Consider the following 57,671-nt stretch of genomic DNA (forward strand, 5'->3'; position numbering starts at 1 on the left):
TATAGAACGAAAACGCGCCGACATGAATGTTGACGATGGTCTGTTATGGTTTTGCGACAATTGTAACCACAAATTATATGAAGCTTATTTTACCCTTCATGACATTGAAAAAGATTTCTTATCTCATTTTAAACATTTTTACAGTTCAAAAGAATTAAGAACTTGCGAGAATTGTGGTACTGTTATGCCAGTTGACGAACGTTTTATAGCCAAAGAATCATGATTATTATAGCACAAATTATTACAGCCTTGGTAGCACTCATCCATATATACATTCTTTGGTTTGAAATGTTTGCCTGGACAACGGCAGGAAGAAAAGTATTTAAAAACTTTCCTAAAGATTTATTTGAACCCACCAAATCTATGGCGGCAAACCAAGGTCTATATAATGGCTTTTTGGCCGCCGGCTTGATATGGTCTTTTTTTATAAGCGATATAACATGGTCTGCTAATATTGCCTTATTCTTTTTAAGCTGTGTTACTGTTGCCGGTATTTACGGTGCATTTTCGGTAAGCAAAAAAATATTCTTTGTTCAAAGTATACCTGCTTTACTAGGTATTATCTTTTGGTGTATCGTTAAATTTTCTTAGAATAAATAAGATGTCTTATTGGATAAAATTCTTTGTATTTTTGTAATATATCTAACATTAATTACGCAAAAAGTTATAAAATGTCAAAAATAGCAGCAGATTTCGGAATACACGATGCTCTAAAAGCATTAGGAATTAAAGATGTCAACGAGGGTACTTCAACTGGATCTAACCATTTTTCATCAGGTGATACTATTTCATCGTACTCACCAGTAGATGGTTCTTTAATCGCCAAAGTCAAAACAACGACAAAAGCAGATTACGAAAAAGTAATGTCTACTGCTACGACTACTTTTAAAGAGTGGAGAACAAAACCTGCACCGTTACGTGGTGAAATTGTCAGACAATTTGGCGACAAGCTAAGAGAACTTAAAGAACCGTTAGGTAAACTTGTTTCTTATGAAATGGGCAAAAGCTACCAAGAAGGTTTAGGCGAGGTACAAGAAATGATAGATATCTGTGACTTTGCAGTTGGTCTTTCTCGTCAATTACACGGTTTAACCATGCACTCAGAAAGACCTGGGCATAGAATGTACGAACAGTATCATTCATTAGGCGTAGTAGGTATTATATCTGCCTTTAACTTTCCTGTAGCTGTTTGGGCTTGGAATACGACTCTTGCTTGGATCTGTGGTGATGTTTGTGTTTGGAAACCATCAGAAAAAACTCCGCTATGTGGTATAGCTTGTCAAAATATAGCTGCTGCAGTATTAAAAGCGAATAACTTACCAGAGGGTATTTCTTGTTTAATTAATGGGGATTATAAGATCGGTGAATTAATGACACAAGATAATAGAGTACCATTAGTATCTGCTACGGGATCTATTAGAATGGGAAAAATAGTTGCTCAAGCTGTTGCAGCCAGACTTGGTAAATCTTTACTTGAACTTGGTGGTAACAATGCTATTATCGTTACACCAGATGCTGACTTAAAAATGACTGTTATCGGTGCAGTATTCGGTGCAGTAGGTACTGCGGGCCAACGTTGTACTTCTACAAGAAGATTGATCATTCACGAATCAATGTATGATAAAGTAAAAGAAGCTGTTGTAGCTGCATATCAACAATTAAGAATTGGAAACCCACTAGATGAAAATAATCATGTTGGTCCATTAATTGATACCGATGCAGTTGCCCAATATAAAATGGCCCTTGAAAAAGTGGTTAAAGAAGGTGGAAAATTAATCGTTGAAGGCGGCGTTTTAGATGGTGCTGGCTATGAAAGTGGTTGCTATGTTAAACCTGCAATTGCAGAAGCTAAAAACGATTTCGAAATTGTTCAGCACGAAACATTTGCTCCTGTTCTTTACCTACTAAAATATTCTGGTGATGTTGAAAATGCCATTGCTATTCAAAATGGTGTGGTACAAGGACTTTCATCTGCTATTATGACAAACAATCTTCGTGAAGCGGAACATTTTCTTTCTGCTTGGGGTAGCGATTGTGGTATTGCCAATGTAAACATCGGTACTTCTGGTGCTGAAATTGGTGGTGCTTTTGGTGGTGAAAAAGAAACTGGCGGAGGTCGTGAAAGCGGTTCTGATGCTTGGAAAGTGTACATGAGAAGACAAACCAATACTATTAACTATACTACTGAGCTTCCTTTAGCACAGGGTATAAAGTTTGATCTATAATAATTTCAATATTTCCTTTGTATGTTCAATAACTAGGTTGCTTTTCAATTGGTTGGTTCGTTCGACCAACTACCATGAAGTAAAGTTTGTAACCCTAGAATAATGAACATACAAAGGAAATTTATAATGCCTTTTATTTTTTTCTTCATTTTATAGTGTAAATACCTCTGTATTAAACTAATAAATTATCCTACTCGTTTCAACTAATTCTGTACAGCTTTACCCAAATATTGTATAGTTGGATTTTTTATTCTCTTAATTTATAGACATAAAAAAATCCTGTCGACTTCAAGAGGACAGGATTTTTTAACCAACTAACTCAAAACTTCAAATTGTATATTCAATGCCCAATCTTTGTGGGGAGATGTATACCATTTATAATACTTACGTAAAAATGCAACTTATAGTTGTTGCTCCATACACTTTTTATATCGTTTTACCCACTGATTGTATAGTTGGTATGCATAATTACATAACTGTTATTAACATAATGATTGATTGTAAGGTAATTAGGTGCCGATCTTTTAACATTTTTAAGATTTTTTTAATAAATTGTGCGCTAAACACTAAACATTTTTACAATGACGAAAACAACAACCTATTTATTATTGATGTTGATTACCATTGTAGTTGGAACTTTCATCTTTTATAATTGGTGTAGCGAATGCGCAACAGCAGTTACAACGACTGAACCAGCCACAGAAAAGGTAATCGTAAAAGAGCCCTCGGCAACATCGTATCCATTCGCAATTGATGGAAACGGATTTGCCTACAACACCAATGACAATTATAACTTCAATATTTCTTCTCACAACATTTTAATGCCCTTAAGTGCTGAATTGACCCAGGGAGTTTCTGGTCTACAAAGCCATTTAGAGTCAAATGGCAGCAATGTTATAAATGTAACAGGATATTACACTAGCGAAGAAGAGAACAATACTGCGTTCCCTAATTTAGGACTTGCAAGAGCAAACTCTATTAAAAATGATTTAGCTTCTAAAGGATTCTCGACTGCTCAAATTAATACCCAAGGCAAACTTATGGATGAGATGATCCCTAAAGATGGTACGTATTGGGGAGCTGCTTCATTTGACCTTGAAGAAAAGTCTGCTACTGAAGGTGATGACCTAAAGGCTTTATATGATAAAATTAAAGCTGATCCGCTAATTCTTTACTTCGATACAGCAGAAGCGTCAATTCATTTAGGTGCCGAGCAAAAACAAAAAGTTGCCGATATTTCTAGATATTTAGATAAGGTTTCTGATGCTACATCAAGCGTAGTTGGTCATACAGATGCCACCGGTCAAGCAAGTACAAATATGAGACTAGGTCAAGACAGAGCAGAATTTGCTAAAAACTACCTAATGCAAAACGGGATAGCGGCTGATAAGATTGTTGCTACATCTAAGGGACAAACTCAACCAATTGCTACAAACGCCACTGAAGAAGGCAGAGTAAAAAATAGACGAACAGTTATTACATTAAATTAAAACATACACTAACCTTATAAATAAGTAAAAACATGAATTTTGAAAATATGAATATTTGGTGCATCTTAATTCCAATTTTAATTGGTCTTATTTGTGGTTTCTTGGGTTATCTAATTGGTCGTTTATTTGGTAAAGACTCTTCCAAGGTTATAGATAATTCTGCTGAAATCAATAGTCTTACGGCTAGTAACACGAAGTTAAAGGCTGAACTATCCGATTTAAACAATCTTAAAGCAAGCAACAGTAAATTAAAAGCTGATTTAGATGCTTGTAACCAAAGAGTAATCGCTGCGAGCAAAGTAGTAACGCCTGCTCCGGTTGCCCCTAGCGCACCAAGTACTAATCTAGGCGCCTCTGCTGCCTCTTTTGCTGCCGGTGCCGCTACAAGCAGCGCTTTAGCTTTTGACGGATCTGCTGCCAAAACTGCTTTTGGAAAAACAATCAAACAAGATGACTTAAAACTTGTTGAAGGTATTGGTCCAAAAATTGAAGGTATGTTCAAAGACCATGGCATTAAGACTTGGAAAGGACTTTCTGAAGCTAGTTTAGCCGAGTGTCAGAAAATATTAGATACTGGCGGAACGAGATATAAAATTCACGATCCTGCTTCTTGGCCTTTACAAGCTAAGATGTGCTACGAAGGTAAGTGGGCAGAACTTGTAAAGTGGCAACAAGAACACAAACACGGTAAACTATAAATTACCGTTTACAGCAAAAAAAATCCCGATCATTACCGATCGGGATTTTTTTATTTTATAATGCTCCGTTTGCCTCAACCCACTTAAAGTGATATTGATCTTGCGGAAATTTCATACGCTCTGCAATTCTTTCTAATCTTGAAGGCAACTTAACTAAATAATCACGTGCCTTTTCAGCTTCCTCATTTAAAGAACGAACCGTATCGATTTCCCAATACGCATTAAGCTTACTTAGAATATCAACATAGTCTTGCGCAGTATATACACCTAATCGTTGTGCACAGTTAGAGAAATTTTCGAATGCTGATCCTATTGTACCACCAGACTCACGTAAAAAGTGTGCTGGCATAACAATTTTCTTTTTCATCATATCTGCAAAGGCAATCATCATACCCGATGGATCTTCGCCTAAAATAGTCTTCACGAATTCTCTGTACGCTAAATGATGTCTCATTTCATCACCGGCAATAATGGTACACATTTTACCCAATAATGCGTTTCCTTTTTTCTTTGCCATTTGCCCCACACGTTTGTGCGAAATATTAGTAGCTAATTCTTGAAAAGAGGTATATACAAAGTTTTTATATGGATCACGATCGGTACCGATATCAAAACCATCAGAAATTAAATGTTGCGTCGTAATTTCTATTTCTCTCATATTTACCCTTCCAGATAAATAAAGATATTTGTTCAGTACATCGCCGTGTCTATTTTCTTCAGCGGTCCATGCGCGAACCCATTTTGCCCAGCCGTTTGTTTTATGGTCACCGTGTTGGTCAACACCAACAACATCCATTAACCACGATTCATAGGTTGGCAATGCCTCTTCGGTTATGGTATCTGCTACCATGGTTACCCAAAAATCATATCCCAAATCTTTAGACTCTTCACGAATATCTTTCACCTCTTGCAAGAAGGTATCTTTTTCAGAATTTGGTAAAAAATCTGTTGGTTGCCATATATCCTCTGGTTTTATAAGGAAAGATTCCATGAAACTTTCTACCTTAGGCTCTAAAGCCTGCATCACTTCTAATCTTATATTTTTAGTAGACATAGTTTAGTTTTTATTAAAGATCGTCAATAAAACAATCAATTTTTAAGTAAAGTTAATGGTTTTCTTAGTTTCTGCCCTTTTCATTAGGATAAAAGGTGTAAACGGGATCACTTTGCCAGTATTCTTTTGAATCTGCATCGAAGACAGTTAACGGTCCCTTAAAGGCTGCACCTGTATCAATATTCCAAACATTGGCTGCTTTCTGCGGTGTCGTTTTTCCAATACGAGTAACGGGGGTGTGCCCTATATAAATTTCAGAATAGTTTGTTAATCGCTTCGGATAGTGAATATGATCTTTATCTAAATCTGTATTTAATGAAAGTGCCAATTCCCAGAGTGTACGATCCCAATAGAACGTTTTTTTAAAATACTCATGTTCTATACCTTTTAAATTGGTAAAACCCGCGTGTAAGAACAATCTCCTTTCTGAATCTAAATAGTAATTATCTAAGCTTTCATAAAATTTCAAGTGTGTATTCTTGGTTTCTTTTGTAGCCTTACCATATGAATTTGAAGTCGCCTCGCCACCATGCATAAACCATGTTGGGTTGTCTGCTTGGCCTGTTAACCACTCGTAGCAAAGCTCGTCATGGTTGCCCCTTAAGTATATACAATTATAAGTCTCTTTTAATTGCAAAAGATAATTTACCGTTTCAACAGCCTCTGACCAGCCATCGATATAATCTCCTAAGAAAATTATAGTATCATTTTCTGTTATAGCGGCTTTCTCAAGTACTTGTTTTAAGGCTTGTAACCCTGAATGAATATCACCTACTACCAGTGTTCTTTTTAAACTCATTTAGCAAAAATCGCAATTATGGCTATTATGACAAGGATAAAAATCACTAAAAAGAAAATTTTCCAAAACGAATATGGCCTATTTCCACTTAGCACCCCTGTTTGCCCATTTATATAAAAATTAAACTCCTTACCATCATACCTATATGAACTAAGATATATAGGAAGCAAAATATGCTTGAACCTCTCATCGTTCAATTTAATATCGGCATTTGCTACTCTTTGGGTATCACCGCCAATATCTCGTTTTATCCAATTATAGGCGATATTCTTTGCTTCTTGAAAGGATTGGTGATGCCCTTCTTTTAGCGATACCGTATATTTCTCTGTCACAAAACCAGATAAATATTTTGAGTTAAATACCACCAAATCTTTAAGATTCCAGAAGGCAACTTTAGCCGGAATTTCTTTTCGTTTCTTTTCTGATGCACTTATGAGTATATCATCAACAAAACCATCTACTTTACCAGCAGCATAGGTCCACCTTGTTTTTCTTACCTGCCTAGTTCTTTTTCCTTTATTACTATTATAGGTTTGGGTTTCATAGTAATAATCCCCTCTTTGCCCTTGGTAAGATGCAAAAAGGTTGGCATCGAACGTCCAGTACGGTATATACAACCCATGCAAACCTTCTGGGTCTAATGCTGCCTTTTTTAAATTATCTGGCGCAAACCAAATTTTGCCTACCCAGGCTTTAAAAATAGAATGTGCCTTTTTCGAATCTAACTGAAAAGGCACCAGGGCACCAGGTAAGATCCACCCTTCTTTTTCAATATCCTCCCTAATTAAAGGCTCGCTACAATACACACAATTAAGCGATTTGTAATTCTCCTCTACATGCTGGTTGGCTCCACAATTCTTACAATGCAGTAATTCTATAGTTTCTGTATAGGCATTTTCACCGACGATTTTGAGGTAATGCTCTAATTCTAGCTCTTCGAAGCTACTTTTAGATTGCTCAATAAATTCTTCATAACCACAATACTCGCATGTAAGTTGATGCGAGCCTGGCTTAAATTTTAACTCGGCACCACAATTAGCGCATGCTTTTTTATATTCCGATTGTTGAATATCGTCCATAGAAAGTATCCCTTCTCTAAGAAAGGTCAGTTTATTTACTTAAAATTATGCAGTTGGTAAAGGTGGTGGTGTATTACCGCCTAAGAAAGATTTTAATTCTTCAATTTCTTTAAGTACCGTCCAATTTGCCATTCCTTGTTTCCAGATTAAAGAATCTCTATTAATAGTTCTGCTTGCAAACAATTCCTTAAGTTTTTCTAATGAAACCGGACCCAATTGCTGACCACTTACCGCATAAAAGTAAGAAACCTGTGCAGGCATCGGTGGTGGTGCTTGTGGCTGTGCTGCTTGCCCACCAAATGGTTGCGCACCAGGTTGCCCCATTAAACCACCCATTTGTTGCGCTAGTACAAAGCCCATACCCATGCCCATACCTGCACCAGCTGTACCACCTTCATTTTTTGCAGCCAACTCCATGGCTTTAGCAGCTTTGAACTGTGCTAATTTGCCCATGTCCAATTTATCTAAACGACTATATTCGAAAATTTCTTTTTTAAGCTCTTCTGGCATCGATACATTTTCGATGTAGAACCGCTCTAACTCAATACCTACCCTATTAAACTCTGGCTGCATTACCACTTGGCAGGTTTCAGAAAGTTCGCTAGTATTTGCCGCGTATAATTCTATTGGTAAATTAGCTTCACCAACCGTATCTGTAAAACGGGTTACTATCAAACTTTTTAAATGTTCATTAATTTCATAATTAGTGAAATTACCATCGGTACCCACCACATCTACTATAAACTTACCTGGATCATTAATTCTAAAACTATAGGTACCAAAAGCGCGTATTTCTACCAAACCGAAGCGGTCATCGCTTAACATGAACGGATTCTTGGTTCCCCATTTCTCATCTGTAAACAACCGCGTATTAACAAAATACACCTCAGCCTTGAACGGACTATCAAACCCATATTTCCATCCTTTCAGAGTGGTTAAAATTGGTAAGTTTTGAGTATTTAACGTATACGTGCCCGGCTTAAAAACGTCTGCCAATTGGCCTTCATTGATAAAAACGGCTGTTTGCCCTTCGCGAACAATTAACTGCGCATTATTTTTTATTTCATTTTGGTAACGCTCAAAACGATGAACAATAGTATCATTTGTATTATCTAGCCATTCAACAATATCTATAAATTCGTGGCTCAACTTTTTCTTTATTTCATCAAATATGCTCATGGTCAGTATGTGTTTTAAAATGTGCAATTCAAGATATGCAATTCATCATCAGAGCCAAAACCCTCAGCATAATAATTCAATAAAATAATAGGTAAACAACCTTAATTTAATATTTCCTTAAGATTATTTAGGAAATGGTTGCTTTTTCTAATTAACTTGGGCTTCCTAATTTTTTTTTCAGAACTATGAAAAAGGTATTTTGTATTGGTGAATTGTTGATTGATTTCGTTGCCGAAAATCAAGGTAAAGATCTCTCGAAAGCTAAGGAATTTTCTAAAAAAGCCGGTGGCGCACCTGCAAATGTTGCCTGTGCTATTAGCAAGCTCGGCGGAGATAGTTTTTTCGTCGGCTGTGTTGGCGATGACCCTTTCGGAACATTCTTATTGCGAATTCTTGCCAATGAAAAGGTTGATATTTCGCTTGCACAAAAAAGTGAAACATTTACAACCCTTGCCTTTGTTTCTATCGATGCCGATGGTGAACGCGATTTTGTTTTTAGCCGTGGTGCAGATAAAGAACTTACTTACGATTCATCGCTAAAAACTAGTTTTGAAAATAATATTATACACTTCGGTGCAGCCACTGCACTTTTAGGTGGTTCTTTAGAAGAAACATATAGCAGATACTTGTTTGACGGACTCACAAAAAAAGCTTTCATCAGTTTTGATCCTAATTATAGGGTTGACCTTTGGAAGGATAAAGAGGATGTTTTTATACGTAAATGCCATGCCTTTATTGAAAAATCTAACCTGTGTAAATTTAGTTTAGAAGAGGCCAAGTTATTATCAGGTAAAGATAATTTAGAAGATGCTTGCAAGGTTTTTCACGAAATGGGAACAGAAATAATAGTGATTACCCTTGGTAGCGAAGGTACCCTATTAAGCACCTCAAATTTTAGTAAAACCATACCTAGTATAAAAGTAACGCCTAAAGATACTACTGGTGCAGGTGATGCTTTTATTGGTTGTCTTTTACAACAAATTGCCCAACACTCTAAAATAGAAAATGTACTGACAGACGAAAATCTTCTGACCAAAATGGTAGCGAGAGCCAATAAAGCAGGTGCAATTACCACCGAAAATTTTGGTGCCATCGAATCGCTACCTACGTTACAACAATTAGATTCTTAAAATGAACCAAGCTGAATTACTACGTTTATTGGCTGTAAGAAGTCAAAATAAAAAAGGCGCTCAACCTTTAACGTCTTTATTTGAACAACGATTAGCAACAAATCTTTCGCTGATTAAAACTCAGTTTTTTTCTTTGTACCAAGAAGACGAACATAAAAAATTCTTTTATACCCTTTTAGATACCCTTGAAACGCTTTTTAAAGAGCGACCGACAGAACTACAAAAGCAAGATATCGTTCGTTTAAACTCTGGCAATTGGTACCAAAGTGAACAAATGGTGGGTATGCAGTTGTATGTTGATCGCTTTAACCAAGATATTAACGGACTTAAAGAAAAACTGCCTTATTTTGAAGATTTAGGTATTAACTTTCTTCACCTAATGCCGATTACTACAAGACCAGCTGGTGAAAATGACGGCGGTTATGCTGTAAATAGCTACCACGAAATAGATAGTACCTACGGTACAAAAAATGATTTTAAAGCTTTTACCAAAAAGGCACGAGAGAACAACATGTTCTTAATGCTTGATTTTGTGGTTAACCATACTTCAGATGAGTTTGAGTGGGCAATGAAAGCAAAAGAAGGAAGCTTGCACTATCAAAATTATTATTACACCTATTCTGACCGTCATATACCTGACGAGTTCGAAAAGACGCTTCCTGAAATATTTCCGCAGTCGGCACCAGGCAACTTTACTTATAATACAGAGATGGAAAAGTGGGTTATGACCTGCTTTAATACCTATCAATGGGACCTAAATTATAGAAATCCCGAAGTATTCATTGAAATGCTCGGTAATTTAATGTCTCTAGCAAACCTAGGTGTAGATGTTATACGTTTTGATGCACTTGCCTTTCTTTGGAAAAAACTCGGTACGTTATCACAGAATTTACCCGAAGCTCATACGTTAATTTCTCTTTTTAGAATGTGCTTGCAGGTAATCGCACCAGGTGTTATTCTTTTGGCGGAAGCTATTGTAGCTCCTAGAAATATTATAAAATATTTTGGAGAAGATACAACAGAAGGTAACGAATGCGAAGTTGCTTATAATGCCTCTTTAATGGCTTTATTATGGAATTCGATTGCTACTAAAAAAGCCGATTTAATGGTCAAAAGTGTTACCGAAATACCGAGTAAACCTAATGACGCTACCTGGATCAATTACATTCGTTGCCACGATGATATCGGTCTTGGCTATGACGATGATTTTGTACGTGCCATGGGTTTTGACCCAACAGCTCACAAACAGTTTATACTAAATTATTATTGTGGTAAGTTACAATGGTCACCTGCAAAAGGGTTGATGTTCATGTATAACCCTAAAAATGGTGATGGTAGAATTACCGGAAGCGCCGCATCGTTATTAGGCCTAGAAACCGCCTTAGCTCAAAACAACAAACATATTGTCGATTATGCCATCACTAAAATCTTAATGATGCATGGCATTATTTTGACGTTTGGTGGTATACCGATGATCTATGCCGGTGATGAAATTGGCACCTTAAACGATTATTCTTACGAGCAGAATGTAGATCACGTAAATGATAATCGCTGGGTAAATAGACCTATGCAAAACTGGGATGTTGTTTCTAAATTGCAAGCTGAAAAAGATAGTCCTGCAAGCATCATCTTCAACGGATTAAAAAATATGATTCGCTTACGTAAAGAGCACAGCGTATTTTCAGATACCAATGATATAAAAATTCATGGCTGCCCTAATCAGCATGTATTTGTGTATCAAAGAACTCATGAAGATCAGAGTGTTTGGGTGCTATCTAATTTTAATGAAGTTACCGAAACTTTAAATATTGGCTGGTTACTTTCTATCGGTATTCATGCCGGTACAAATTCTATTGACTTACTAACAGGTAACACTTTTGAACTCATACATAACGAGTTACCATTAAAGCCATACCAGCAAATTTGGATTAAGAATATTTAATTATTTCTTAGATTAAACCAATAGATGAATCAAATATTAGACATTAGAATTAAGCCTAAAGTAACAATTGTTTTTAACGAAGAAAAGTTTGAAATAATTGATGCCGAGGATGTAAATAACAATGGGATTTTTTTGATTGATAACCTCAAAAATGTTGAGATAATTGAAAGAAAAACTAACTGGTTCATTACAATTTTAAGTTTTACCGTAGATCTTTTTACGGGTAGTGGATCTGGTAGTAATTACAAAGACAAAGCTTATTTAAACATTGACTTCGAAAATCGGAGTGTCAAAATATGGCTTTCTAATGAAGACATTGATAAAGCCAATAAAGCTAAAGATGTATTAATGGGAGCCATTTTGAAATGAGTTAAACTTGAATATTAACTATACTTCACCTTTCTAAGTACTCGAAGTGCCTCTTTCAACGAATCATTTATTGCCGGGTATTTAGGTTTAAGTACTTGCCTTGCATTTTCCATTAATTCTTTAGCCTCTTCGAAGCCGTTGAGGTAGCATATTAAATATGAATCTGCCAAGTATCGTAAACTTTTAACCTCATGTATAGTCAGTGCTAAACTTTTACCTGCTTTGATTACTAAAGCATTATTACCTTCATATATCTTTTGTAGCTCTAGTTTATCATGTACAGGAGGATCAAAAAGTAAATCACTGGTTATTTGATAAGTGCCATTCTCACTAAAATTTATAACCACTTTTTCTAACGGATAATACTTTTGCTTCGCAGCCAGACCTAGCTGAACATATTCGATTGTAGTAAAAGAATCATCATCATAAGCAATGGTAACCTCATCTAAGTTGGAGTAAAATAATTTTACCTGTTCATTTATTAATTCAATATCCACACGGTAATAATAGGTTTCTCCATTGACGACCTTTTTATTGCCAGCCCAACAGACCACAAACTGTTCTTTAAAAACCTTATAATCGCTTTCTAAATCTTTATGTCGGTGATTTATAAAATCGATAACACCGTCAAGAGTGAGCTCTATGTTGTTCTTAGCGTGCTGTTCAATAGTGGCTACAGCTTCAGAATTAACATCTTTCAATTCAATATCAAAAACCTTGGGAAGGCTTATACTACCTTCTCTAAAAAACACCGAACCGCCATAATACTTCCAGATATTTTTTCTGAGCGAACAAATTTTTCCGATGGACTTAATGGTTACTAAACCCACCACTTTACCGTTCGGCAAATGCGGAAAAGGAATATTCTCGTACGAAATTAAAGGCGGGTTATCTAAATAGGCATTCACCAAATTTTGAATCTTACTATCATCAAAAAAATCTACCCCTACTATTTTATTATCCTCATCTTCAACGCCGACAACGATAAATGAATTATTCTTGGGGTTGCTATTTGCCAACGCACATACATGCTTTAAAAATTTCCCCTTACCCTCTTTTTCTCCTATTGAAATAAATCGCTTTTTATCGTAAAAACTATTCTCGTCGTTATGAGCGAGCAAGTTTTTTACCAAAAGGCGTTTATTGATCATTTTCAAGGGTTTTTATTTTGGCTTTTGGCTTTTGGCTTTTGGCTTTTGGCTTTTGGCTTTTGGCTTTTGGCTTTTGGCTTTTGGCTTTTGGCTTTTGGCTTTTGGCTTTTGGCTTTTGGCTTTTGGCTTTTGGCTTTTGGCTTTAAAGATTTTATTCTAAAATCTTTTCATTGTGTCAATTTTTATCCACAATGGTTGAAGAAGCTTGTGCTGTTGGCATTACTACCAAATCGGCAATATTTACATGATACGGTCTAGTAATTACAAAATAAATGATATCTGCGATATCTTCTGGTTTTAAGGGTTGAAATCCTTTATATACATTCTCGGCTCTATCTTCATCGCCCTTAAAGCGAACATTACTGAACTCGGTTTCTACCAACCCTGGGTTTACCGCACCAACACGAACACCTGTGCCGTTTAGATCTATTCGCATTCCTTGGTTTATAGCATCGACAGCATGCTTACTTGCGCAATATACATTGCCTTTTGGGTATACTTCTTTACCGGCTGTAGAACCAATATTGATAATATGACCAGATTTTCGAGCCACCATTTGAGGGATTATCGCTTTTGAAACATACAACAACCCTTTTACATTAATATCTAACATGGCATCCCAATCATCTGTATTTCCATCTTGTATGGTATCCATACCATGGGCGTTACCTGCATTATTAATCAAAATGTCTATTTGAGAAAATTCTTTTGGTAACGAATCAACTGCCTCTTGAACCGATTCTTTATTTCTGATGTCAAAATTTAAAGTGTATACCTGAACTTCTTTACCTAATTCTTCTTTTAGCGCATCTAGCCGATCTTGACGTCGACCGCACAACACCAAATTAATTCCGTTTAGGGCAAAATGAATCGCCGTTGATTTTCCAATCCCGCTTGTAGCTCCTGTAATAAATGCTGTTTTTGTCATTTTATATTTTAATTATGCAACTTGATGTCCTTCATTCGCTTCTAGTAATAAAAACCAATCTTGTACCTCCATCTCAATAGAAACCGCATCCATCGCCATTTTTAAACGCTTAGGTGTTGCCGTACCAACAACTGGGTAAACATAAGACGGGTGTTTTAAAATCCATGCCAATAAAAGCTGATCTTCTGTAGCATTGTATTTTTTCGTCAATACCGCTAATACCTTTTTTATTCTAGCATTGGCTTTAGATTCTTCTCTAAAATAGCTGCCAAGCGGACTCCAGCTCATTACCATTCTATCATAAGCTAAAGAATCATCAAGGGTGCCGTCATTCATTACGCCGTTTGAAGATAAGGAATACTCGACTTGATTTGCCTCTACCTGAATTTCCTTTTCTATAAGTTCAATTTGAGATGGTGTAAAATTTGAGACTCCGAACTGCCTTATTTTTCCATCATTCTTCAATTTTTCTATAGCTTCGGCAATTTCTGAAGGATTCATCAACGGGCTTGGTCTATGTAGCAAAAGCATATCTAAATGATCAGTCTGTAACATTTTTAAAGACCGTTCTACAGATGCTATTATATATTCTTTATCATAATCGTAATGCTTAACCCTATTCGACCTCTCTTTTACATCGAACTGAATACCGCACTTACTAATTAATTGAATATCTTCTCTTTTGATGGCACTTTCTTTAAAGGCTTTACCAAAATCTTCTTCATTGGTATAATCACCATAAATATCTGCATGATCAAAAGTGGTTATATTATTTTCTATGCAATGATTCATTAGTGAAATCATTTCGACGGTAGAATGTTGTTTTCCCCATTTACCCCAGGTCATAGTGCCTGCAATTATTCTAGAATATTTCAATGTATTGTTATTTGTTTAATGAAATTAAAAAGAAATCCCTTAAAACCTTCATAAAAATCAGGGGTTTTCCAATTTTTTAACCTATCATTAACAGCGACTGACTGAATAAATTTTCAATTTGCATGACTGTTAAAATTAGAAGTCTTAACAATCAATAATATAAAGTTTTAAATGGAAGAAAATACTTCAATTGATATTAGTGCCGTTAATGAGAAAATAGCTCGAGAAAGTGCTTTTATCGATTTACTAATGCTTGAGATGAATAAAGTGATCGTTGGCCAAAAATATATGGTCGAACGATTATTAATCGGACTTTTAGGACAAGGTCATATTTTGCTCGAAGGGGTGCCAGGTCTAGCAAAAACCCTAGCCATTAATACGCTTTCAAAAGCAGTAAAAGGTAGCTTTAGTAGAATACAATTTACCCCAGATTTGCTGCCTGCAGATGTTGTTGGTACAATGATCTACAATATGAAACTAAATGATTTTTCTATTAAGAAAGGTCCGATTTTCGCAAACTTCGTGCTTGCAGATGAGATTAACCGTGCACCTGCAAAAGTACAATCTGCTTTATTAGAAGCGATGCAAGAGAAGCAAGTAACCATTGGTGACGAAACTTTTATTCTTGATAAGCCTTTCTTAGTTATGGCAACCCAAAACCCAGTTGAGCAAGAAGGTACATATCCTTTACCTGAAGCGCAGATTGACCGTTTTATGTTGAAAACCGTTATTGATTACCCGAAAATAAACGAAGAGCAATTAATTATGCGTCAGAATTTAGCGGGTAACTATGAGACCGTAAATGCAGTGGTATCCATAGAACAAATACTAAGTGCTCAAAAGGCGGTTCGTGAAGTATATATGGATGAAAAGATCGAGAAATATATACTTGATATTGTTTTCGCTACTAGATATCCTGAAAAATATAATTTAGAAAGTTTAAAACCTTTAATCAGTTTTGGTGCATCGCCAAGGGGAAGTATCAACTTAGGTATTGCCGCAAAATGTTATGCCTTTATTAAAAGAAGAGGTTATGTTGTTCCTGAAGATGTACGAGCTATTGTACACGATGTATTAAGACATAGAATAGGAATAACCTACGAAGCAGAAGCTGAAAATATTACCTCTGTTGATATCATCAACAAAATTGTAAACGAGATAGAAGTACCTTAATCTAGTTTTGGTATTCGGCATTTTCAATTTTACATGCTGAATATTATATACTGCTAAAAGGAAACTGTAAACTGTTTGCTAAAAAAATGGATACCAAAGAGCTACTCAAAAAAGTACGGAAAATTGAAATAAAGACGAGACGTCTTTCTGACCATATGTTTGGTGGGGAATACCACTCTACCTTTAAAGGTCGTGGTATGACTTTTAGTGAAGTACGACAGTATCAATTTGGTGATGATGTAAGAAATATTGATTGGAACGTTACCGCTCGTTATAACGAGCCTTATATAAAGGTTTTTGAAGAAGAGCGAGAATTGACCATGATGCTAATGGTAGATATTAGTGGCTCTGAACTTTTCGGCACCACAAATCAATTCAAAAATGAAATTGTAACTGAAATATCGGCAACCTTAGCTTTTAGCGCACTACAAAATAATGATAAGGTCGGTGTTATTTTGTTCTCTGATCAAATAGAACTTTTTATTCCTCCTAAAAAAGGAAAGACCCACGTTTTACGCATTATTAGAGAATTGATAGAGTTTAAGCCAAAAAGTAACAAGACAGATATTGCACAGGCATTAAAGTTCTTGAGCAGTATCATGAAAAAGAAAGCTATTGTTTTTGTTCTTTCTGATTTTATTGATGAAGGCTATGAAAAGACTTTAAAGATTACAGGTAACAAGCACGATGTAACAGGTATTCGTATTTATGATGAACGCGAAGAAACCATTCCAAATTTGGGCATGGTGCAAATTGAAGACGCAGAGACTGGTAAATTACAATTGATAAATACAAAATCTAAAAAAGTACGTAACGCTTATGCTGCGTACAATTTAGAACGTGTTGCCTACTTTAAAGAATCGTTTACAAAAGCGGGTTGCGGAGTTTTAGATTGTAGGGTCGACGAAAGTTATGTAAAAAAATTATTGGGCTATTTTAAACGAAGAGGTTGATACGAATGATTTATAAAAATAGAATTAATAACAGCGGTGTTTCGTTCATAAAACGAATTTCACCTTTATTGGTATTTCTACTGTTTTTCTTTGAACTATCTGCGCAAGAACGCCCAAGTATAACCACAAAGGTAGACACCACATTTATTAAAATTGGAGAGCAAGTAAAATGGACGGTTACGGTTGATGTTGACTCCACCGATGTTGTTATCTTTCCTGAGGGGCAGACATTTTCTCCCTTAGAAACCGTTGAGGCCTTTGCTACCGATACTACTAGAAAAAAGGACCGACTTACACTCCAAAAAATATATGCGCTTACCCAATTCGATTCTGGCGCGTACAAACTACCATCGCAACGTATCGATATTAACGGTAATGGTTTTATGACCGATTCTACCTTGATCAATGTAGCTACTATACCTGTAGACACTTTGAATCAGAAAATGTATGATATTAAACCGCTTATTAACGTAGATAAAAGCAATTTTGACCTTTGGAAGTATGTATTGATCGGTCTTTTGATCCTTTTAATTATAGGTGCCCTTTTATATTGGTTCGTGTTCCGTAAAAAACCACTTAGCGAAGAAGAAAAAGTAGCTCTTTTACCGCCTTACGATAGAGCTTTATTAGAACTTAAACGTTTAGAAAATTCAAAATATTTAATTCAAGACGAGTACAAACAATACTATTCTGAACTAACTACCATCGTACGTTCTTATTTAGAAGAAGATGCACATGTTTCTGCATTAGAAAGTACCACCGGTCAGTTAATTGAAAAATTAGAACTTTTAAAAGATGCCGGCGAATTACAATTAGATGATGACACCATTAAACAATTTTCGCAAATATTACAGACGGCAGATTTAGTAAAGTTCGCAAAAAATAAACCTTCTAGTTCTGTTGCCGAACAAGATAGAAAGTTGGTAGAACAAATCGTTGTAAAAACACATGATGCTTTACCAGAACCTACCGAAGAAGAGTTATTTCAACAAGCCGAATATCAAGAAGAATTAGAACGTAAGGCAAAAAAGAGGAAAATAAAAATTGCTGTTTTATCTACTATTGCATTACTATTGGTAGGCATTACTATTGCGGGAGTGAAATTTGGCTTTGGCTACTTAAAAGATACTGTTATTGGGCACCCAACCAAAGAACTTTTAGAGGGTGAATGGGTGCGGAGTAGTTATGGTTTTCCTCCTATTCAATTAGAGACTCCGCAAGTTTTGGTGCGTCAAGAAATTAAATTACCGCCAGAGGCCAAAGCTGCTATTGCAGACATTCAAGCTTTTCAATATTCTAGCCCAATCGGTCTTTTCAATGCAGCAACAACGTCTATTACATTGGCACAACAAGATGCTGAACCAGATTTTGATAAAACCATTGAACAGATTTTATCAAATTTTGAAAGTCAAGGCGCAAAAAATATTATTACCAAACAAGAAGAATTCAGTACCATTAGCGGTGTTAAAGGGGTTAAAGTTTTTGGAAGCGGTGAATTTTTAGCTCCTGGATCAAAAGAATTAATGGCAGGGGAATATACTGTACTCCTTTTTGGTGGTAAAGGTTTTCAACAATACGTAATTCTTACCTGGTTAAAAGACGACACGTACGCACAAGAAATAGTAGACCGAATTTTAGCATCGGTAGAAGTAAAAACAGAAGCATAAATGTTCGATAATATATCATTTGCAAATCCTGATTTCTTTTGGCTGTTCTTACTACTGCCATTAGCTATCGTGTGGTATATCTTTAAGCAAAAAGAGCAAACTGCATCGTTACGTATATCGAGTGTAAAGGGGTTTAGCTATAATAGTATTTTACCCAAATTAAAACCTGGTTTATTTGTTTTACGATTACTGGCCTTAGGTGCAATAATTGTTGCATTGGCAAGACCACAAACAGAAGATATATCTACACGTACCAAAACTACAAAGGGTATTGATATTGTTATGGCAATTGATGTTTCTTCGAGTATGTTGGCAAGAGACTTAAAGCCTAATAGATTATCGGCGCTTAAAGATGTGGCGGCAGATTTTATTAAAAAAAGACCCAATGACCGTATAGGTTTAGTAGTGTATGCCGGTGAAGGTTACACTAAAACACCTGTTACTACCGACAAAGCTATTGTATTGAATGCGCTTTCTGAAATTACTTATGGTCAATTAGAAGATGGTACAGCAATAGGTATGGGGTTGGCAACTTCTGTAAACCGCTTAAAAGAAAGTACTGCCAAAAGTAAGATTATCATATTATTGACCGATGGGGTCAACAACTCTGGTTTTATTGAACCACAAACGGCAGCCGACCTTGCCATTGAATATGCAATAAAAACATACACCATAGGTTTGGGTACTAACGGTAATGCCCTATCCCCAATCGCTTATAACGCAGACGGTTCTTTTAGATACGGAATGCGACAAGTAGAAATTGATGAGAATCTACTAAAGGATATTGCCAGCGCTACAGGAGGAAAATATTTTAGAGCTACAGATAATGAGTCTTTAGAAGAAATTTACGACGAGATAAATAAACTTGAAAAAACAGAAATAGAGGAATTTAAATATTACCGCTACGAAGAAAAATTTAGATTTTGGGTTTTATTGGCAGGAGGTTTGCTTTTGTTAGAATTGATTTTAAGAAACACGCTTTTTAGAAGCTTTGTATAATATGGTACAGTACGACGAAAAAATATATTTTTATTTACTTATTATCATCCCGGTGATAGTGGTCTTGTTCCTATTATTATTGGTATGGAAAAAGAGAACGCAGAAGAAATTTGCAGACTCAGAGTTATTAAAAAGACTAACACCAAACCGTTCTTATAATAAAGGTACCATAAAATTGGTCGTGTTTATTCTTGCCCTTGCATTATTAATTATTGGATTAGTAAATCCTAAAATCGGAACCAAACTAGAGACTGTAAAACGCGAAGGTGTAGATATCGTATTTGCCGTTGATGTTAGTAAAAGTATGCTCGCAGAAGACATTGCACCCAATAGAATAGAAAAAGCGAAAAGATTGGTTTCTGAGATCATAAACCAATTGGCAAGCGATCGAATTGGTATTATTGCTTATGCAGGCCAGGCTTACCCACAACTACCGATTACAACAGATTATGGCGCTGCAAAAATGTTCTTACAGGGCATGAATACCGATATGCTAACATCGCAAGGTACTGCCATAGACCAGGCCATCGAATTAGCGACTACCTATTATGATGATGCCGAACAAACCAACCGTGTACTGTTCATTATTTCTGACGGCGAAGACCACTCTGAAGGCTCTACTTTAGATGCGGTAGAAGATGCTGTAGATGAAGGCATAATTATTTACACTATTGGTGTTGGTAAAGAGAAAGGTGCACCGATTCCAATCAAACGCAACGGAATTTTAGAAAGCCTAAAAAAAGATAGTCAAGGCGAAACCGTAATTACAAAATTAAACGAGAGTGTTTTAGTAGATATTGCCAACGAAGGAAAAGGACAGTATATAGACGGCTCTAACACAGACGCAGCAGTAGAATTTATTAAAGGAGAATTGTTGAAAATGGATAAGAAAGAATTCGAGGCCAAACAATTCGCAGAATTTAAAGATCAGTTTCAATGGTTTATTGGCGGGGCATTGTTGCTTCTTTTTTTAGATATATTTATCTTGGACCGCAAGACTAACTGGTTAAAGAAACTCAATTTGTTCAATGAGAAAAGAAATGAATAAAATAAACACAGTTTTACTTTTGCTTTTCGTTTGCCTATCGTCTTTCGCTCAAGAAGTCGATGAGAAGGAAAAAGAAAAGGCATTAAGGTCGTCTACAAATTATACATGGGATGCTAACAAAGCTTTGTCTGATGACAATTTTATTGCTGCAGAAGTAGACTATAGAAAAGCTATTTCAAAAAGCGCAGATAATAGCGCCGCACCTTATAATTTAGGTAATGCCTATTATGAGAACGAGACCTATAATGAGGCGTTTGGTAGATTTAAAGAAGCAGGCGAAGCATCTACATCGAAAGCAGATAAACATAAAGCTTACCATAACATGGGTAATGTATTTATGAAACGAAAAGATTATGCAAAAGCGGTAGAAGCTTATAAAGAGGCCTTACGTAATGACCCTACAGATGAAGAAACCCGTTACAATTTAGCCTTGGCAAAAGAACTTTTGAAAAAAGATCAAGACGAGAACAAGCAAGATCAAGACGATAAGGATAAGGACAAAGATCAAGACGAGAACAAAGACGAAGACAAAAAGGACGAAGGAGAAAACGAGGAAAAGAAAGATCAAGGAGAAGACGGAGATAAGGGTGACGAGGGCGATAAAAACGAAGAGAAGAAAGACGATAATAAAGATGGTGAAGGGGATAAATCTGATCAAAAAAAGAAACCCGAACAAGGCGAGGGCGAAAACGAACAAGAGCAACAACAACCTAGACCAAACCAACTTTCTAAGCAGCAAGTCGATAATTTATTGAGAGCCATGCAGAATGCAGAAAAAAAGGTTCAAGATAAAATCGATGCAAAAAAAGTGCAAGGTGTAAAGGTTAAAAATGACAAAGATTGGTAGACTTTAAGTCCATAGCTAAACTTGGGTTACTGGTAACCGTTTTTCTATCATCAGTTTTGATGATGGGCCAGGGTAATAATGATGTAACTTTTGAAATGAAACTGAGCAAACCTAAGCTTGGTCTTAATGAAAGATTGCGCGTAGATTTTATTATGAACCGGGATGGGGATAATTTTAATCCGCCAGATTTCAACGGATTCAAAGTTGTCATGGGACCTTCTCAATCAATTAGCTCCTCTTGGATTAACGGAGTTAGAAGTTACTCGAAATCTTACTCATATACTTTAGCACCTTCAGCAAGAGGCAAATACACCATTAAGCAAGCATCTATTGTAATTGGTGGTGAAACCTATAAATCATTAGCACAAGATGTCGAAGTAACCGCAGCTGTCGATAAGCCGAGCGACCAAATGACCGCTGATGATGTTGCTGATGAAAACTTACATTTAGTTGCCGAGATTTCAAAAACTAACCCGTATTTGAATGAAGCCATTACCGTTATTTATAAGCTATATGTGAGTCCGAATATTAGCGTATCCAACTATCAGCCCTTAGATAACCCTACCTATAATAATTTCTGGAGTCAAGATATTAAAGTTAACGCCCTTAGTGCTCAAAATGGCACATATAAAGGCAAGCCTTATCGTTACGTCATCTTAAAACGTGTTGTTCTTTATCCGCAAAAATCTGGCGAATTAGACATTGAACCATTATCACTCGATGTTACTGTAGATGTACCTTCGGGCAGAAGAGATTTCTTTGGTCAGAGAATGTATGCCCAAACGAATAAAACAGTTTCTGCAGGTAGTAGAACTATAAATGTAAAACCATTACCGTTAGCAAACCAACCTGCTAATTTCAATGGTGCCGTTGGTGAATTTGATTTTGCGGTTTCTACAAGCAAAACAAGTTTAAATGCATCAGAATCTTTACAGGCAACAATAGAAGTAAGTGGTAAGGGAAATTTAAAACTATTTAAGCTTCCAGAATTGGAGTTGCCAAGTGCCTTAGAAGTATATGAGCCTGAATTTACAGAAGGTGTAAGAACTACGCTTGCAGGTATGCAAGGTAAAGTGAGCAATCAATATACTATAGTGCCATCGTTTAGAGGAAAATATCCTATTGCTCCGTTAAGTTTTAGTTATTTTAATCCTTCCACAGGAAAATATACTACGCTAACATCAGATGAAATTGTAATTAATGTTCTAGAAGGTCCGTTAAGTGCATCGTCTAATTCTGAGGCGTCTTCAAATAACAACAAACAATCTGTAGTCAGTAGCGGAAATGAATTTAATTTCTTAAAACTAGATTCTAATCTATCAGATAAATCTGTTTCATACTTTTTCGGCTCTACCTCATTTTACTTGTGGTTATTATGCCCTCTTCTACTTATTCCATTAGCAATTCTATTTAGAAAGAAAAGGGATGCTATTGCTGGTGACGTTGTGGGTAATAAAATTAGAAAAGCAAACAAATTGGCACGTAAGTATTTGTCTGCAGCGAGAAAGCAACTGGGTAATAAAGAAGCGTTTTATGTCGCCCTTGAGCGAGCACTACATAACTATTTAAAAGCGAAATTGAAGATAGAGACCTCTGAGTTCAGTAAAGACAAAATTACAGAGCTACTTTCTCAAAAACAGATAGATGACGAAACGGTAAATAGTTTTATATCTCTTCTTAAAAATTGCGAAGCAGCTCGCTACAGTCCGTTCTCTAACGTACAAATGCAAGCCGATTATGACAAGGCAAGCGAGGTAATTTCTATAATGGATAAACAACTATAAGTATGTTCAAAAAGCTAGCTACTCTTATTAGTCTTTTTACGGTTCTCTTATGTACCGCTCAGAACAACAAATTGTTTGAGCAGGCTACCGAAGCTTACAATGCAGGTAATTATGATCAGGCAGTTGATTATTATAACGACATTTTAAGTAGCGGCGAGCACTCGGCCGCTGTTTACTTTAACCTAGGCAACTCTTATTACAAGCTCAACAAAATAGCGGAGAGTATTTATTTTTATGAGAAAGCGCTATTACTCTCACCTAATGATCAAGAGACGAAGACCAACCTCAGCTATGCTCAAAATATGACCATAGACGCCATAGATACTATGCCAGAAACGAGCTTGTCTAAATTGTATAAAAATATAACCGGTAAATTAACCTTCGATCAATGGGCATATGTGGCTATAGGTTTTATGCTGTTATTTGTTCTTTTATATATTCTCTTTTATTACGCTGTATATTCCACTAGAAAAAGGTGGATGTTCATTGGTAGTTTACTTTCACTTTTCTTAAGTATAATTGCTGTTGTTTTTGCATTTATACAACGAAGCGATTTTGATGAATACCAACCTGCAATACTATTTGCTGAAGAAAGCAATGTTAAATCTGAACCTAATGACACAAGTGCAGCGGTATTTACTATTCACGCAGGTACCAAAGTAAATGTGTTGGACCAATTAGACGATTGGAAAAAAATTAAACTTGCAGATGGCAAGATAGGATGGCTACCAACTACAGATTTAAAACTGATAAAAGATTTTTAGAAAATAGTTAACAGTTTTTAACTATTTCAACACTATCTTTAAAATCGATGTTTATTATATGACAATTTTTGCTCGCATTACTTTATTACTATTATGGCTATTTGCAGTTACTGCGCCTAGCATAATAACCCTATGCGATATTGATAACCCAATTGTTATAACCAACCTTAACGAAGAAGAGCAAGAGTCGGGTAAAAAATCTATGGGTGAAGAAAAGTTTTTTAAAGAAAATTCTTTAGATTTTTCAACCATTGCAATTTTTGAAAGTTCGACTATCAGCAACTTTAATCAAATTGGTTACTTAGACCTTTCTCAAGAGGTTTTCTCTCCACCGCCCGATCAGACTAGTTAATTTTTATCATATTTTTTCAATTGACTAATCTGTCCTAAAAATAAGTTTAGGGCACAATTTTATTGTATACATGTTTAAATTTATCAAAAGCGATATTCCAGCTAGTATCGTAGTATTTTTCGTTGCGCTACCTTTATGTTTAGGTATTGCTTTAGCTAGTGGAGCTCCCTTATTTTCTGGAGTAATTGCCGGTATTATCGGTGGTGTCTTGGTTGGTGGGCTAAGTGGTTCTAAAATCGGAGTCAGTGGTCCTGCTGCAGGTTTAGCGGCAATTGTATTAACGGCAATCGGTGCCTTGGGCGGTTATGAGAATTTCTTAGTTGCCGTTGTTTTAGGTGGCGCTATTCAAATTATATTCGGAATCTTGAAAGCGGGAGTAATCGGTTATTATTTTCCATCTTCTGTAATTAAAGGTATGCTTACCGGTATTGGTATTATCATTATCCTTAAACAGATTCCTCACTTCTTTGGTTACGATCCTGATCCAGAAGGTGATTGGGCGTTTTTTCAAGTAGATGGCGAAAACACATTCTCTGAGATTCTGAATACTGTAAACAATATTAGCCCAGGGGCTACATTAGTTGCCATTATCGGTCTGTCAATACTTTTACTTTGGGATAAAGTTCTTTCTAAGAAAGGAAAAGTGTTTCAAATAATACAAGGTCCATTAGTAGCTGTTGCCATTGGTATCATATTTTATGTTCTTACACAAGATAGTGGGGTTTTGGCAATCTCTAAAGATCATTTGGTAAGTGTACCAGTACCAGACGATTTTTCATCTTTCGTAGGTCAGTTTAGCTTTCCTAATTTCAGTGCCATAACGAATCCTCAAGTTTGGATTACAGCCTTTACCATTGCATTAGTGGCCAGTTTAGAAACTTTACTTTGTGTTGAAGCAACCGATAAATTAGATCCTCATAAAAATGTGACTCCGACAAATAGAGAATTATTGGCACAAGGGGCAGGTAACATCGTTTCTGGTCTTATTGGTGGCTTACCTATTACCCAAGTAATCGTTCGTAGTTCAGCTAACATTCAATCTGGTGGTAGAACAAAGTTATCTGCAATAATTCACGGATTTCTATTATTGATTTCTGTAATTATGATTCCTACGTTATTAAATATGATTCCTTTATCGGTTTTAGCTGCTATCTTATTTATTGTAGGTTACAAATTGGCAAAACCAGCTTTGTTCATAAAAATGTATAAACTTGGATGGAAACAATCTATACCATTTTTTGTTACCGTTTTAGGTATTGTATTTACGGATCTATTGATAGGAATTAGCTTGGGGCTTGCCGTAGGTATCGTAGTTATTTTATTGAAAAGCTACCAAAATTCTCACTTTCTTCATATCGAAGATAATAGTAATGGTAAGCATAGAATTAAAATGACTTTGGCAGAAGAAGTTACTTTTTTCAACAAAGGTGCTATTCTAAAAGAGCTTGACAGTTTACCTCATGATACTTACTTGGAGCTAGATGTCTTAAAAACTAGGTATTTAGATTTTGACATTGTGGAGATTCTAGAAGATTTCAGCCTAAAAGCAAGAGAAAGAAATATTGACATTAAACTTATCTCTAAGCGAGGGATTGTAGAAAATCCGCCAAGTTATATTGAATTCTTTGAGCAACGACCTAAGTCGAAAGTAAGCTTAAGCTAACCGATTGAAGTTGTTTTCAATCAACTAAAAAAATAGCCATGAGTAAAAAATATAAAATAGCGGTTTTCTCAGACATGAAAGAGTCTTTGGGAAACACGCTGAAAAGCACGCTCAACCTTGCTAAGATGCTTAATGGAGAAATAGCCATATTTCATGTTAAAAAAGGCACAGAAGTCGTCACTGAAGCTAGCCAACTTTCAGCTATTAGATCTTTAAATAGTGAATTTATTACCATGGAAAATGATATAAAGTCAATCGTTAACTCCTTTTCAAAAGAATTTGGTGTAACTATGTCCTATTCATGTGCCATCGGTAATTTAAAGAATGAGATAGCCGATTATATTAAAAAAGAAAAACCCGATTTTATCGTACTAGGTAAAAAGAAGTCAAACTTTTTCAACATTCTTGGCGACAAACTTATACCCTTTGTATTGAAGATACATAAAGGACCTATTTTTTTAACCGATGAGATAAATGTGTTAGATTACGGCAATGATTTATCTTTAGGAGTCTTAAGCAATACAGAAGAAACTTTAATAGCTGATCTGACAGAAGATTTACTTCTTCATTCGCAAAAACCTTTAAAATCATTTAAGATTCTAAAGAATATGAATACCATAACTAAACCTTTAGCATCTCAACAAAAAAAAGAGGTTGAGTTTATATTTGAGAACAATTCTAATTCTATGAAGAACCTTTCAAATTATATAACTAAAAACAAAATAAACCTCTTGTGTGTAAACAGGTTTGAAAACAAGAAAAAGAAAGATAGTTCAGCTCTTTCGATGCCTGCTAATATTAGTGACATGGTCAATAATATTAATGTTCCATTATTACTAATGGGACAAAATAATTATACAGTATAATAAATAAAAATATATGAAAGCACATACTAGAGAAACCCAAGCTACGATGACCCCAAAGAAATCATTAGATTTCTTAAAGGAGGGAAATCAAAGATTTCAAAATAATTTAAAAGCAAATCGTAACCTTTTAGAACAAGTTAATGACACGAGTGAAGGTCAATTTCCATTTGCTACCATATTAAGTTGCATAGATTCTAGAGTTTCTGCAGAGCTAGTATTCGATCAAGGATTGGGAGATATATTCAGTGTAAGAATAGCAGGTAATTTTGTCAATGAAGATATTCTTGGCAGTATGGAGTTTGGTTGTAAACTTGCGGGTACAAAATTAATTGTCGTTTTGGGGCATACCAGTTGTGGCGCCATAAAAGGTGCTTGTGATCATGCACGACTAGGTAACCTTACTGCTCTTATCAACAAAATAGAACCAGCAGTAGATGCTGTAAAAGAGCCCACAGATGAAAGTTTAAGAAATTCTAAAAACTTAGACTTCGTAGATCGGGTAGCGGCTAAAAATGTTGAATTGACTATCGAAAATATTAGAAAGCATAGCCCGGTTTTAGCTGAAATGGAAAAAAACGACGAAGTACTTATAGTAGGTGCAATGTATGATATTGCCACAGGTGAAGTAGATTTCTACAACTAGAAATTAATACTATAAAATAGTGACTATAAAGCCGGTGTTTTTCATCGGTTTTAAAATACCAGGAAATCAATCAATTATTCGCAGCCAACGAAGAATTTTTTAATTAAACTCGAGTAATATCACATTAATATAACGTGATATTTTCTCATTAAAATTGATTATTTTAAGAGTATGAAGAATCTATTTTCAAATTTCAAAGGAGATTTATTTGGTGGTATAACAGCGGGTATTGTAGCACTACCTTTAGCACTTGCTTTTGGAGTTAGCTCAGGAATGGGACCCAGCGCCGGATTATATGGTGCAATATTTATTAGTTTCTTCGCCGCACTTTTTGGCGGAACAAACACACAGATTTCTGGTCCGACCGCACCAATGACTGCCGTAAGCATGGTTGTTATTGCAGGTATCGTTGCCATGAATGACGGAAACCTAGAAAAAGCTTTACCTGCTATTTTAATTGTTTTTCTATTAGCTGGTTTAATGCAAATTGGGCTAGGTTTACTAGGTTTAGGTAAATATATAAGATACATTCCCTACCCCGTAGTATCTGGCTTTATGACCGCCATTGGTGTTATTATTCTTGTAACACAAATTTTACCTGCAATTGGTTATTACCCTAAAGAAGATGCCGAGTTCGTAAATAAATACAAACCAATGGCCGAAGAGATAATTTTAGACAATATCTTGAAAGAAGAGGCTGGTGAAGGTATTTTGGTGCTTGAAAATTTTAAGGAAACCATTGCTCGAGCAGAAAGTATTACAGAAGCAGATATGCTTAAAGAAGCCCAAACATTGGCAAAATCAGAAGCTTCTGGTGTTATTGGCGCTATAAAGGTGTTGCCAAGGGCATTAAAGAATATTAACTGGCTAGAATTAATTCTTTCTCTAGCAACCATTATCATAATTTATGGTTTTAAAAAAATAACTACTACTATACCTAGTGCGTTGGTTGCATTGATTGCTGTCTCTGGTGTAGCCTATGGTTTCGGGCTAGATTATCGACCTATAGAACAGATACCTAGCGGTTTTCCTATGCCTAACCTTGGTATTTTTACCGAGTTTGAATTAGGCGCTATAACACCTTATATCTTTACAGCATTGACCTTAGCCCTTCTAGGCGCCATCGATTCGCTATTGACTTCTGTTGTTGCCGATAACATGACAAAAACGAAGCATCAGCCAAACAAAGAATTGGTCGGGCAGGGAATCGGTAATAGCATTGCCGCAATATTTGGCGGTATACCTGGCGCGGGTGCTACTATTCGAACAGTGGTTAATATCAATGCAGGGGGCAAGACTAAATTGTCCGGTATGGTTGCCGGTGTGCTATTATTAATTATTCTTTTGGCTCTTGGCCCAGTAGCTTCTCAAATACCTGCTGCAGTTTTAGCTGGTATTTTAGTTACGGTAGGTATCGGTGTTATGGACTATAAAGGTCTAAAAGCAATACCGAGTTTACCTAAAGATTTGAGCTTAGGTCCGTTTAAATTTAGCTCAGAGGTTGTTATCATGCTCGTTGTTCTTGTGCTTTCTTCTGTTTGGAACTTGGTATATGCGGTTGGGGTTGGTCTAATTATCGCTTCGCTAATGTTCATGAAAAAAATGGGCGATTTAACCGCAGAACGATCAGATGTGAAATCGTTGGAGAAAGAGGTGAATTGGCCAGATGAAGCTTCTTTTCCAAAAAGTCTGCAAGAAGAGGTATTTATAAAACACTTAAAAGGACCATTATTTTTTGGTTCTACGAGTGAATTTCAACAAATGGCCGATCAAATACCTAGAACTGCATCGACCGTAATTATTAGAATGGGCAGAATGCAGTATATGGACCAATCTGGTTTGTATACTCTTGAAGATGTGCTTATAAGTCTTAGAAAATCGAGCATCAATATACTTTTTGTTGATGTATTAAAACAACCACGTTACATGATGGAGCGGGTAGGATTAATACCGGATCTAATTCCTGAAGAACATATTTTTGATTCGTTTGATGAGTGCTTAATTTGGGTCAAGTCTAATGTTAAAGACAGATTCCTCGATAGCTAAGACATCAAATGCAACAAAAACTTATCATACCTCTTTTAAAAGTTTTAAATTTGCGGCTTTAATCAACATTCATGATTGATAAGATAAAAGAACAAATCTCTGAAGTAGCATCGTTCACGGCTGACAATATGGAAGCTGTTGAAACGTTTCGAATTAAATATTTAGGTAAAAAGGGTATTCTAAATGACTTCTTTGCAGAGTTCAAGAATGTACCTAATGACCAGAAAAAAGAGTTCGGACAAACAATTAACGAACTTAAACAAGCTGCGACAGAAAAAGTAGAGTCTTTAAAAGAGGTTTTAGAAAATAACACTACCGATGAACAGGTGTATGGCGATTTGACCAGACCCGGGTATCCTTTAGAACTAGGATCTCGTCATCCTATTTCCATAGTGAAAAATAAAATCATCGATATCTTTTCTAGAATCGGATTCAATGTTTCTGAAGGTCCAGAAATCGAAGATGACTGGCATAACTTTACTGCGTTGAACTTGCCAGAATATCATCCGGCGAGAGATATGCAAGATACTTTCTTCATTCAAACTGATCCAGATATTCTATTACGTACCCATACCTCATCGGTACAGGTGCGCTATATGGAAAATAACAAGCCACCTATTCGTACGATTTCTCCGGGTAGAGTATATAGAAACGAAGCTATTTCGGCACGATCTCATTGCTTCTTTCACCAGGTAGAAGGTTTATATATCGATAAGGATGTTTCTTTTGCTGATTTAAAACAAACACTACAGTATTTTACTGCAGAGCTTTTTGGAAAGTCTAAAATTAGATTAAGACCTTCTTACTTTCCATTTACAGAACCTAGTGCAGAAGTTGATGTGTACTGGGGACTAGAAACCGAATCTGACTACAAAATTACAAAAGGTACCGGTTGGTTAGAAATTGGAGGCTGTGGTATGGTAGATCCGAATGTGCTTACAAATTGTGGACTAGATCCTGAGGTCTATTCTGGTTTTGCTTTCGGCGTAGGTATCGATCGTATTGCTATGCTTCTTCATCAAATTACAGATATACGTTTATTGAGTGAAAACGATTTACGCTTTTTAGAACAATTTAAAAGCGCCCTTTAATAGTACTCTGTGAAAAAAGATATTGAAATACCGGTTGTTAAAGATGTACACATCGCCATTATTCGTGAATGGAACGAAGAATTCTTGGACAAGGATTGGAATGCCTATATCATAAATGAACGCGATACCGCTATTGAGATGACCATGGTCGTTTCGAAAGGTTATGAAGGTGATCTTAAAACATCGGTAATGAGACACGCTATAGGTGTCGTCGAACCTAAATCATTTAAAAAAATTGAAGTGGTTCAAGAAGATGTGTTAGCATTAAATAATGAATTTTATGTCACTTACTATGCTGATAGCAAATTGTATGAAAAACGATTTGTGTTCGAGCAAAACACTGTAAATGAAAATAATCTTGTTACAATTCCTTTTATAGAAAAAGACGGAATCTTTGCCAAGTAGTTCATTAATTGCTACCATTTAGTTCATTTATATTTCTCTTTTCTTCTTAATAGCGCTCACTTATTTGTAAAATAATCTTGAGTTACTACCCATATTGTAGTCAATAAAAATTTTTATTGAACTAAAATTCAAGCAACTACCTTATAATTTTGTACCCGTAACGAAGTATTAACTTTTATTAACAAAAAAGAATGTTCGTTTAGTTTGTTTGTAACCGAACTAACTATACCTTTGTCACTTCAAATTTCGAATCATGGAAAAAGAAGAACATAAACAAAGATTAATAGAAGAACTAGGTGTTCATTTTGAAGCTGAATATAGTTTACCCCCATTAGCCGCAAGAATATTCGGAAATCTTGTTGTAACTGAAGAATTAGGTCTTACGTTCGACGATTGTCAAATGAAAAGAGGGGCTAGTAAGAGCTCCATATCGACATCACTTAATTTATTGCTGCAGTTAGGTATGATTACCTATTTCACTAAATCTGGCGATCGAAGAAGATATTTTAAAATTTCTGACAAAAGTACATTCTTCATTAAAAAATTAGAACAAGCCCTAAAAAAAGCTGCGAACGAATCTAAAATGATACAAAAAGTAGCAGAGTACGATAAGCAATACAACAATGAAAAATACCTTTCTAACAAAGCAAAAATGGAAACTTATTTGAATTGTCTTGATAAAAATGAAGCGACTAATAAAGAAACTATAGAAGCCTTAAAGAAGTTGATATAAAATATTTCAAGAGCAGTTCACCAAATAGCGAACAACTTGAATTAACAAAACCCTAACAAGTACTATTACATATTTTAATACAAATAAACATCCATCTAAAATGAAAAAGTTATCAATTATAGGAATCTTAAGTGCAACTCTTCTTCTGAGCTCTTGCTTTAGTTCATCAGAAAAATCAGCACAAGGTCAGGCTGCACCACCACCACCAAGTCTGAAAGTTGCCAAATTAACGAAGCAAGATTTAACTATATACAATGAATTCTCTACTACTCTTGAAGGTAAGCAGAATGTAGAAATATGGCCAAAAGTATCTGGTTTTGTTCAAGAAGTATATGTTGAAGAAGGTCAAAAAATTAAAAAAGGTCAGTTACTTTTTAAATTAGAGACCCAAACTTTAAATCAAGATGCGAATGCTGCAAAAGCTTCTGTAAACGTAGCACAGGTTGAAGTTGATAAATTGAAGCCTTTAGTAGATAAAAATATAATTAGCCCTGTGCAATTAGAAACTGCAAAAGCACAACTTGCACAAGCACAGGCAAATTACCAGAGTGTAGCTTCTAACATTGGTTATTCTCGTATTACTAGCCCTGTTGATGGGTATATCGGAGAAATTCCGTTTAAAATTGGTGCACTTGTAAGTTCTGCAATGGTCAAACCATTGACTACCGTATCTGACGTTAGTGAGGTACGCACTTATTTTTCAATGAACGAAAAAGAACTTTTAAAACTAAAGGAGTCTATGCCTAAAAACGACAATAATGTTTTGGATATAGAGAAGGCGCCAGAAGTAACTTTGGTAATGATCAATGGTGAGGAATATGCTGAACCAGGTAAGATTGCGATGATAAATACTATTATCAATAGCACAACCGGTAGTGTAACAGCTAGAGCTGATTTTGACAACAAAAACAATTTGTTAAGTAGCGGTAGTACTGGTAAAATTAAAATTCCGACAATTTACAGCGGTGCTTATGAAATACCACAAACTGCAACTATAGATCTTCAAGGTAAAAAACTGGTTTATGTATTAAAAAGTGATAACACGGTTACTACTATGCCATTGAATATCATTACCACTACTCCACAAGGTTTTGTAGTAGAAAATGGAATTGAAGATGGAACTACGATTGTTATTGAAGGAGTTTCAAAATTAAAAGACGGAATGGCAATTAACCCTGCCAAGTAAGAATTCGTAGTTCAGTAAAACATATAAATAAACAACAATGTTTCAAAAATTTATAGATCGTCCCGTACTTTCTACGGTGATTTCGATCATTATAGTTATTCTAGGTATTTTAGGTTTAACGACCTTGCCTATAGAGGAATATCCAGAAATAGCACCACCGACGGTGCAAGTAACAAGTACCTACACAGGGGCAAACGCAGAAACAGTACTTAAGAGTGTTGTTATTCCTTTAGAGGAACAGATCAATGGCGTTGAAGACATGCTATATATGACTTCTACTGCCAGTAATGATGGTGCTGCAACGATAAATGTATTTTTTAAATTAGGTACCAACGCAGATATTGCTGCCGTAAACGTTCAAAACAGAGTTGCCAGAGCAAATAGTGTTTTACCACAAGCGGTAGTACAGACTGGTGTTATTACCCAAAAATCTCAGACCAGTGCATTACTTTTCTTCTCCTTATTTTCTGATAATGATGAGTACGATGCAACCTTTGTAGAGAACTATGCTAGAATAAATCTTGTACCTAAACTTCAACGTATTGAGGGTGTTGGTAACGTAACAGTTTTCGGTGCCAAAGATTACTCGATGCGTATATGGTTGAATCCTGAGAAAATGGCCGCCTATAAGTTAATGCCATCTGATATTCAAAACGCATTAAGAGAACAAAACCTTGAAGCAGCAACTGGTAAAATCGGTGAAAATGCTGACGGAGTTTATGAGTATGTATTAAAATATAAAGGTCGTCTTTCTGACGAAGCTGCCTATGAAAACATTATTATTAGAGCTCAAGAAAATGGTCAATTTTTACGTCTTAAAGATGTTGCCGAAGTTGAGTTAGGTGCGTTTAATTACGGTACTAAAAACGAAGGTATGGGTAAGCCCGGTACCGCAGTTGGTATATTTCAAACGTCTGGTTCTAATGCAAACGCCATTATTGACCAAATACAATCTATTTTAGATGAGAGTAAACCAGATTTCCCTAAAGGTTTAGATTATGTAATTCCTTACAACACAAAAGATTTCTTAAGTGCCTCTATTGAACATGTTGTACAAACATTAATTGAAGCATTTTTACTGGTATTCTTAGTGGTATTCTTATTTCTACAAGATTTTAGATCAACATTAATACCTGCTATTGCGGTTCCGGTAGCGATTGTAGGTACGTTCTTCTTTCTCTCGTTATTTGGGTACTCCATTAACATGTTAACCTTATTCGCCATGATTCTCGCCATTGGTATTGTGGTCGATGATGCCATTGTTGTCGTCGAAGCGGTTCATGCGAAAATGGAAGAGGGAGCTACTGATGCGAAAAAAGCAACTAAATCTGCCATGTCTGAAATATCTGGTGCTATTATATCTATCACCTTGGTCATGTCTGCAGTATTTATTCCTGTATCATTTATTAGTGGATCGTCTGGTGTGTTCTATCAACAATTTGGTATCACATTAGCAATAGCAATTCTGATTTCTGCTGTAAACGCTTTGACATTGAGTCCGGCTTTGGCTGCTCTATTATTGAAGCCACATCATACATCTGAAGAAAAAAAGAAAGGTGTTGTAAAGCGTTTCTTTTCTGCTTTCAATACTGGTTTTGATGCCGTTACCGATAAATATGTTGGTTCTGTAAAATTCTTATCTAAAAGAAAATGGTTGACATGGGTTTCACTCGCAGTTTTTGCAGTTATTGCATTCCTATTGTTTCAATCAACACCAACAGGTTTTATACCAAATGAAGATAAAGCTATTGTATTTGCTGATGTTACCATGCCCCCTGGTACTACTTTAGAGCAGACACAGAAAACAGTTAAGCAATTAGATTCTATCTACCAATCTATGGATATCATTCAAGCTAGAATGAACATTACCGGATTTAGTATTTTAAATAGTGTAAATGGTGGTTCATATGCTTTCTCAGTACTTCGTCTTAAAGATTGGGGTGAAAGAGAAGGTGAAGGAGAATCTGTTAAAGAAGTAGTAGGAAGCCTATTCGCTAAAACAGCGGGACTTAAAGATGCTAAAATCTTCTTTTTTACTCCGCCAAGTGTTCGTGGTTTCGGTAACTCTACTGGTTTTGAAATGAACTTACAGAGTAAAGACGCCGATGATTGGCAAACGGTAAACAAAGTTACTAATGAGTTTTTAGCCGCTATTAATGCAAGACCAGAGGTACAATATGCTATTACTAACTTCAACGCCAATTTCCCTCAATATGAGTTAGATGTAGATGTTGAGAAAACAAAAATGGCTGGCTTAGCGGTAACTGATGTTTTCAGCGCAATGCAAGGTTATTATGGTGGTCTTTATACTACCGATTTCAACAAGTTCGGTAAGCAATACCGTGTAATGATTCAAGCGAAACCTGAAGATAGAGCCGATGAAAATTCATTGAACCATATTTTCGTTACTAACGCTAATGGAGAGTCGGTTGCCGTATCTCAATTTGTATCGCTAAAGAAAATATATGGTCCTGAGGTGGTAAGTAGATTTAACTTGTTGAGTTCTGTAAAAGTAAACGGAGCTATGAACCCTGGGTATTCAACTGGTGATGCCATTAAAGCAATCGAAGAGGTAGCTGCAGAGGTATTACCTAATAATTATACCTATGAATATTCTGGACTTACTAAAGAGGAGAATAGCGCAGGTAGCCAAACTATCATCATTTTTATATTGAGCTTGGTATTTGTATACTTCTTATTAAGTGCCCAATACGAATCATATGTTTTACCATTAGCAATTTTACTTTCATTACCAGTTGGTATTGCAGGTGCTATTGGTTTTGTAAGTATGGCGGGACTTGAAAATAACATCTATTTTCAGATTGCATTAATTATGCTTATTGGTCTGCTTTCTAAAAATGCCATTCTTATTGTAGAGTTCGCATTGCAACGTAGAAAACAGGGGATGTCTATTATTGACTCTGCTATTGACGGTGCAAAAGCAAGACTTAGACCAATTTTAATGACATCATTCGCATTCATTCTTGGTTTAATGCCATTGGCATTATCATCGGGTATTGGTGCTGTAGGTAACAGATCTATTGGTATGAGTGCTGTAGGTGGTATGTTAATAGGTACCATATTCGGTGTATTCGTTATACCGGCATTGTATGTTATTTTCCAAACTATTCAAGAGCGTATTACAGGTGCTCCACAACCTTCTATTGAAGAATAAAAGAACTAAAGAAATCATGAATAAAATAATATCGAATAAACTTTTACTGGTTGCCATTCTGCCGCTTTTGCTGCAGTCTTGTTTTACAGCAAAAACATACGAGCGACCAACTGTAGAGACCGAAAATTTATATAGAACTGATCAACTGCCGCAAGACAGTATATCTTTCGCTTCGGTTTCTTACCAAGACCTTTTTACAGATGCTCATTTGAAGACATATATTCAAAGAGGATTAGGGAATAACCTTGACATTCGCATTGCTCTTCAGAGCATTGCGGCTGCCGAAGCTTATGTTAAGCAGGGTAAAGCTGGCTATTTGCCAACTATAAATGGTGCAGCAAGTGCTACTAGAACTGCAAGAACTAGTGAAAACGGACAGTTTGGTAGTTTTTTCACTCAACCGTTCAATCAATATGAAACTTCTGGTACCGCTTCTTGGGAAGCAGATATCTGGGGAAAAATTAGAAGTACCAAACGTGCTAGCGATGCAAGTTACTTACAAACTGTAGCTGCCCATAAGGCTGTAAAAACTAGTTTAGTAGCGCAAATTGCTACTACTTACTATCAGATTTTGGCTTTAGATAAGCAGATTTCAGTTACTGAAGAGACGATTGAAAACCGTTCTAAAAGTTTAGAGACAATTACTGCTTTAAAAGAGGCCGGACTAACAAACCAGGTTGGTGTTGACCAAACTGCAGCGCAATTATATAGCGCTCAGAGCCAATTATTGGATATTAAGAATTTGCTATATCAAGCAGAAAACACCCTAAGTATTTTATTAAGTGAACAACCGCAAATCTATTCTCGTAGTACGTTAGATGAGCAATCTCTAGCAAGTGAAATGCAACTTGGGGTGCCAGCGCTTTTACTTCGCAATAGACCAGATATTATGCAGGCAGAATATAGTTTGGTGAACAGTTTTGAACTAACTAATGTTGCCAGAAGTAATTTTTACCCATCTATAACTTTATCGGCGCAAGGCGGATTTCAAAGTTTGGATCTTGATAATTGGATAGATTCTAGTTCAATATTTGCAAATTTGATAGGCGGACTTACACAACCGATTTTTAACGGTAGAAAAATTAGAACTGCTTATGAGGTTGCCCAAGTACAACAAGAGCAGTCTTTATTAAGTTTTAAAAAAGCTCTTTTAACTGCTGGTAAAGAAGTATCTGAAGCTTTATATGATTACAACATAGCTATTGAAAAAGAAGGGTTTATCTCTAAGCAAGTATCGGCATTAAAAAGAGCAGAAAGTAATTCTGAAGAATTGTTGAACAGTGGTTACCTGACCTATTTAGATTTGTTAACTGCAAGAGAGAATTCTTTAAATGCTGAGTTAAATTTAGTAAACAACAAATTCACTCAATTATCAGCTACAGTTGAATTATACCGCTCTCTTGGTGGCGGGTGGCAGTAAGCTACTTATAAAAACAAGTGTGTAACATTAGAATTAAAGTTACACTTAAAATTGGATGCAAAGGGCCGGAATGGATGATGTCGCGGAGACCCTTTGCATCTTTTCTTATTTCTAATGGATAGTTACCTCTTATCAACTTATCGAAAAACTACCAGCGATTGAAAGGAGATTTACTTAATTGTGAATTATAATATTTTACATTACCCGTAACTTCTTCGCCTAGCCAATCAGGTTTTTCGAAATTTTCATTTTCAGATCTCAGTTCTATTTCGGCAACTGTCAATCCTAAATTATCGCCGTAAAACTCATCTACTTCATACGTATGTTGCCCTACTGAAATTTCGTACCTGCTTTTTTCTAAAATACCTTTTTCACATAATTTCATTAGACTTTCTGCCTCATCGACTGAAATTTCTTTTTCCCACTCAAAACGAGATGTCCCTGTTTCATTTGATTTACCCTTAACAGTAATGAAGCCTAAATCGCCTTTAATTCTAACCCTAACTGTTCTATTTGGATCCGTATTCAAAAAACCTTGAACAATTCTTGTTTTAGAACTTGCAAACGATTTATAATCATCAGATTTTACCAAAAACTTACGCTCTATTTCTATCATATGAATGGTTAAAACTACTATCTATAAACTAAGATAAGTCTTAAATTTGCTTATGCCCAATGAAATGCCTCTTCGTAAAATTATTCATGTTGATATGGATGCGTTTTATGCATCTGTAGAAGAATTGGATAACCCAGATTTAAAAGGGAAGCCTTTGGCTGTGGGTGGTAGTGAAAAAAGAGGTGTTGTTTCTGCAGCTAATTATGAAGCCCGTAAATTTGGTGTGCGCAGTGCCATGAGCGGATTTATGGCTAAGAAAAACTGTCCGCAGTTAACCTTTGTAAAACCAAGGTTCGAACGGTATAAAGAAATCTCGAAAATTATACGTTCTATATTTTTCGAATATACCGATCTAGTTGAGCCCCTTTCTCTTGACGAAGCTTATTTAGATGTTACAATCAATAAAAAAGGCAACCCTTCTGCTACTATGCTTGCCACTGAAATTCGACAACGTATTTTAGAAAAAACAGGCTTAAACGCATCCGCAGGTATATCTATCAACAAGTTTATTGCCAAAATCGCCAGTGATATTAACAAGCCTAACGGACAAAAAACGGTCAATCCAGAAGAGGTGATTCCTTTTTTAGAAGAATTAGATATTAGAAAGTTTTACGGCGTAGGTAAAGTAACTGCTGAAAAAATGTACAAGCTGGGCATTTTTACCGGTAATGACCTAAAAAAGAAATCAATAGAATTTCTGGCAGAAAACTTTGGCAAGAGCGGACCCTACTATTATCATGTGGTGCGTGGTATTCACAATAGCGAAGTTAAACCACATCGCATTCCTAAATCAGTTGGTGCAGAGCGTACTTTCAATGAAAACCTGAGTAGTGAGATTTTTATGCTCGAGCGTTTAGATCATATTGCCCAAGAGCTAGAAAGAAGATTGTCTAAATCTAAGGTTGCAGGTAAAACAATTACTTTGAAGATAAAGTATAGTGATTTTACGTTGAATACGAGAAGTAAAACATTACCCTATTTTATTGCAGACAAAAACTTGATTCTTGAAACAGCAAAAGATCTTTTGTATCAAGAAGAACTTCAAAACTCCGTAAGACTGCTCGGTATATCGCTTTCTAACTTAAATACCGATGATAAAACAGCTAAAAAAATTGACAATAAATCAATTTTAGTTCAATTAAAATTCGATTTCTGAAGGTTATGGCTTCATTTCTAGCTTTTTAAATAAATCTCATAAATGTTAACAAAAATTAACTACAGATACTTGTACAGCAACTATTGCTAGAATAATTTTGACCCCTTAAATGAAAAAGAGTTTTTTAAAATTTCTTATTTCTACCTGTATATTACTTTCTGGTATATACAGTCCTCTATTGGCTAACTACAATATAGGGGCTACCTCTTTTCAATCCATTCAACAATTCACAAATTCAATAGACAACAATGTAGAAACTGTTGTAGTTGATAATGATGCAGTTTTAAAAGGCACTTTAGATAATTCTGAGAAGGCGCTTGAAATTGAAGCTGTAGAAATTGGTGAAGAAGAGAGTGAACATACTTTCTATAAAAAAGGTGTGGAACAGCACCAAGTTACAATTTCCTATTACCTTTTATCAGTACTATTTTTATTCAGTTATTTTACAAATAGCAATTCACTACAAAAGCTATTTGCTTTTCTACCTACAGCAGATAGGCGCTTTGTCCTATACCAAGTTTTTCGTATATAAGATTTCTTTTGGTCAAGATTATATCTGACCTGACATCATTTTTAAGGCTACAGCCAGTTTAGATTCATAAATCAACCTGCCTTAAAAATTGAGTGTCTCCGCATTTTTAAATTTCATTTTTCCAATCAATTAAATATCCATTTTTATGACCAAGAGAGTACTCCTGATCGCTACCGCATGCACTTTATTCATTGCGGCAAGTTGCAATTCAAAAAAAGAAAAAAAAGAAGAGCACGTTAAATTTCTTATTACCAGTCCCATTAAAAAAGATACATCGATTACCAAAGATTATGTATGTAATATTAATTCATTTAAACATATTGAACTTAGAGCCCTAGAAAAAGGGTATTTGAAGGAAATTCACGTAGATGAAGGGCAACTAGTTAAAAAAGGGCAAAAAATGTTCAATATAATGCCCAACATCTATGAAGCAGATTTGCAAAAAGCAAAAGCAGAAGCAAAAGTTGCTGAAATAGAACTGCAAAACACCCAACTTTTAACCGATGGAAATGTCGTTTCTAAAAATGAACTTGCCATGGCAAAAGCAAATTTCGACAAAGCAAATGCCGAAGTTTCTTTAGCGCAGACCCATTTAGGATTTACCAACATTAGAGCTCCTTTCGATGGAATTATGGATCACCTTCATGCAAGAGAAGGAAGTCTTTTAGATGAAGGTGAATTGCTGACCACTTTATCAGACAATTCAAAAATGTGGGTGTATTTTAATGTTCCAGAAGCCGAATATTTAGATTATATCATTAGCACCGATAAAGAAACCAAAAAAGAAGTGCAACTATTAATGGCCAACAATAAAAAATTCAACCAAAAAGGAATCGTTGAAACTATTGAAGGTGAATTTAATAATGAAACAGGTAACATTGCTTTTAGAGCAACATTTCAAAATCCTGATCAAATTCTTAGACATGGTGAAACTGGTAGTGTTCTAATGACTATACCTTTTAAAGATGCATTGATTATTCCTCAAAAAGCAACATTCGAAATTTTAGATAAAAAATTTGTCTTTGTTGTTGATCAAGATAATGTAGTTCACCAAACAGAAATTACTGTTGCTGCAGAACTACCTCACCTTTTTGTAATTGGCAAAGGTTTAAAGCTAAGCGACAAAATACTAGTTGACGGTATACGTATGGTAAAAAACAACGAAAAGATTGAAATTGAATTTGCTGAACCAAATGAAGTGATTTCAAAATTAGCCGTGTACGCGGAATAATCAAAAAAATACAAAAGACATGTTCAGTAAGTTTATAAAAAGACCGGTATTGGCTATTGTCATATCGGTAATAATAGTTTTTGTGGGATTGCTTTCTATAAAGCAATTGCCCATTTCACAGTTTCCAGATATTTCGCCTACTACGGTGAATATCTTTATAGCCTACCCTGGTTCTAGTGCAGACGTTTTGGTGAAATCTACCTTAATTCCTCTAGAAACAGCCATTAACGGTGTTCAAGATATGCGATACATCGCATCTGATGCCACTAGTGCTGGCGAAGGTACCATTCGTATTATTTTTGAACCTGGCACAGATCCAGATCAGGCTGTGGTAAGGGTTAAAACTAGAGTGGATCAAGTAATGCCTTTGTTACCTGAATTGGTACAGCGCGAAGGTGTAATTATCACTCCTGTTCAACCAAGTATGTTAATGTATGTAAACCTATACAGCGACAATTCTGATGATCATGAGTTGTTTTTATACAATTATGCATACACCAAAATGATCCCAGAAATTCAACGAATAGATGGTATTGCAAGTGCTCAAATTTTAGGTAGTCGTAAATATGCCATGCGTGTTTGGTTAAAACCAGACCGTATGCGTGCCTACAATGTTTCTGCAGAAGAAATTCTTGAAGCTATGGAAGAGCAAAGTATTTTAGCGCGCCCTGGTAGAATAGGTCAAAGTTCTGGTAAAACATCGCAATCTTTAGAATACGTGCTCATGTATCAAGATAGGTTCGATGAGCCACAACAGTATAAAGACATTATTCTTAAAGCAACTGCAGAAGGTGAAATTTTAAAATTAGGTGATGTAGCAGATGTAGAATTAGGTAGTGAATTTTTTGATATCTATTCTAACTTAGACGGTAAACCATCTGCCTCTATCGTATTGAAACAAACTTTTGGCAGTAATGCCAGTGATGTGATCGAAGAGGTAAAAACCAAGTTAGCCGAGCTTAAAAAAGAATTGCCTACCGGTCTTGATTATAAAATAAGCTATGATGTTTCTAACTTCTTGAACGCATCGATAGAACAGGTTATTCATACTTTAAGAGATGCCTTTATATTAGTTGCTATTGTTGAATTTCTCTTTCTGGGTGATTGGCGTTCTACCCTTATTCCAATTATTGCAGTGCCCGTATCATTAATCGGTGCATTTTTTATTATGCAATTATTCGGGCTATCAATCAACCTAATTACATTGTTCGCTCTAGTGCTCGCCATTGGTATTGTAGTAGATGATGCCATTGTTGTGGTTGAAGCCGTACATGCAAAAATGGAAGAAACACATTTAGGCCCTTATGAAGCTGTAAAACTTGTAGTCAACGAAATCGGTGGTGCTATTATCGCAATTACCCTTGTAATGGTTTCGGTATTTATACCAATTGCATTCATGTCAGGACCCGTCGGTGTATTCTATCGCCAATTTTCAATTACTATGGCTGGGTCAATCGTTTTATCTGCAATTGTCGCACTTACATTAACTCCGGTTTTATGCGCCATGATACTTAAAAATAATCATGGTAAAGCGCGTAAAAAATCTCCTATAGATAAATTTATAGATTGGTTCAACAGGGGTTTTGAAAAATTAACCGGTAGATACGTCAAGATTCTGAACAAAATTGTTGCAAGAAGGCTAGTGACTTTTGGAATATTAGGTGCTTTCTGCATTGGTATTTTTTTCACGAACCAAACATTACCTGCCGGCTTTATACCTAATGAAGATCAAGGTATGATTTATGCCATTATACAGACACCGCCAGGATCAACTTTAGAGCGTACAAATGACGTCGCTAGAAAACTTCAGAAAATTTGTGAAGAGACCGAAGGTGTTGAATCTGTTTCGTCTTTAGCAGGTTATGAGATTATGACAGAGGGTCGTGGTTCTAACGCAGGTACGGTTTTGATCAACCTTAAATCTTGGGGAGAGCGTCATCACTCGGTTCATGAGATTATGGAAGAGCTGGAGGAAGAAACAAAAGAACTCGGTGCAGTTATTGAATATTTTGAACCGCCAGCAGTACCTGGTTTTGGTTCTTCGGGCGGATTCTCAATGCGACTTTTAGATAAGACCGATGGTACCGCTTATCATGAATTTGAAAAAATCAACAATGATTTCATGGATGCGCTATCTAAACGCGATGAACTTACTGGTTTATTTACATTCTACTCTGCCAACTACCCGCAATACGAATTGAAAATTAATAATAAAATTGCCATGCAAAAAGGTGTTTCCATTGGTAAAGCTATGGAGAATCTAAACATTTTAATTGGTAGTACTTATGAACAAGGATTCATTCGTTTTGGTAGGTTCTTTAAAGTGTATACGCAAGCAGCTCCAGAATATAGAGCCTTGCCTTCAGATCTAGAAAAACTATTTGTAAAAAACGAAGAGGGCGAAATGGTACCTTATTCAGCATTTATGTCTATGGAGAAGAAATTAGGACCTAATGAAATTACAAGGTACAACCTTTACAATTCTGCTTCTATTAGAGGTTTGCCTGCAGAAGGTTTTACCAGTGGTGATGCCATTGACGCAATCAATGAAGTTGCCGAGCAAACACTACCTAGAGGTTTCGATGTCGCTTGGGAAGGTTTATCATATGACGAAGCTCAAAGAGGTAATGAATCTATTTACATATTTCTAGTCGTATTAATCTTTGTGTATTTCGTACTTGCTGCACAATACGAAAGCTTTTTACTACCGTTTGCTATACTCCTATCCTTACCTATTGGTATTCTAGGTTCTTTCGTTATGCTGAAAACAATGGGATTAGCCAATGATGTATATGCTCAAATCGGACTCATCATGCTGGTCGGACTTCTAGGTAAAAACGGGGTTCTTATTGTAGAATTCGCTGTTCAAAAACGAAGACAAGGCAGCACTATTCTAGAGTCTGCCATTGAAGGTGCAAAAGTGAGATTTAGACCTATTTTAATGACTTCATTTGCATTTATCGCAGGACTTATCCCTTTGGTAGTAGCACATGGTGCCGGGGCGATTGCTAATAAAACTATTGGTGGTTCTGCTATGGGCGGTATGCTTATGGGTACTTTAATCGGAGTACTTATTATACCAGGTCTATATTACATTTTTGCAACAATGGCAGACGGTCGTGGCCTAATAAAAGGGGAATCTTCGGAAACTATTTCAGAAGAATTTGTACGAATAAGTGAGGGTGAAAGTAAAACACGTCAAAAACTTCGCGAGCTAAAACAAATGATTAAAAAACTAACCAAAAAACAAGAAGATGATCAAAATTAAAAAAACCATGAAGCATGGAAAACTACTTTTGGTGGTTCTTATTAATGTAGGTTTATTCTATTCATGCGTACCTACTAAAGATTTGAAAGTAGCGAATACAACTATGCCATCAAAGTATGTCGATCAAGCTACAGATTCAACAAACAGCGCCCAATTAAAATGGAAGGATTTCTTTAAAGATGAAAACCTGACAAAATTGATTGACACCGCACTAAATAATAACCAAGAACTACGTATTATGATGCAGCAGATCGATGTTGCACAAAACGAGGTTAAAGCTAGAAAGGGAGAATACCTGCCTTTTATATCTTATGGTGTTGGTGCTGAAGTCGAGAAAGTGGGTGAATTTACCCGTAACGGCGCTGTAGAAAAGAATTTGGATATAAAAGATGGTGAAGAGTTTCCTGAGCCTTTAACCGATTACTCTGCGGGACTTTTTGCTACTTGGGAGTTAGATGTTTGGAAAAAACTTCGCAACTCTAAAAAAGCCGCTGCTCTAGAATATCTATCGACCATCGAAGGTAAAAACTTTATGGTGACTAGATTAATTGCTGAAATTGCAGATTCGTATTATGAGCTTATTGCATTAGACAATCAATTGGCATTTATAGAGCAAAATCTTGAACTACAAGGCAATGCGCTGAAAATGGTACGCTTACAAAAAGAGGCTGCAAGAGCAACAGAACTTGCCGTAAAAAGATTTGAGGCAGAAGTGCTAAAGAATCAAAGCTACAAGTATGAAGTACAGCAAGAAATTGTTGAAATGGAAAACAAATTAAATTTTTTGATCGGTCGCCAACCTCAACCAATTGCCCGTAATTCTGAAGGGTTTATTGAAACCGAGATGGATACAATTTATGCAGGTTTGCCTTCTCAACTTCTTCTTAATAGACCCGATATTAAACAAGCTGAATATGAATTAGAAGCTGCAAAACTTAATATTAAAGTAGCAAGAGCCAACTTTTACCCATCTATTGGATTGAAAGCGGGTATAGGTCTTCAGGCTTTCAAACCTAAATACTTAACCGAGACTCCGGCATCTTTAATATATAGTGCGGTTGGCGATATCGTGGGTCCTCTTATCAATAGAAATGCGATTAAAGCAGATTATAACACCGCAAATTCTAAACAGATACAAGCCGTATACGAATACGAAAAAGCGCTTTTGAGCGGCTATATAGAGGTGGTTAATCAACTGTCTAAAATGGAAAACCTAAAGCAAAGTTATGCCCTTAAGGAAAACCAAGTAAAGGCATTGACCGAATCTATTGATCTTTCTACACGATTATTTCAATCTGCAAGAATTGAATATATTGAAGTATTACTTACACAACGTGAAGCTTTGGAATCTAAAATGGAATTGGTCGAAACCAAGAAGGATCAACTAATGGCAAGGGTAAATGTTTACCAAGCTTTAGGTGGCGGTTGGAATTAATTTTTAGCACATAATGCACTTATTTTAAACCCTAATGGAAGTAATTTCTATTAGGGTTTTTCTTTATGTTCAGGTATTTACGAGAGAATTATCATTATTTGTGTTCAACTTTTTAATGACTTTTTTAAAGTTTAATGAAAGAAGACTTAAACATTTATATGAATCATCTCTTAAAATTATAAGTGTCATTGGTAATTTTTATAGTTTTATAGCAAATTGCTATGAAAAAGAAATTTTAATTATCTCTAAACTACACAGAATGATAGATTTAAAAAATTACGATAATGCCGTAATTAAGTTTAGAAAAAGCTTAAACTTTACTATGTTGCCTGTTCTTTCTTGGGACTTTTACGCTTCTAATTATGAAGACATAAAACGTACAGAAGAAGATGCGGCTCTACTATTAAACTTAGTTTCTACAAATTCATGGAATATTGATACCAATATTCTAGATGAAAAATTAAAGGCTAACAAGAATGTTGTTGTGGTAACTGACGCAAAATTAAACATTGTTTTTGCTACTAAGAACATGTGGAATATGAGTCAATACCATCCTGAAGAAGTAATAGGTAAAAGTCCGAAAATGTTTCAGGGAAATTTGACATCCAAATCGACTTTGAAAATAGTTTCTGATGCGGTTAATCAGAAAAAACCATTTGAGGTTACTGTAGTTAACTACCGAAAAGATGGCTCTACTTATAATTGTTGGATTCAAGGGGAACCTATATTCGATAAAAATGGAGCTTTTGTTAACTTTATCGCATTTGAAAAAGAAGTCGCTTAAGTATTTCACTTTAAAGCATAAAAAAGGGTCGCTAAATAGCGACCCTTTTTATTTATTATAGGTAAGCTGACTAAATATCACCAGACTCAATTTCACTAACTCTTAATGTATTTACCATTCCCTTATCTTTAATAGGCATAGCTGCAAGGCTAATAATCATATCACCAACTTGTAAATATCCTTTATTGAAAGCGATACGGTTTACATCATCGACAGTATCATCGGTAGATACAAACTTATCATAGTAAAAAGCTTTTACGCCCCAAAGTAAATTCAATTGCGTAAGTATTCTTTTGTTCGATGTAAACACAAGAATATGCGCACTTGGTCTCCATGCAGAGATTTGAAATGCAGTATACCCACTATTCGTTAAAGTAGAAATTGCTTTCGCTTTAATATCGGTCGCCATTGTTGCGGCATGGTAACAGATAGATTTTGTAATAAATCTCTTGGTACGAATATGTGGTGGATCATGTGGTACATGTATTAGATCCGAACCTTCTACACTTTGTAAAATACTTGTCATTTTTTCAATAACCTGTACTGGGTAGTTACCAACAGAAGTTTCACCAGATAACATTACGGCATCAGCACCATCCATAACAGAGTTTGCTACATCATTTACTTCTGCTCTGGTTGGTGTAAGGCTAGTAATCATGGTCTCCATCATTTGGGTAGCAATAATTACCGGTATTCTAGCTTTCTTAGCTTTTAAAACTAATTGCTTTTGAATTAATGGTACTTCATGAGCAGGAACTTCAACACCTAAATCTCCACGGGCAACCATTAAACCATCACAGTAAGCAACTATTTTATCGATATTCTCTACAGCCTCTGGCTTTTCAATTTTAGCAATGATTGGAATTTTATGATCCGAGTGTTTACTAATAATATTCTGTAGATCAATTAGATCTTGGCTAAAACGTACAAAGGAAAGTGCGATCCAATCTACTTCTAAAGAGATAGCGAATTCAGCATCCTTAATATCCTTTTTAGTAAGTGCAGGTAAAGAAATATTTGTGTTCGGAAGGTTTACCCCTTTTTTCGATTTTAATGGTCCGCCTTGTATTACCTTGGCTAAAACCTCATCAACACCATTAGTCGTTACTACTTCGAACATTAATTTACCATCATCTAAAAGAATACGCTCCCCAGCTTTTACATCTCTAGGAAATTCTTTATAATTCATGTAAACACGTTTTGCAGTACCTTCAAATGGTTCGCCAGTTACGAATGTAATTTCGTCTCCCGGACTTACAACTACATCACCTGCCATTACGCCTACACGCAATTTTGGTCCTTGTAAATCTGCTAGTATGGATGTGTTGGTGTCCATTTCAGCATTTAATTCACGTATCATGGCTACACGCTCTTTAACATCGGCGTAATCGGCGTGAGAGAAGTTAATTCTGAATACATCTACTCCTGCATCAATCATGCTCCTGAGTACCTCTTTCTTGCTAGTTGCAGGCCCTAATGTGGCTACAATTTTCGTCTTTTTTACAGTTGGCATATTTAAAAAATTAGATTGTTCTTTGATTTTAGTTTGTCAGTACTTATTTCATAAGCTGCCATTATTCTTGGCAACATTAATATGTTCTTTATTAAGGAATTTGTATCAAAATCCTTTTCAGTTTCTATTTTTAATAGATAGTCAACATCTTTATACTCAGGTAATAACCTGGGTCGTTTATATGTTGTTTCGTTCTTAAATAAATCATCATGTGTGACGAGTTCTTTTTCACTGCTATGGTTGGCTATTAATACCCAATACATATCATTAAACTCATCATCCCATTCAAAAATTGGAAACGATTTATTTTCAGCAAGATTAAAATTCTTTTTCGCTCTTACAAATTTTGCCTTTATGCTTTGGTTTAAACCGTAGGCCAAAGAAAAATCTTCTAAGGTAGTGTGTAAAGCTATAAGGCTAAAAGATTCATCGTAAAAATCATCATTTATTTTGTAAGTAGTAGCCATACTTCAATAAAAGGGTAAATATAAAGCTTCTAAGCCTTAATGCCTAGTTACATAAATTGATAAAAACACCTTAAAAGTTATTAAAATGTTAGCATTTTATCATTTTTATAAATGATCAATTGCCCATTTTGTCCTGCAGGGCAAAAAATGCTCTTTTAGAAGCCCTTTCTTCTGCTTTTTTCTTTGATGTAGCCCTAGCTTTTGCAACCACATTACCGCCAATTGAAAGTTTTACGGCAAAATGTTTTAATGGATCATTGCCAGTATCTTCGTATACATCAAAATCAAAAGACTTCTTTTTCTTTTGACACCATTCGATCACCAAACTCTTATAACTTATAACCCTACCTTCTAATTGTTCAATGTCAACATAAGGCTCAACTACTCTTTTGTGAATGAATTTCTCGCAATAATTATAACCACGATCCAGATAAATCGCCCCAACCAATGCTTCGAAAACGTTACCATGTATATTTTGACCAAAGTGAGATTTAGGTATTCTGCTTTCTACGTAATTTATTAAACCCAAATCTTTCCCCAGCTCGTTTAAATGTTCTCTACTAACAATTTTAGATCGCATTTTGGTCAAATACCCCTCGTCACCTTCTGGTACTTCGCTGTATAAATGTTTAGAAATTATAGTACCTAGCATAGAATCGCCTAAGAATTCTAACCTCTCGTAATTCATGGCATTACCTTTATCATCCTTTTTATTCATTGACCTATGTAGAAAGGCTTTTTTATAATAGGATAAGGTTTTAGGCTTGAAACCTAAAATTTTGGTTATTCCCAAAAAAAAATCCCCATCCTCTTTTGGATGGGAATTAAATAAGTTTGTGGGAAATGACATAAAAACTAATTAATCGATTTTTTTAAAAACCACACATGCATTGTGCCCACCAAAACCAAATGTATTGCTCATCGCAACTTTTACATCTCGTTTTTGAGCTTTATTCAATGTAAGGTTTAAACTAGGATCTATATTTTCATCTACCGTGGTATGGTTTATAGTTGGTGGTACTATACCATGTTCCATTGCCAAAATCGATGCAATCGCTTCAATAGCGCCGGCTGCACCTAACAAGTGACCGGTCATTGATTTTGTAGAATTAATATTTATATTCTTGGCGTGCTCACCAAATACTTTGGTAATCGCCTTAAGTTCTGCAACATCACCTAACGGCGTAGATGTACCATGTGTGTTAATAGCATCAACATCTTCTATCGATAGGCCTGCATCTCTTAAACAGTTTTCCATAACACGAACAACGCCGATACCATCTGGGTGTGGTGCTGTCATATGGTAAGCATCACTTGACATACCGCCACCTGCTACTTCTGCATATATTTTTGCTCCTCTTGCTATTGCATGTTCATATTCTTCAAGAACTAATGCCCCTGCTCCTTCACCTAATACGAAACCATCTCTAGTCGCATCAAAAGGTCTTGAAGCTGTTTCTGGACTCTCATTTCTTGTAGATAATGCATGCATTGCTCCGAAACCACCCATACCTGCAATCGTTACGGCCGCTTCGCTACCACCTGTAACAATGACATCGCAATGACCTAAACGAATATAGTTCAAGGCATCTATCATCGCATTTGCCGAAGAGGCACATGCTGAAACAGTTGTGTAATTAGGACCCATAAAACCATGTTTTATTGATATGTTTCCTGGTGCTATATCAGCAATCATCTTTGGTATAAAGAATGGATTGAATCTTGGTGTACCATCACCATTGGCAAAGTTCATGACCTCGTTCTGGAAAGTTTCCAATCCTCCGATGCCTGCTCCCCAAATAACTCCAACACGAAATTTATCGACTTTATCTAAATCTAATTTAGAATCAAGAATAGCTTCATCTGAAGATACAAGTGCGTATTGCGCAAATCTATCTAGCTTACGGCCTTCTTTTCTATCAAAATGATCTTCGATGTTGTAATTCTTCAGCTCGCATGCGAACTTTACTTTGAATTTTTCTGTATCGTAATAAGTAATTGGCGCTGCTCCACTTTTACCGTTGACCAATGCATTCCAATACTCTTCAATATTAATACCTATTGGGGTAAGTGCCCCCAAACCTGTAACTACAACTCGCTTTAACTGCATTTAACTTCTTATTTGTTTAAATCTAAACCAAGCGTAAATTAAAAAAAATTATCCATGCGGAGCATTTACCACATGGATAATTTGAATTCTATTCAAGAAAACATGTTTTACTTCGCTTCTTCTATATAGCTGATGGCTTGACCAACAGTCGCGATATTCTCAGCTTGATCGTCTGGAATTTGGATATCAAATTCTTTTTCGAATTCCATTATCAACTCTACCGTGTCTAATGAATCTGCGCCTAAATCGTTGGTAAAGCTAGCTTCCGTTACCACTTCGTTTTCATCAACTCCTAATTTATCAACGATGATAGCTTTAACTCTTGATGCAATGTCTGACATAATAATATTTGTTTTAAAAATTTAAATTGAAGGCAAAAATAAAAAACTTTGGTTTAATTACACTAATTGTCGTTAAAATGTATGGTAATTTAATAAAATTAAAGACATGTGCTGTAATTTTACCAAAATTAATATTTTGTTTCGGTAACGTTGAAAAAAAGATATTGAAAAGAAGTGAGGTATTAGAACTATAAATGATAATCGTTTTTTTCTAAATTCTGACAAGCTTTTTAGTTGCTTTTTATGCCGAATTTAATTTCATTGTTCGCTCTCTTAAAAAGACCACTTCTATTGAAAACCAAAAAAATTATTCTTTTTGCCTCCGGTTCTGGATCTAATGTTGAAAACATTGCCAATTATTTTAAACTCCGCAATGATGTTACTATATGCTGTGTACTAACTAACAAAAGCGATGCCAAAGTCATCGAACGGTGTAACAGACTTGAAATTAATGCGCTATTTTTTAATCGTCAAGCTTTCTCTAAAAGCGATTTTATTCTAAATATGTTGCAGTCTCTAAAACCAGACCTTATAGTTTTAGCTGGGTTTTTATGGAAAATACCAGAAGTTATTACAAATGCATTTCCAAAGCAAATCATAAATATTCACCCAGCATTATTACCTAAGTATGGCGGCAAAGGCATGTATGGCATGAACGTTCATAATGCCGTAAAGGAACAACAAGAGACCGAAACTGGCATTACCATACATTATGTAAATGCGCAATACGATGAAGGCGCAATCATTAAACAAGCAAAAGCACCTATCGCTAGTAACGATACTGCAGAAGATATTGCGTCTAAAGTTCATCAATTAGAATATGAGTATTTCCCTAAAATCATTGACGAAATTTTATTAAAACAGTAATGGCTAAAAAAGGAAAATTCTATGTTGTTTGGAAAGGTAAAAAACCAGGCATCTTTGATTCATGGGCAGCATGCAAAAAATCTATTGCAAATTATGCCGGTGCAGAATACAAATCTTTTGAATCTTTTGACGTCGCCAAAAAAGCTTACAATGGTAATTATGCCGATTTTAAAGGAAAGAAGAAAACTGGATCTACACTTTCAAAAGAAGAACTACTAAGAATAGGGCTACCTAATTATCATTCCATTTCTGTCGATGCTGCTTCTAGTGGAAACCCTGGAGTGATGGAATACCAAGGTGTGGATACCAAAACAGGTAAAAAATTGTTTCGACAAGGTCCTTTTCCGCAAGGCACAAATAATATTGGGGAGTTTTTAGCCATAGTACACGGACTAGCATTTTTAAAAGAGCGCAATAGTGATCGTATTATTTATACAGACTCAAGAACTGCAATGAGCTGGGTTCGCAAAAAGAACTGCAATACAAAACTAGCGGTATCTGCCAAAAACAAAAATCTCTTTGAGCTTATTGACCGAGCCGTAGACTGGCTCAAGAAAAATCAATATTCAACGGTAGTGGTAAAATGGGAAACAAAAGCTTGGGGAGAAATTCCCGCTGATTTTGGTAGGAAATAGTGGGCAATTTGTATTAACAATTCGCCTTTACTAATTATTACGATTTGTATTTGATAAACCATTTTAATTAGCCTTTCAAAATCGTATATTTGCAGCTTAAATTTTTACAATTTTATGGGTAAGCTTTTAATAGTCGGTACTGTCGCTTTTGACGCAATAGAAACTCCTTTCGGTAAAACAGATAAAATACTAGGTGGCGCTGCTACTTATATTGGTTTAGCAGCATCTCAATTTGATGTTGATTCTGCCATTATATCTATAGTTGGTGACGACTTGCCACAAGAATATTTAGATCTTTTAACCGATAGAGGTATTGATATTTCTGCAATAGAAATTGTTAAAGGAGGCAAAACATTCTTTTGGAAAGGCAAATACCACAACGATTTAAATTCTAGAGATACGTTAGCTACTGAATTAAACACTCTAGAAGACTTCAACCCTGTAGTTCCTGAAGATTATAATGATGCCGATGTAGTAATGCTAGGCAATCTTCACCCAATGGTACAATTGAGTGTAATTAATCAGATGAAAAAACGACCAAAGTTAATCATATTGGACACCATGAATTTTTGGATGGACAATGCTTTGAACGATTTAATGGAAGTCATTAAGCATATAGATGTTTTAACGATCAACGATGAAGAAGCTAGACAACTAACTGGCGAATACTCTTTAGTTAAAGCAGCGCAAAAGATTTTTACCATGGGGCCTAAATATGTAGTTATTAAAAAAGGAGAACATGGTGCTTTATTATTTAATGAAGACCAAATATTCTTTGCGCCGGCATTACCTTTAGAAGAGGTATTTGACCCAACTGGTGCAGGTGATACTTTTGCTGGTGGTTTTTCAGGCTACTTAGCAGCTAGCGATGATAGTTCTTTTGAGAATATGAAAAAAGCTATTATTCACGGATCTAACTTGGCATCTTTTAGTGTTGAGAAATTCGGAGCCGAAAGAATGATTCATTTAGAACGCAAAGAAATTAGAGAGAGACTGCATCAGTTTAAAAAGCTGACTCAGTTTGACATAGAATTACAATAATCCCCTAGCCCCAAATATTTGGGGTTTTTTTAATACCAAAAGCAATGAGTGACGCAATTAAGCATGAGTGTGGTATTTCTGTAATACGGTTATTAAAACCATTAGAGTATTACAAGGAAAAGTATGGAACAGCATTTTATGGTGTAAATAAAATGTATCTAATGATGGAAAAGCAGCACAATCGGGGTCAAGATGGTGCAGGTTTTGCCAGTATTAAATTAGATGTAAAAGCGGGGGAACGTTATATGAGTCGTGTACGTTCATGTCAACAACAACCTATACAAGATATATTTGCCCAGATAAACGATCGTATCAATTCGGAGCTTAAAGAGCACCCGGAGTACGAAGATGATGTGGCTTTGCAAAAAAAGCATATTCCTTATATAGGTGAATTACTTTTAGGGCATGTACGTTATGGTACTTTTGGTAAAAATAGCATTGAAAGTGTTCACCCGTTTATAAGACAGAATAACTGGATGCACCGTAACCTTATTGTTGCCGGTAACTTTAACATGACCAATGTTCATGAACTGTTCGATAACTTAATTCAGATAGGGCAACATCCAAAGGAAATGGCAGATACCGTTACCGTAATGGAGAAAATAGGTCACTTTCTAGATGATGCGGTCGCCAAACTATACAAGCAAATTAAAAAAGAAGGGTATACCAAACAAGAAGCATCACCACTTATTGCCGAACGTTTAAAAGTGTATAAAATTCTTAGAAGGGCTGCCAAAAATTTTGATGGTGGTTATGCTATGGCCGGCTTATTAGGCCATGGTGATGCCTTTGTATTAAGAGACCCAAGCGGTATTAGACCTGCTTACTACTATAGAGATGATGAAGTTGTAGTAGTAGCATCAGAAAGACCTGCTATACAGACTGTATTCAACGTACCTTACGAAGAGGTAAAAGAATTGGATCCAGGTGCAGCAATCATTATTAAAAAGAACGGTACTAGTGACATTAAACAAATACTAGAACCTAAAGAGCGTAAGGCATGTTCTTTTGAACGTATCTATTTCTCTAGAGGCAGCGATAAAGAAATCTACCAAGAGCGTAAGGCCTTAGGTAAATTGGTTTTTCCTCAAATATTAGAAGCTATTGATGAGGATATCAAGAATACGGTTTTCTCTTATATACCTAACACGGCAGAAACTTCTTTTTACGGAATGGTCAAGGAAGCTCAAAATTACTTGAACAAGAAAAAGGAAGAGCAAATACTGGCTTTAGGTACAGGTATTACAGGTGAACAATTGCATGAGATACTAGATGTACGCCCAAGAATTGAAAAAGTTGCTATTAAAGATGCCAAGCTAAGAACCTTTATTACTCAAGATAGTAGTAGAGATGATTTGGTAGCGCATGTTTATGACATTTCTTATGGTTCTGTAAATGAAGGTGACAACCTTGTTATTATAGATGATAGTATTGTTCGCGGTACCACACTTAAAAAGAGTATTCTTAGAATACTTGATAGATTATCGCCAAAGAAGATCATAGTGGTATCATCGGCTCCGCAAATTAGATACCCTGATTGTTATGGTATCGATATGGCGAAATTGGAAGATTTCATTGCTTTCAAAGCTGCTTTAGCATTACATGAAGATCATAACTCTATGAATATCGTAGATGAAATCTATAAAAAATGCCTAACTCAGGTAAATACACATGATAAAGATGTTATTAATTATGTGAAAGAGTTTTATGCTCCTTTTACTGCAAAAGAGATTTCTAAGAAAACGGGAGAACTTTTGAGTCCGGAAGGAATTAAAGCCGAGGTTTCTATTATTTATCAGACTATTGAGAGCTTACACGAAGCTTGTCCTAAAAACTTAGGCGATTGGTACTTTACAGGAAATTACCCGACCCCGGGCGGAAACAGAGTAGTAAATAGAGCATTTATAAACTTTTACGAAGGGAATAACGAACGTGCTTATTAAATAATATTTCGATGAAATACATACTTTTTATGCATTTCATCGACGATAATGGTCTTTTATCGATTGAATAGTCGAATTGAAATAAGCAGCTTTACTTTTAAAGCTACCATAGCATAAGTAGGTTAAGTTCATGGTAAGATTTGGGGCAAAAAAGGTGGAGACTTCTCCACCTTTTTTATTTGCCATTTTTTTTCTAAACACAAAGTTGTAATCCGTTTCTTCACAAAGCTCTCTTTAACGTTATTACGAGACGTTCAGCCAATACCTTTTATATATCTCAACAAGCCTATTACATTTACAGAACCATAGCATAAGTAGGTTAAGTTCATGGTAAGATTTGGGGAAAAGACGGAGCAATGCTTCGTCTTTTTATTTTTCATCCCTTTTCAACTTCACAAAAGACGAATATTTCTCCTCAATTTTTCATTTCGGTAGTACAACCTAAGTTTTTGACGTACAACGAATAGCTTTTTTAATACCCCGTAAGCCTATATATTTACAGAACCATAGCATAAGTAGGTTAAGTTCATGGTAAGATTTGGGGAAAAGACGGAGCAATGCTCCGTCTTTTTATTTTATACCTATTGGGTTATAAAACAATCCACTACCCACAACGACCAATCGCTAGAAAACATCTTTTGTTAAATAAAAGATTAATTTTTTCTTAAAAATCCTTTTTTTATTTACTCAATACCAGTAATTTAGTCTCGCCATAGCATAAGTAGGTTAAGTTTATGGTAAGATTTGGGACGAAAAGGGTGGAGACTTCTCCGCCCTTTTCTATTTTAAAACCAAAAAAACCACCTATGAAATAATCATAAGTGGTTTCCTACAAGATAGTTAAGAATATTTCTACTCTTGCTTATTTTTTACTTGCATATAATTTTGAAACTTCATCCCAGTTAATGATGTTGAAGAATGCTTCAATATAATCTGGTCTCTTGTTTTGATAATTAAGGTAATATGCATGTTCCCAAACATCTAAACATAAAATTGGCTGACCTCCACATTCCACTCCTGGCATTAATGGATTGTCTTGATTTGGTGTAGAACATACTTCTACTTTACCACCTTTATGAACACATAACCATGCCCAACCTGATCCAAATCTTGTACCAGCCGCAGTGGTAAATTTATCTTTGAATGCATCAAAGGAACCAAAAGCGCTATCAATTGCAGCAGCTAATTCACCAGTTGGCTTTCCGCCTCCGTTTGGTGATAAGATTGTCCAGAATAATGAGTGATTGTAAAATCCGCCTCCATTATTTCTAACAGCACCATTGCTCATATCCAATCCAGTTAAAATAGCTTCTATAGACTTTCCAGCAAGGTCAGTACCTTCGATAGCAGCATTTAACTTAGATGTATATCCTTGATGATGTTTTGTATGATGTATTTCCATAGTCCTTGCATCGATATGAGGCTCAAGAGCATCATAGGCGTAAGGCAATTTTGGTAGTTCAAAAGCCATAATTTATGTGTTTTTAGATTAATATTAATTGTCTACCAAAGTTACGGGTTTTAACATTTATATTCATGTAATAATTTGTTAAGAACTGTACAGGATTCCTTAATTTGCAGTAAAAATCAGTGTCCAGTAATTCTTTTACCATATATAATGCATCTGCCGGATCAGGTAAAACCTATGCGCTAGCCAAGGTATACCTGAAAATTATACTTGATTCTCCGCAGAATTTTAGAAAAATTTTAGCCATCACATTTACCAATAAAGCGGTAAATGAGATGAAACACAGAATATTAAACAGTCTGTTCGAGTTTTCTAAGACAACCTCAATTGAAGACGCTGCTCCTTTATTTATAGACATTATAAGCGAAACTAGGTACACTTTTGAAGAGTTGCCTGCTCTTAGTAAACTTAGATTAAAGCAGATTCTGCACAATTACGCTTTCTTCGATATTTCTACCATTGATAAATTTACACACCGACTCATAAGAACCTTTGCGAAAGATTTAAAGATTCCTCAAAATTTTGAAGT

The 57,671-nt window shown here is 35.6% G+C and carries 52 protein-coding genes (2 of these 52 cut by a window edge); 38 read left to right on the top strand and 14 right to left on the bottom strand.

Annotated features, from left to right (window positions below; genetic code table 11):
- From ACPF9A_RS08160 to ACPF9A_RS08180, 5 genes are all read left to right on the top strand, one after another.
- A protein-coding gene (locus ACPF9A_RS08160; protein ID WP_424003376.1) for a 3-hydroxyanthranilate 3,4-dioxygenase crosses the window boundary here: on the top strand, positions 1-223 show its end. The gene continues 320 nt to the left of window position 1, outside the view; 223 of the gene's 543 nt are visible here — the last part of the coding sequence; its start codon lies off the left edge, out of view; the stop codon is at positions 221-223.
- Positions 220-591, top strand: coding sequence for a DUF1304 domain-containing protein (locus ACPF9A_RS08165; protein WP_424003377.1), 372 nt, complete (start codon positions 220-222; stop codon positions 589-591). Before ACPF9A_RS08160 ends, ACPF9A_RS08165 begins: the two co-directional genes overlap by 4 nt.
- 80 nt (positions 592-671) lie before the next feature.
- The gene (locus ACPF9A_RS08170) at positions 672-2,225 is read left to right on the top strand and encodes an aldehyde dehydrogenase family protein (protein ID WP_424003379.1); all 1,554 of its coding nucleotides are present in this window, start codon (positions 672-674) and stop codon (positions 2,223-2,225) included.
- Positions 2,226-2,806: 581 nt separating this feature from the next.
- The gene (locus tag ACPF9A_RS08175) at positions 2,807-3,715 is read left to right on the top strand and encodes an OmpA family protein (RefSeq protein WP_424003381.1); all 909 of its coding nucleotides are present in this window, start codon (positions 2,807-2,809) and stop codon (positions 3,713-3,715) included.
- 32 nt (positions 3,716-3,747) lie between these two features.
- Positions 3,748-4,413 (top strand): hypothetical protein, encoded by a 666-nt coding sequence (locus ACPF9A_RS08180; protein WP_424003383.1) that lies wholly within the window; start codon positions 3,748-3,750, stop codon positions 4,411-4,413.
- Between the two features lie 55 nt (positions 4,414-4,468).
- Here the strand turns inward: ACPF9A_RS08180 and ACPF9A_RS08185 are convergent, their stop codons facing one another.
- The 4 genes from ACPF9A_RS08185 to ACPF9A_RS08200 form a co-directional block, all read right to left on the bottom strand.
- Positions 4,469-5,467, bottom strand: coding sequence for an acyl-ACP desaturase (locus tag ACPF9A_RS08185; RefSeq protein ID WP_424003385.1), 999 nt, complete (start codon positions 5,465-5,467; stop codon positions 4,469-4,471).
- A gap of 64 nt (positions 5,468-5,531) precedes the next feature.
- Positions 5,532-6,266, bottom strand: coding sequence for a metallophosphoesterase family protein (locus ACPF9A_RS08190; RefSeq protein WP_424003387.1), 735 nt, complete (start codon positions 6,264-6,266; stop codon positions 5,532-5,534).
- On the bottom strand, positions 6,263-7,345 hold the full coding sequence (locus tag ACPF9A_RS08195) for a DNA helicase PriA (RefSeq protein ID WP_424003389.1): 1,083 nt from the start codon (positions 7,343-7,345) through the stop codon (positions 6,263-6,265). Before ACPF9A_RS08195 ends, ACPF9A_RS08190 begins: the two co-directional genes overlap by 4 nt.
- A gap of 45 nt (positions 7,346-7,390) precedes the next feature.
- Complete coding sequence (locus ACPF9A_RS08200) at positions 7,391-8,524, bottom strand: SPFH domain-containing protein (protein WP_424003391.1); 1,134 nt, start codon at positions 8,522-8,524, stop codon at positions 7,391-7,393.
- Positions 8,525-8,709: 185 nt separating this feature from the next.
- On the opposite strand from ACPF9A_RS08200, the gene ACPF9A_RS08205 reads away from it, so the two are divergent.
- From ACPF9A_RS08205 to ACPF9A_RS08215, 3 genes are read left to right on the top strand one after another with little or no spacing between them, the layout of a single operon-like run.
- Complete coding sequence (locus tag ACPF9A_RS08205) at positions 8,710-9,654, top strand: carbohydrate kinase family protein (RefSeq protein WP_424003393.1); 945 nt, start codon at positions 8,710-8,712, stop codon at positions 9,652-9,654.
- A 1-nt stretch (position 9,655) separates the two neighbouring features.
- Positions 9,656-11,596, top strand: coding sequence for an amylosucrase (locus tag ACPF9A_RS08210; RefSeq protein WP_424003395.1), 1,941 nt, complete (start codon positions 9,656-9,658; stop codon positions 11,594-11,596).
- Positions 11,597-11,620: 24 nt separating this feature from the next.
- On the top strand, positions 11,621-11,965 hold the full coding sequence (locus ACPF9A_RS08215; RefSeq protein WP_424003397.1) for a hypothetical protein: 345 nt from the start codon (positions 11,621-11,623) through the stop codon (positions 11,963-11,965).
- Between the two features lie 14 nt (positions 11,966-11,979).
- On the opposite strand, the gene ACPF9A_RS08220 is transcribed toward ACPF9A_RS08215, so the two are convergent.
- The 3 genes from ACPF9A_RS08220 to ACPF9A_RS08230 form a co-directional block, all read right to left on the bottom strand.
- Positions 11,980-13,116 carry an ATP-binding protein gene (locus ACPF9A_RS08220; protein WP_424003399.1) on the bottom strand — a complete coding sequence of 379 codons (1,137 nt, stop codon included), beginning with the start codon at positions 13,114-13,116 and terminating at the stop codon, positions 11,980-11,982.
- 175 nt (positions 13,117-13,291) lie between these two features.
- Positions 13,292-14,044: an SDR family NAD(P)-dependent oxidoreductase gene (locus ACPF9A_RS08225; protein ID WP_424003401.1), complete on the bottom strand. Its 753-nt coding sequence runs from the start codon at positions 14,042-14,044 to the stop codon at positions 13,292-13,294.
- A gap of 12 nt (positions 14,045-14,056) precedes the next feature.
- The gene (locus ACPF9A_RS08230; protein WP_424003403.1) at positions 14,057-14,920 is read right to left on the bottom strand and encodes an aldo/keto reductase; all 864 of its coding nucleotides are present in this window, start codon (positions 14,918-14,920) and stop codon (positions 14,057-14,059) included.
- Between the two features lie 171 nt (positions 14,921-15,091).
- Here ACPF9A_RS08230 and ACPF9A_RS08235 point away from each other — a divergent pair, with 171 nt between their 5' ends.
- The 19 genes from ACPF9A_RS08235 to ACPF9A_RS08325 all read left to right on the top strand — a co-directional run bounded on the left by ACPF9A_RS08235 (position 15,092) and on the right by ACPF9A_RS08325 (position 37,735).
- Positions 15,092-16,093, top strand: a complete 1,002-nt coding sequence (locus ACPF9A_RS08235) for an AAA family ATPase (protein ID WP_424003405.1) — start codon at positions 15,092-15,094, stop codon at positions 16,091-16,093.
- 86 nt (positions 16,094-16,179) lie between these two features.
- Complete coding sequence (locus ACPF9A_RS08240; protein ID WP_424003407.1) at positions 16,180-17,046, top strand: DUF58 domain-containing protein; 867 nt, start codon at positions 16,180-16,182, stop codon at positions 17,044-17,046.
- 5 nt (positions 17,047-17,051) lie between these two features.
- Entirely contained in the window at positions 17,052-18,713 is a 1,662-nt protein-coding gene (locus ACPF9A_RS08245) for a hypothetical protein (RefSeq protein ID WP_424004441.1), read from the top strand.
- Positions 18,714-19,712 (top strand): vWA domain-containing protein, encoded by a 999-nt coding sequence (locus tag ACPF9A_RS08250; RefSeq protein ID WP_424003409.1) that lies wholly within the window; start codon positions 18,714-18,716, stop codon positions 19,710-19,712.
- Position 19,713: 1 nt separating this feature from the next.
- Positions 19,714-20,760, top strand: a complete 1,047-nt coding sequence (locus ACPF9A_RS08255; RefSeq protein WP_424003411.1) for a VWA domain-containing protein — start codon at positions 19,714-19,716, stop codon at positions 20,758-20,760.
- A complete protein-coding gene (locus ACPF9A_RS08260) occupies positions 20,753-21,607 on the top strand; it encodes a tetratricopeptide repeat protein (protein ID WP_424003413.1) in 855 nt (284 codons plus the stop codon). Before ACPF9A_RS08255 ends, ACPF9A_RS08260 begins: the two co-directional genes overlap by 8 nt.
- Before the next feature lie 59 nt (positions 21,608-21,666).
- Positions 21,667-23,391, top strand: coding sequence for a BatD family protein (locus ACPF9A_RS08265; protein WP_424004443.1), 1,725 nt, complete (start codon positions 21,667-21,669; stop codon positions 23,389-23,391).
- A 2-nt stretch (positions 23,392-23,393) separates the two neighbouring features.
- Positions 23,394-24,155 carry a tetratricopeptide repeat protein gene (locus ACPF9A_RS08270; RefSeq protein ID WP_424003415.1) on the top strand — a complete coding sequence of 254 codons (762 nt, stop codon included), beginning with the start codon at positions 23,394-23,396 and terminating at the stop codon, positions 24,153-24,155.
- Positions 24,156-24,213: 58 nt separating this feature from the next.
- Entirely contained in the window at positions 24,214-24,507 is a 294-nt protein-coding gene (locus tag ACPF9A_RS08275) for a hypothetical protein (protein WP_424003417.1), read from the top strand.
- Between the two features lie 70 nt (positions 24,508-24,577).
- On the top strand, positions 24,578-26,170 hold the full coding sequence (locus ACPF9A_RS08280) for a SulP family inorganic anion transporter (RefSeq protein WP_424003419.1): 1,593 nt from the start codon (positions 24,578-24,580) through the stop codon (positions 26,168-26,170).
- 38 nt (positions 26,171-26,208) lie between these two features.
- Positions 26,209-27,036: a universal stress protein gene (locus tag ACPF9A_RS08285; protein WP_424003421.1), complete on the top strand. Its 828-nt coding sequence runs from the start codon at positions 26,209-26,211 to the stop codon at positions 27,034-27,036.
- Positions 27,037-27,049: 13 nt separating this feature from the next.
- On the top strand, positions 27,050-27,679 hold the full coding sequence (locus ACPF9A_RS08290; RefSeq protein WP_424003423.1) for a carbonic anhydrase family protein: 630 nt from the start codon (positions 27,050-27,052) through the stop codon (positions 27,677-27,679).
- Between the two features lie 171 nt (positions 27,680-27,850).
- Positions 27,851-29,725, top strand: coding sequence for a SulP family inorganic anion transporter (locus ACPF9A_RS08295; RefSeq protein ID WP_424003425.1), 1,875 nt, complete (start codon positions 27,851-27,853; stop codon positions 29,723-29,725).
- Between the two features lie 71 nt (positions 29,726-29,796).
- On the top strand, positions 29,797-30,816 hold the full coding sequence (gene pheS, locus ACPF9A_RS08300) for a phenylalanine--tRNA ligase subunit alpha (RefSeq protein WP_424003427.1): 1,020 nt from the start codon (positions 29,797-29,799) through the stop codon (positions 30,814-30,816).
- 9 nt (positions 30,817-30,825) lie between these two features.
- Positions 30,826-31,221 (top strand): hypothetical protein, encoded by a 396-nt coding sequence (locus ACPF9A_RS08305; RefSeq protein WP_424003429.1) that lies wholly within the window; start codon positions 30,826-30,828, stop codon positions 31,219-31,221.
- A 253-nt stretch (positions 31,222-31,474) separates the two neighbouring features.
- The gene (locus ACPF9A_RS08310; protein ID WP_424003431.1) at positions 31,475-31,954 is read left to right on the top strand and encodes a GbsR/MarR family transcriptional regulator; all 480 of its coding nucleotides are present in this window, start codon (positions 31,475-31,477) and stop codon (positions 31,952-31,954) included.
- A gap of 100 nt (positions 31,955-32,054) precedes the next feature.
- Complete coding sequence (locus tag ACPF9A_RS08315) at positions 32,055-33,140, top strand: efflux RND transporter periplasmic adaptor subunit (protein WP_424003433.1); 1,086 nt, start codon at positions 32,055-32,057, stop codon at positions 33,138-33,140.
- Between the two features lie 37 nt (positions 33,141-33,177).
- Positions 33,178-36,315 (top strand): efflux RND transporter permease subunit, encoded by a 3,138-nt coding sequence (locus ACPF9A_RS08320; RefSeq protein WP_424003435.1) that lies wholly within the window; start codon positions 33,178-33,180, stop codon positions 36,313-36,315.
- A 16-nt stretch (positions 36,316-36,331) separates the two neighbouring features.
- Complete coding sequence (locus tag ACPF9A_RS08325; protein ID WP_424003437.1) at positions 36,332-37,735, top strand: TolC family protein; 1,404 nt, start codon at positions 36,332-36,334, stop codon at positions 37,733-37,735.
- Positions 37,736-37,883: 148 nt separating this feature from the next.
- Here the strand turns inward: ACPF9A_RS08325 and ACPF9A_RS08330 are convergent, their stop codons facing one another.
- Complete coding sequence (locus tag ACPF9A_RS08330) at positions 37,884-38,351, bottom strand: CYTH domain-containing protein (protein ID WP_424003439.1); 468 nt, start codon at positions 38,349-38,351, stop codon at positions 37,884-37,886.
- Between the two features lie 52 nt (positions 38,352-38,403).
- Between ACPF9A_RS08330 and dinB the strand changes: the two genes are divergently transcribed.
- The 6 genes from dinB to ACPF9A_RS08360 all read left to right on the top strand — a co-directional run bounded on the left by dinB (position 38,404) and on the right by ACPF9A_RS08360 (position 46,757).
- Positions 38,404-39,507: a DNA polymerase IV gene (gene dinB, locus ACPF9A_RS08335; protein ID WP_424003441.1), complete on the top strand. Its 1,104-nt coding sequence runs from the start codon at positions 38,404-38,406 to the stop codon at positions 39,505-39,507.
- A 109-nt stretch (positions 39,508-39,616) separates the two neighbouring features.
- The gene (locus ACPF9A_RS08340) at positions 39,617-40,039 is read left to right on the top strand and encodes a hypothetical protein (RefSeq protein ID WP_424003442.1); all 423 of its coding nucleotides are present in this window, start codon (positions 39,617-39,619) and stop codon (positions 40,037-40,039) included.
- A 145-nt stretch (positions 40,040-40,184) separates the two neighbouring features.
- Complete coding sequence (locus ACPF9A_RS08345) at positions 40,185-41,270, top strand: efflux RND transporter periplasmic adaptor subunit (protein ID WP_424003444.1); 1,086 nt, start codon at positions 40,185-40,187, stop codon at positions 41,268-41,270.
- A 19-nt stretch (positions 41,271-41,289) separates the two neighbouring features.
- On the top strand, positions 41,290-44,538 hold the full coding sequence (locus tag ACPF9A_RS08350; RefSeq protein WP_424003446.1) for an efflux RND transporter permease subunit: 3,249 nt from the start codon (positions 41,290-41,292) through the stop codon (positions 44,536-44,538).
- Complete coding sequence (locus ACPF9A_RS08355; protein ID WP_424003448.1) at positions 44,525-45,973, top strand: TolC family protein; 1,449 nt, start codon at positions 44,525-44,527, stop codon at positions 45,971-45,973. Before ACPF9A_RS08350 ends, ACPF9A_RS08355 begins: the two co-directional genes overlap by 14 nt.
- Before the next feature lie 259 nt (positions 45,974-46,232).
- The gene (locus tag ACPF9A_RS08360; RefSeq protein ID WP_424003450.1) at positions 46,233-46,757 is read left to right on the top strand and encodes a PAS domain-containing protein; all 525 of its coding nucleotides are present in this window, start codon (positions 46,233-46,235) and stop codon (positions 46,755-46,757) included.
- A gap of 70 nt (positions 46,758-46,827) precedes the next feature.
- On the opposite strand, the gene pyk is transcribed toward ACPF9A_RS08360, so the two are convergent.
- The 5 genes from pyk to ACPF9A_RS08385 all read right to left on the bottom strand — a co-directional run bounded on the left by pyk (position 46,828) and on the right by ACPF9A_RS08385 (position 51,188).
- Positions 46,828-48,270 (bottom strand): pyruvate kinase, encoded by a 1,443-nt coding sequence (gene pyk, locus ACPF9A_RS08365; RefSeq protein ID WP_424003452.1) that lies wholly within the window; start codon positions 48,268-48,270, stop codon positions 46,828-46,830.
- Between the two features lie 2 nt (positions 48,271-48,272).
- Positions 48,273-48,737 carry an IPExxxVDY family protein gene (locus ACPF9A_RS08370; protein WP_424003454.1) on the bottom strand — a complete coding sequence of 155 codons (465 nt, stop codon included), beginning with the start codon at positions 48,735-48,737 and terminating at the stop codon, positions 48,273-48,275.
- 115 nt (positions 48,738-48,852) lie between these two features.
- The gene (gene rnc / locus ACPF9A_RS08375; RefSeq protein ID WP_424003456.1) at positions 48,853-49,587 is read right to left on the bottom strand and encodes a ribonuclease III; all 735 of its coding nucleotides are present in this window, start codon (positions 49,585-49,587) and stop codon (positions 48,853-48,855) included.
- Between the two features lie 9 nt (positions 49,588-49,596).
- Positions 49,597-50,847, bottom strand: coding sequence for a beta-ketoacyl-ACP synthase II (gene fabF, locus ACPF9A_RS08380; RefSeq protein WP_424003458.1), 1,251 nt, complete (start codon positions 50,845-50,847; stop codon positions 49,597-49,599).
- 107 nt (positions 50,848-50,954) lie between these two features.
- The gene (locus ACPF9A_RS08385) at positions 50,955-51,188 is read right to left on the bottom strand and encodes an acyl carrier protein (RefSeq protein ID WP_008269813.1); all 234 of its coding nucleotides are present in this window, start codon (positions 51,186-51,188) and stop codon (positions 50,955-50,957) included.
- Between the two features lie 291 nt (positions 51,189-51,479).
- Between ACPF9A_RS08385 and ACPF9A_RS08390 the strand changes: the two genes are divergently transcribed.
- From ACPF9A_RS08390 to ACPF9A_RS08405, 4 genes are all read left to right on the top strand, one after another.
- A complete protein-coding gene (locus ACPF9A_RS08390; protein WP_424003462.1) occupies positions 51,480-52,055 on the top strand; it encodes a phosphoribosylglycinamide formyltransferase in 576 nt (191 codons plus the stop codon).
- Complete coding sequence (locus ACPF9A_RS08395; protein ID WP_424003464.1) at positions 52,055-52,690, top strand: viroplasmin family protein; 636 nt, start codon at positions 52,055-52,057, stop codon at positions 52,688-52,690. Before ACPF9A_RS08390 ends, ACPF9A_RS08395 begins: the two co-directional genes overlap by 1 nt.
- A 114-nt stretch (positions 52,691-52,804) precedes the next feature.
- Entirely contained in the window at positions 52,805-53,731 is a 927-nt protein-coding gene (locus ACPF9A_RS08400; protein ID WP_424003466.1) for a PfkB family carbohydrate kinase, read from the top strand.
- A 44-nt stretch (positions 53,732-53,775) separates the two neighbouring features.
- Positions 53,776-55,674 (top strand): amidophosphoribosyltransferase, encoded by a 1,899-nt coding sequence (locus tag ACPF9A_RS08405; RefSeq protein WP_424003468.1) that lies wholly within the window; start codon positions 53,776-53,778, stop codon positions 55,672-55,674.
- An 862-nt stretch (positions 55,675-56,536) separates the two neighbouring features.
- Here the strand turns inward: ACPF9A_RS08405 and ACPF9A_RS08410 are convergent.
- Entirely contained in the window at positions 56,537-57,145 is a 609-nt protein-coding gene (locus tag ACPF9A_RS08410; RefSeq protein WP_424003470.1) for a superoxide dismutase, read from the bottom strand.
- Positions 57,146-57,264: 119 nt separating this feature from the next.
- On the opposite strand from ACPF9A_RS08410, the gene ACPF9A_RS08415 reads away from it, so the two are divergent.
- On the top strand, positions 57,265-57,671 hold the start of the coding sequence (locus tag ACPF9A_RS08415) for a UvrD-helicase domain-containing protein (protein WP_424003472.1). Its footprint extends 2,689 nt past the window's final position; the window shows 407 of its 3,096 coding nt (coding positions 1-407); the start codon lies at positions 57,265-57,267; the stop codon falls past the right edge of the window.

It is taken from the genome of Maribacter sp. IgM3_T14_3 (assembly GCF_049603095.1).
In the GTDB taxonomy this organism is placed as follows: Bacteria; Bacteroidota; Bacteroidia; order Flavobacteriales; family Flavobacteriaceae; genus Maribacter.

What these genes read in the sequence shown, in the direction of transcription:
- ACPF9A_RS08165 (WP_424003377.1), top strand. Translation starts at nt 220, where the DNA reads ATGATTATTATAGCACAAATTATTACAGCCTTGGTAGCACTCATCCAT.
- ACPF9A_RS08170 (WP_424003379.1), top strand. Translation starts at nt 672, where the DNA reads ATGTCAAAAATAGCAGCAGATTTCGGAATACACGATGCTCTAAAAGCA.
- ACPF9A_RS08175 (WP_424003381.1), top strand. Translation starts at nt 2,807, where the DNA reads ATGACGAAAACAACAACCTATTTATTATTGATGTTGATTACCATTGTA.
- ACPF9A_RS08180 (WP_424003383.1), top strand. Translation starts at nt 3,748, where the DNA reads ATGAATTTTGAAAATATGAATATTTGGTGCATCTTAATTCCAATTTTA.
- ACPF9A_RS08185 (WP_424003385.1), bottom strand. Translation starts at nt 5,467, where the DNA reads ATGTCTACTAAAAATATAAGATTAGAAGTGATGCAGGCTTTAGAGCCT.
- ACPF9A_RS08190 (WP_424003387.1), bottom strand. Translation starts at nt 6,266, where the DNA reads ATGAGTTTAAAAAGAACACTGGTAGTAGGTGATATTCATTCAGGGTTA.
- ACPF9A_RS08195 (WP_424003389.1), bottom strand. Translation starts at nt 7,345, where the DNA reads ATGGACGATATTCAACAATCGGAATATAAAAAAGCATGCGCTAATTGT.
- ACPF9A_RS08200 (WP_424003391.1), bottom strand. Translation starts at nt 8,524, where the DNA reads ATGAGCATATTTGATGAAATAAAGAAAAAGTTGAGCCACGAATTTATA.
- ACPF9A_RS08205 (WP_424003393.1), top strand. Translation starts at nt 8,710, where the DNA reads ATGAAAAAGGTATTTTGTATTGGTGAATTGTTGATTGATTTCGTTGCC.
- ACPF9A_RS08210 (WP_424003395.1), top strand. Translation starts at nt 9,656, where the DNA reads ATGAACCAAGCTGAATTACTACGTTTATTGGCTGTAAGAAGTCAAAAT.
- ACPF9A_RS08215 (WP_424003397.1), top strand. Translation starts at nt 11,621, where the DNA reads ATGAATCAAATATTAGACATTAGAATTAAGCCTAAAGTAACAATTGTT.
- ACPF9A_RS08220 (WP_424003399.1), bottom strand. Translation starts at nt 13,116, where the DNA reads ATGATCAATAAACGCCTTTTGGTAAAAAACTTGCTCGCTCATAACGAC.
- ACPF9A_RS08225 (WP_424003401.1), bottom strand. Translation starts at nt 14,044, where the DNA reads ATGACAAAAACAGCATTTATTACAGGAGCTACAAGCGGGATTGGAAAA.
- ACPF9A_RS08235 (WP_424003405.1), top strand. Translation starts at nt 15,092, where the DNA reads ATGGAAGAAAATACTTCAATTGATATTAGTGCCGTTAATGAGAAAATA.
- ACPF9A_RS08240 (WP_424003407.1), top strand. Translation starts at nt 16,180, where the DNA reads ATGGATACCAAAGAGCTACTCAAAAAAGTACGGAAAATTGAAATAAAG.
- ACPF9A_RS08245 (WP_424004441.1), top strand. Translation starts at nt 17,052, where the DNA reads ATGATTTATAAAAATAGAATTAATAACAGCGGTGTTTCGTTCATAAAA.
- ACPF9A_RS08250 (WP_424003409.1), top strand. Translation starts at nt 18,714, where the DNA reads ATGTTCGATAATATATCATTTGCAAATCCTGATTTCTTTTGGCTGTTC.
- ACPF9A_RS08255 (WP_424003411.1), top strand. Translation starts at nt 19,714, where the DNA reads ATGGTACAGTACGACGAAAAAATATATTTTTATTTACTTATTATCATC.
- ACPF9A_RS08260 (WP_424003413.1), top strand. Translation starts at nt 20,753, where the DNA reads ATGAATAAAATAAACACAGTTTTACTTTTGCTTTTCGTTTGCCTATCG.
- ACPF9A_RS08265 (WP_424004443.1), top strand. Translation starts at nt 21,667, where the DNA reads ATGATGGGCCAGGGTAATAATGATGTAACTTTTGAAATGAAACTGAGC.
- ACPF9A_RS08270 (WP_424003415.1), top strand. Translation starts at nt 23,394, where the DNA reads ATGTTCAAAAAGCTAGCTACTCTTATTAGTCTTTTTACGGTTCTCTTA.
- ACPF9A_RS08275 (WP_424003417.1), top strand. Translation starts at nt 24,214, where the DNA reads ATGACAATTTTTGCTCGCATTACTTTATTACTATTATGGCTATTTGCA.
- ACPF9A_RS08280 (WP_424003419.1), top strand. Translation starts at nt 24,578, where the DNA reads ATGTTTAAATTTATCAAAAGCGATATTCCAGCTAGTATCGTAGTATTT.
- ACPF9A_RS08285 (WP_424003421.1), top strand. Translation starts at nt 26,209, where the DNA reads ATGAGTAAAAAATATAAAATAGCGGTTTTCTCAGACATGAAAGAGTCT.
- ACPF9A_RS08290 (WP_424003423.1), top strand. Translation starts at nt 27,050, where the DNA reads ATGAAAGCACATACTAGAGAAACCCAAGCTACGATGACCCCAAAGAAA.
- ACPF9A_RS08295 (WP_424003425.1), top strand. Translation starts at nt 27,851, where the DNA reads ATGAAGAATCTATTTTCAAATTTCAAAGGAGATTTATTTGGTGGTATA.
- pheS (WP_424003427.1), top strand. Translation starts at nt 29,797, where the DNA reads ATGATTGATAAGATAAAAGAACAAATCTCTGAAGTAGCATCGTTCACG.
- ACPF9A_RS08310 (WP_424003431.1), top strand. Translation starts at nt 31,475, where the DNA reads ATGGAAAAAGAAGAACATAAACAAAGATTAATAGAAGAACTAGGTGTT.
- ACPF9A_RS08315 (WP_424003433.1), top strand. Translation starts at nt 32,055, where the DNA reads ATGAAAAAGTTATCAATTATAGGAATCTTAAGTGCAACTCTTCTTCTG.
- ACPF9A_RS08320 (WP_424003435.1), top strand. Translation starts at nt 33,178, where the DNA reads ATGTTTCAAAAATTTATAGATCGTCCCGTACTTTCTACGGTGATTTCG.
- ACPF9A_RS08325 (WP_424003437.1), top strand. Translation starts at nt 36,332, where the DNA reads ATGAATAAAATAATATCGAATAAACTTTTACTGGTTGCCATTCTGCCG.
- ACPF9A_RS08330 (WP_424003439.1), bottom strand. Translation starts at nt 38,351, where the DNA reads ATGATAGAAATAGAGCGTAAGTTTTTGGTAAAATCTGATGATTATAAA.
- dinB (WP_424003441.1), top strand. Translation starts at nt 38,404, where the DNA reads ATGCCCAATGAAATGCCTCTTCGTAAAATTATTCATGTTGATATGGAT.
- ACPF9A_RS08340 (WP_424003442.1), top strand. Translation starts at nt 39,617, where the DNA reads ATGAAAAAGAGTTTTTTAAAATTTCTTATTTCTACCTGTATATTACTT.
- ACPF9A_RS08345 (WP_424003444.1), top strand. Translation starts at nt 40,185, where the DNA reads ATGACCAAGAGAGTACTCCTGATCGCTACCGCATGCACTTTATTCATT.
- ACPF9A_RS08350 (WP_424003446.1), top strand. Translation starts at nt 41,290, where the DNA reads ATGTTCAGTAAGTTTATAAAAAGACCGGTATTGGCTATTGTCATATCG.
- ACPF9A_RS08355 (WP_424003448.1), top strand. Translation starts at nt 44,525, where the DNA reads ATGATCAAAATTAAAAAAACCATGAAGCATGGAAAACTACTTTTGGTG.
- ACPF9A_RS08360 (WP_424003450.1), top strand. Translation starts at nt 46,233, where the DNA reads ATGATAGATTTAAAAAATTACGATAATGCCGTAATTAAGTTTAGAAAA.
- pyk (WP_424003452.1), bottom strand. Translation starts at nt 48,270, where the DNA reads ATGCCAACTGTAAAAAAGACGAAAATTGTAGCCACATTAGGGCCTGCA.
- ACPF9A_RS08370 (WP_424003454.1), bottom strand. Translation starts at nt 48,737, where the DNA reads ATGGCTACTACTTACAAAATAAATGATGATTTTTACGATGAATCTTTT.
- rnc (WP_424003456.1), bottom strand. Translation starts at nt 49,587, where the DNA reads ATGTCATTTCCCACAAACTTATTTAATTCCCATCCAAAAGAGGATGGG.
- fabF (WP_424003458.1), bottom strand. Translation starts at nt 50,847, where the DNA reads ATGCAGTTAAAGCGAGTTGTAGTTACAGGTTTGGGGGCACTTACCCCA.
- ACPF9A_RS08385 (WP_008269813.1), bottom strand. Translation starts at nt 51,188, where the DNA reads ATGTCAGACATTGCATCAAGAGTTAAAGCTATCATCGTTGATAAATTA.
- ACPF9A_RS08395 (WP_424003464.1), top strand. Translation starts at nt 52,055, where the DNA reads ATGGCTAAAAAAGGAAAATTCTATGTTGTTTGGAAAGGTAAAAAACCA.
- ACPF9A_RS08400 (WP_424003466.1), top strand. Translation starts at nt 52,805, where the DNA reads ATGGGTAAGCTTTTAATAGTCGGTACTGTCGCTTTTGACGCAATAGAA.
- ACPF9A_RS08405 (WP_424003468.1), top strand. Translation starts at nt 53,776, where the DNA reads ATGAGTGACGCAATTAAGCATGAGTGTGGTATTTCTGTAATACGGTTA.
- ACPF9A_RS08410 (WP_424003470.1), bottom strand. Translation starts at nt 57,145, where the DNA reads ATGGCTTTTGAACTACCAAAATTGCCTTACGCCTATGATGCTCTTGAG.